The 56,554-nt window shown below is 71.7% G+C and carries 47 protein-coding genes and 2 pseudogenes (2 of these 49 running past the window's edge); 27 read left to right on the forward strand and 22 right to left on the reverse strand.

The window, feature by feature from the left end; translation table 11 throughout:
• Positions 1-153: the 5' end (the start) of a regulator gene (locus tag Q5762_RS06710; protein WP_315891032.1), read on the reverse strand. Its footprint begins 1,308 nt before the window's first position; the window shows 153 of its 1,461 coding nt (coding positions 1-153); the start codon lies at positions 151-153; its stop codon lies off the left edge, out of view.
• A 335-nt stretch (positions 154-488) separates the two neighbouring features.
• Here Q5762_RS06710 and lipB point away from each other — a divergent pair, with 335 nt between their 5' ends.
• From lipB to Q5762_RS06730, 4 genes are all read left to right on the forward strand, one after another.
• Positions 489-1,331, forward strand: coding sequence for a lipoyl(octanoyl) transferase LipB (gene lipB, locus Q5762_RS06715; protein ID WP_315891033.1), 843 nt, complete (start codon positions 489-491; stop codon positions 1,329-1,331).
• A 102-nt stretch (positions 1,332-1,433) separates the two neighbouring features.
• The gene (lipA, locus tag Q5762_RS06720) at positions 1,434-2,402 is read left to right on the forward strand and encodes a lipoyl synthase (RefSeq protein ID WP_315891034.1); all 969 of its coding nucleotides are present in this window, start codon (positions 1,434-1,436) and stop codon (positions 2,400-2,402) included.
• A gap of 325 nt (positions 2,403-2,727) precedes the next feature.
• Positions 2,728-2,940: a hypothetical protein gene (locus tag Q5762_RS06725; RefSeq protein ID WP_315891035.1), complete on the forward strand. Its 213-nt coding sequence runs from the start codon at positions 2,728-2,730 to the stop codon at positions 2,938-2,940.
• 10 nt (positions 2,941-2,950) lie between these two features.
• Positions 2,951-3,655: a DUF4191 domain-containing protein gene (locus Q5762_RS06730; protein ID WP_315891036.1), complete on the forward strand. Its 705-nt coding sequence runs from the start codon at positions 2,951-2,953 to the stop codon at positions 3,653-3,655.
• Between the two features lie 71 nt (positions 3,656-3,726).
• Here Q5762_RS06730 and Q5762_RS06735 read toward each other — a convergent pair whose 3' ends face one another.
• Positions 3,727-4,194 carry an RDD family protein gene (locus Q5762_RS06735; RefSeq protein ID WP_315891037.1) on the reverse strand — a complete coding sequence of 156 codons (468 nt, stop codon included), beginning with the start codon at positions 4,192-4,194 and terminating at the stop codon, positions 3,727-3,729.
• A 221-nt stretch (positions 4,195-4,415) separates the two neighbouring features.
• On the opposite strand from Q5762_RS06735, the gene glnA (Q5762_RS06740) reads away from it, so the two are divergent.
• Both glnA (Q5762_RS06740) and Q5762_RS06745 read left to right on the forward strand, forming a co-directional pair.
• A complete protein-coding gene (gene glnA / locus Q5762_RS06740; RefSeq protein ID WP_315891038.1) occupies positions 4,416-5,840 on the forward strand; it encodes a type I glutamate--ammonia ligase in 1,425 nt (474 codons plus the stop codon).
• A gap of 214 nt (positions 5,841-6,054) precedes the next feature.
• A complete protein-coding gene (locus Q5762_RS06745; protein ID WP_315891039.1) occupies positions 6,055-6,879 on the forward strand; it encodes an excalibur calcium-binding domain-containing protein in 825 nt (274 codons plus the stop codon).
• 77 nt (positions 6,880-6,956) lie between these two features.
• On the opposite strand, the gene Q5762_RS06750 is transcribed toward Q5762_RS06745, so the two are convergent.
• Complete coding sequence (locus Q5762_RS06750) at positions 6,957-7,232, reverse strand: hypothetical protein (protein ID WP_315891040.1); 276 nt, start codon at positions 7,230-7,232, stop codon at positions 6,957-6,959.
• 150 nt (positions 7,233-7,382) lie between these two features.
• Here Q5762_RS06750 and Q5762_RS06755 point away from each other — a divergent pair, with 150 nt between their 5' ends.
• Positions 7,383-7,742 carry an arsenate reductase family protein gene (locus Q5762_RS06755; RefSeq protein WP_315891041.1) on the forward strand — a complete coding sequence of 120 codons (360 nt, stop codon included), beginning with the start codon at positions 7,383-7,385 and terminating at the stop codon, positions 7,740-7,742.
• Between the two features lie 23 nt (positions 7,743-7,765).
• Here Q5762_RS06755 and Q5762_RS06760 read toward each other — a convergent pair whose 3' ends face one another.
• Positions 7,766-8,641, reverse strand: a complete 876-nt coding sequence (locus Q5762_RS06760; RefSeq protein ID WP_315891042.1) for an alpha/beta fold hydrolase — start codon at positions 8,639-8,641, stop codon at positions 7,766-7,768.
• A gap of 44 nt (positions 8,642-8,685) precedes the next feature.
• On the opposite strand from Q5762_RS06760, the gene Q5762_RS06765 reads away from it, so the two are divergent.
• Positions 8,686-9,174: a MarR family transcriptional regulator gene (locus Q5762_RS06765; protein WP_315891043.1), complete on the forward strand. Its 489-nt coding sequence runs from the start codon at positions 8,686-8,688 to the stop codon at positions 9,172-9,174.
• On the opposite strand, the gene Q5762_RS06770 is transcribed toward Q5762_RS06765, so the two are convergent.
• Positions 9,131-10,105: a Gfo/Idh/MocA family oxidoreductase gene (locus Q5762_RS06770; RefSeq protein ID WP_315891044.1), complete on the reverse strand. Its 975-nt coding sequence runs from the start codon at positions 10,103-10,105 to the stop codon at positions 9,131-9,133. The genes Q5762_RS06765 and Q5762_RS06770 overlap by 44 nt on opposite strands.
• A gap of 371 nt (positions 10,106-10,476) precedes the next feature.
• Between Q5762_RS06770 and Q5762_RS06775 the strand changes: the two genes are divergently transcribed.
• The 5 genes and pseudogenes from Q5762_RS06775 (at position 10,477) to Q5762_RS06790 (ending at position 15,805) form a co-directional block, all read left to right on the forward strand.
• Positions 10,477-11,928 carry a hypothetical protein gene (locus Q5762_RS06775; RefSeq protein ID WP_315891045.1) on the forward strand — a complete coding sequence of 484 codons (1,452 nt, stop codon included), beginning with the start codon at positions 10,477-10,479 and terminating at the stop codon, positions 11,926-11,928.
• Positions 11,925-13,115: an ARPP-2 domain-containing protein gene (locus tag Q5762_RS06780; protein WP_315891046.1), complete on the forward strand. Its 1,191-nt coding sequence runs from the start codon at positions 11,925-11,927 to the stop codon at positions 13,113-13,115. The genes Q5762_RS06775 and Q5762_RS06780 overlap by 4 nt, the downstream gene beginning before the upstream one ends.
• A gap of 141 nt (positions 13,116-13,256) precedes the next feature.
• A complete protein-coding gene (glnII, locus tag Q5762_RS06785) occupies positions 13,257-14,288 on the forward strand; it encodes a glutamine synthetase (RefSeq protein WP_315891047.1) in 1,032 nt (343 codons plus the stop codon).
• 86 nt (positions 14,289-14,374) lie between these two features.
• Positions 14,375-14,993 (forward strand): annotated as a pseudogene (locus Q5762_RS39925) (DUF6891 domain-containing protein).
• Between the two features lie 290 nt (positions 14,994-15,283).
• Positions 15,284-15,805, forward strand: coding sequence for a winged helix-turn-helix domain-containing protein (locus tag Q5762_RS06790; RefSeq protein ID WP_315891048.1), 522 nt, complete (start codon positions 15,284-15,286; stop codon positions 15,803-15,805).
• 10 nt (positions 15,806-15,815) lie between these two features.
• Here the strand turns inward: Q5762_RS06790 and Q5762_RS06795 are convergent, their stop codons facing one another.
• Positions 15,816-17,237: a PepSY domain-containing protein gene (locus Q5762_RS06795; protein WP_315891049.1), complete on the reverse strand. Its 1,422-nt coding sequence runs from the start codon at positions 17,235-17,237 to the stop codon at positions 15,816-15,818.
• Positions 17,238-17,285: 48 nt separating this feature from the next.
• Positions 17,286-17,954 carry a hypothetical protein gene (locus tag Q5762_RS06800; protein WP_315891050.1) on the reverse strand — a complete coding sequence of 223 codons (669 nt, stop codon included), beginning with the start codon at positions 17,952-17,954 and terminating at the stop codon, positions 17,286-17,288.
• A 212-nt stretch (positions 17,955-18,166) separates the two neighbouring features.
• Between Q5762_RS06800 and Q5762_RS06805 the strand changes: the two genes are divergently transcribed.
• Positions 18,167-19,621 (forward strand): DUF1996 domain-containing protein, encoded by a 1,455-nt coding sequence (locus Q5762_RS06805; RefSeq protein ID WP_315891051.1) that lies wholly within the window; start codon positions 18,167-18,169, stop codon positions 19,619-19,621.
• Between the two features lie 33 nt (positions 19,622-19,654).
• On the opposite strand, the gene Q5762_RS06810 is transcribed toward Q5762_RS06805, so the two are convergent.
• Positions 19,655-20,071 (reverse strand): hypothetical protein, encoded by a 417-nt coding sequence (locus Q5762_RS06810; protein ID WP_315891052.1) that lies wholly within the window; start codon positions 20,069-20,071, stop codon positions 19,655-19,657.
• A 113-nt stretch (positions 20,072-20,184) separates the two neighbouring features.
• On the opposite strand from Q5762_RS06810, the gene Q5762_RS06815 reads away from it, so the two are divergent.
• From Q5762_RS06815 to Q5762_RS06830, 4 genes are all read left to right on the forward strand, one after another.
• Complete coding sequence (locus Q5762_RS06815) at positions 20,185-20,985, forward strand: tyrosine-protein phosphatase (protein ID WP_315891053.1); 801 nt, start codon at positions 20,185-20,187, stop codon at positions 20,983-20,985.
• A 71-nt stretch (positions 20,986-21,056) separates the two neighbouring features.
• Positions 21,057-22,988 carry a hypothetical protein gene (locus Q5762_RS06820; protein WP_315891054.1) on the forward strand — a complete coding sequence of 644 codons (1,932 nt, stop codon included), beginning with the start codon at positions 21,057-21,059 and terminating at the stop codon, positions 22,986-22,988.
• 80 nt (positions 22,989-23,068) lie between these two features.
• Positions 23,069-23,959 carry a metal-dependent hydrolase gene (locus Q5762_RS06825; protein ID WP_315891055.1) on the forward strand — a complete coding sequence of 297 codons (891 nt, stop codon included), beginning with the start codon at positions 23,069-23,071 and terminating at the stop codon, positions 23,957-23,959.
• 2 nt (positions 23,960-23,961) lie between these two features.
• Entirely contained in the window at positions 23,962-25,023 is a 1,062-nt protein-coding gene (locus Q5762_RS06830; protein ID WP_399494594.1) for a PDR/VanB family oxidoreductase, read from the forward strand.
• 14 nt (positions 25,024-25,037) lie between these two features.
• Here the strand turns inward: Q5762_RS06830 and Q5762_RS06835 are convergent, their stop codons facing one another.
• Positions 25,038-25,304, reverse strand: coding sequence for a hypothetical protein (locus Q5762_RS06835; protein WP_315891056.1), 267 nt, complete (start codon positions 25,302-25,304; stop codon positions 25,038-25,040).
• 38 nt (positions 25,305-25,342) lie between these two features.
• On the opposite strand from Q5762_RS06835, the gene Q5762_RS06840 reads away from it, so the two are divergent.
• The gene (locus Q5762_RS06840) at positions 25,343-26,065 is read left to right on the forward strand and encodes a TetR/AcrR family transcriptional regulator (protein ID WP_315891057.1); all 723 of its coding nucleotides are present in this window, start codon (positions 25,343-25,345) and stop codon (positions 26,063-26,065) included.
• 19 nt (positions 26,066-26,084) lie between these two features.
• Here Q5762_RS06840 and Q5762_RS06845 read toward each other — a convergent pair whose 3' ends face one another.
• Complete coding sequence (locus tag Q5762_RS06845) at positions 26,085-26,417, reverse strand: isomerase (RefSeq protein WP_315891106.1); 333 nt, start codon at positions 26,415-26,417, stop codon at positions 26,085-26,087.
• A gap of 52 nt (positions 26,418-26,469) precedes the next feature.
• Between Q5762_RS06845 and Q5762_RS06850 the strand changes: the two genes are divergently transcribed.
• Entirely contained in the window at positions 26,470-26,997 is a 528-nt protein-coding gene (locus Q5762_RS06850) for a GNAT family N-acetyltransferase (protein ID WP_315891058.1), read from the forward strand.
• Here Q5762_RS06850 and pulA read toward each other — a convergent pair.
• The 7 genes from pulA to Q5762_RS06885 all read right to left on the reverse strand — a co-directional run bounded on the left by pulA (position 26,984) and on the right by Q5762_RS06885 (position 40,762).
• The gene (gene pulA, locus Q5762_RS06855; protein ID WP_315891059.1) at positions 26,984-32,353 is read right to left on the reverse strand and encodes a pullulanase-type alpha-1,6-glucosidase; all 5,370 of its coding nucleotides are present in this window, start codon (positions 32,351-32,353) and stop codon (positions 26,984-26,986) included. The genes Q5762_RS06850 and pulA overlap by 14 nt on opposite strands.
• 669 nt (positions 32,354-33,022) lie before the next feature.
• Entirely contained in the window at positions 33,023-34,708 is a 1,686-nt protein-coding gene (locus tag Q5762_RS06860; RefSeq protein ID WP_315891060.1) for a carbohydrate-binding module family 20 domain-containing protein, read from the reverse strand.
• Between the two features lie 134 nt (positions 34,709-34,842).
• Positions 34,843-35,913 carry a LacI family DNA-binding transcriptional regulator gene (locus Q5762_RS06865; RefSeq protein WP_315891061.1) on the reverse strand — a complete coding sequence of 357 codons (1,071 nt, stop codon included), beginning with the start codon at positions 35,911-35,913 and terminating at the stop codon, positions 34,843-34,845.
• Positions 35,901-37,553 carry a glycoside hydrolase family 13 protein gene (locus Q5762_RS06870; protein WP_315891062.1) on the reverse strand — a complete coding sequence of 551 codons (1,653 nt, stop codon included), beginning with the start codon at positions 37,551-37,553 and terminating at the stop codon, positions 35,901-35,903. Before Q5762_RS06870 ends, Q5762_RS06865 begins: the two co-directional genes overlap by 13 nt.
• A gap of 50 nt (positions 37,554-37,603) precedes the next feature.
• Positions 37,604-38,431 (reverse strand): carbohydrate ABC transporter permease, encoded by an 828-nt coding sequence (locus Q5762_RS06875; protein WP_315891107.1) that lies wholly within the window; start codon positions 38,429-38,431, stop codon positions 37,604-37,606.
• Positions 38,432-38,451: 20 nt separating this feature from the next.
• Positions 38,452-39,465 carry a sugar ABC transporter permease gene (locus Q5762_RS06880; protein ID WP_315891063.1) on the reverse strand — a complete coding sequence of 338 codons (1,014 nt, stop codon included), beginning with the start codon at positions 39,463-39,465 and terminating at the stop codon, positions 38,452-38,454.
• A 19-nt stretch (positions 39,466-39,484) separates the two neighbouring features.
• Positions 39,485-40,762, reverse strand: coding sequence for an extracellular solute-binding protein (locus tag Q5762_RS06885; protein ID WP_315891064.1), 1,278 nt, complete (start codon positions 40,760-40,762; stop codon positions 39,485-39,487).
• Positions 40,763-41,108: 346 nt separating this feature from the next.
• On the opposite strand from Q5762_RS06885, the gene Q5762_RS06890 reads away from it, so the two are divergent.
• From Q5762_RS06890 to Q5762_RS06900, 3 genes are all read left to right on the forward strand, one after another.
• Positions 41,109-42,770, forward strand: a complete 1,662-nt coding sequence (locus Q5762_RS06890) for a glycoside hydrolase family 13 protein (RefSeq protein ID WP_315891065.1) — start codon at positions 41,109-41,111, stop codon at positions 42,768-42,770.
• A 25-nt stretch (positions 42,771-42,795) separates the two neighbouring features.
• Positions 42,796-43,824, forward strand: a complete 1,029-nt coding sequence (locus Q5762_RS06895) for a LacI family DNA-binding transcriptional regulator (protein WP_315891066.1) — start codon at positions 42,796-42,798, stop codon at positions 43,822-43,824.
• Positions 43,825-43,937: 113 nt separating this feature from the next.
• Positions 43,938-44,861, forward strand: coding sequence for a phosphatase PAP2 family protein (locus tag Q5762_RS06900; protein WP_315891067.1), 924 nt, complete (start codon positions 43,938-43,940; stop codon positions 44,859-44,861).
• Between the two features lie 75 nt (positions 44,862-44,936).
• On the opposite strand, the gene Q5762_RS06905 is transcribed toward Q5762_RS06900, so the two are convergent.
• Both Q5762_RS06905 and Q5762_RS06910 read right to left on the reverse strand, forming a co-directional pair.
• Positions 44,937-46,505, reverse strand: a complete 1,569-nt coding sequence (locus Q5762_RS06905; protein WP_315891068.1) for an amidohydrolase — start codon at positions 46,503-46,505, stop codon at positions 44,937-44,939.
• On the reverse strand, positions 46,415-47,950 hold the full coding sequence (locus Q5762_RS06910) for an APC family permease (protein WP_315891069.1): 1,536 nt from the start codon (positions 47,948-47,950) through the stop codon (positions 46,415-46,417). Before Q5762_RS06910 ends, Q5762_RS06905 begins: the two co-directional genes overlap by 91 nt.
• 106 nt (positions 47,951-48,056) lie before the next feature.
• Here Q5762_RS06910 and Q5762_RS06915 point away from each other — a divergent pair, with 106 nt between their 5' ends.
• Positions 48,057-48,665, forward strand: a complete 609-nt coding sequence (locus tag Q5762_RS06915; RefSeq protein ID WP_315891070.1) for a TetR/AcrR family transcriptional regulator C-terminal domain-containing protein — start codon at positions 48,057-48,059, stop codon at positions 48,663-48,665.
• Positions 48,666-48,679: 14 nt separating this feature from the next.
• On the opposite strand, the gene Q5762_RS06920 is transcribed toward Q5762_RS06915, so the two are convergent.
• A complete protein-coding gene (locus Q5762_RS06920) occupies positions 48,680-51,667 on the reverse strand; it encodes a bifunctional [glutamine synthetase] adenylyltransferase/[glutamine synthetase]-adenylyl-L-tyrosine phosphorylase (protein WP_315891071.1) in 2,988 nt (995 codons plus the stop codon).
• A gap of 252 nt (positions 51,668-51,919) precedes the next feature.
• Here Q5762_RS06920 and Q5762_RS06925 point away from each other — a divergent pair, with 252 nt between their 5' ends.
• The 3 genes and pseudogenes from Q5762_RS06925 to Q5762_RS06935 all read left to right on the forward strand — a co-directional run bounded on the left by Q5762_RS06925 (position 51,920) and on the right by Q5762_RS06935 (position 55,195).
• Positions 51,920-54,157, forward strand: coding sequence for a PIG-L family deacetylase (locus Q5762_RS06925; protein WP_315891072.1), 2,238 nt, complete (start codon positions 51,920-51,922; stop codon positions 54,155-54,157).
• 62 nt (positions 54,158-54,219) lie between these two features.
• Positions 54,220-54,752: pseudogene (locus Q5762_RS06930) on the forward strand (pyridoxamine 5'-phosphate oxidase family protein).
• Between the two features lie 11 nt (positions 54,753-54,763).
• The gene (locus tag Q5762_RS06935) at positions 54,764-55,195 is read left to right on the forward strand and encodes a VOC family protein (RefSeq protein ID WP_315891073.1); all 432 of its coding nucleotides are present in this window, start codon (positions 54,764-54,766) and stop codon (positions 55,193-55,195) included.
• A 35-nt stretch (positions 55,196-55,230) separates the two neighbouring features.
• Here Q5762_RS06935 and Q5762_RS06940 read toward each other — a convergent pair whose 3' ends face one another.
• Both Q5762_RS06940 and glnA (Q5762_RS06945) read right to left on the reverse strand, forming a co-directional pair.
• Positions 55,231-55,719 carry a GNAT family N-acetyltransferase gene (locus Q5762_RS06940; RefSeq protein ID WP_315891074.1) on the reverse strand — a complete coding sequence of 163 codons (489 nt, stop codon included), beginning with the start codon at positions 55,717-55,719 and terminating at the stop codon, positions 55,231-55,233.
• Between the two features lie 100 nt (positions 55,720-55,819).
• Positions 55,820-56,554, reverse strand: the 3' portion of a protein-coding gene (gene glnA, locus Q5762_RS06945) for a type I glutamate--ammonia ligase (protein WP_315891075.1). It continues 627 nt past the right edge of the window; only the last 735 of its 1,362 coding nucleotides appear in the window; its start codon lies off the right edge, out of view; the stop codon is at positions 55,820-55,822.

Below are 56,554 nucleotides of genomic sequence, written 5' to 3' on the forward strand. Positions count from 1 at the left end.
GGTCACGGAGGTCTTGTCGTACCGCAGGTCGAGTCCGTGTTCCAGGCCGAGCTGGTCGACCCGTCTCGCCAGGCCCGCGTTGGAGAACCCGGCTTCGGCGATGAGCGCGGCGAGCTGGCGGTTCGGGATGCGCTGCGGGGGTCGTTCCGTCATCAGCTGTGCGGTCTCCTGCCTTCCGGGCCCGGGTGGAAGCCCGTGTGGACCCTCATGGAACGGCGTGAATTTAGCGGCCCTCACCGCCCATACCGCCGCCTTCGCCCCACATTCATCCGATCGTGTGAGGATTCGTCGGCGGGATTTACAGCACGCGCACACCGGGCGGGTGACGATGCCCCCTCGTACACCTCCTCGTACACCTCCTCGTACACCTGCCGGACCCGCTCCCCCGCCGCGGCCGTACAGTGGCATGGGCGCGAATGACGCATGGCGCCGAGCCGGCCCCGGGACGATCCCCGGAAACCGGCACGGGCACAGGAGGAGGCACTGCCGTGAGTGAGCTGCGATTCGCCCGTCTGGGCTTCGGCGAGGACGCCGTGGAGTACCAGGCGGCCTGGGACAAGCAGCGCGAGGTGCACGCCGCCCGGTTCGCCGACGAGATCCCCGACACGTGCCTGCTCCTGGAGCACCCGCCCGTGTACACGGCGGGCCGGCGTACGGCGGAGAGCGAGCGCCCCCTCGACGGGACGCCGGTCGTGGACGTGGACCGGGGCGGCAAGATCACCTGGCACGGCCCGGGCCAGCTCGTCGGCTACCCGATCCTGAAGCTGCCCCGCCCGGTCGACGTCGTCGCGCACGTCCGCCGCCTTGAGGACGCGCTGATCCGCACGGCCGCCGAGTTCGGCCTGGAGACCACCCGGATCGAGGGCCGCAGCGGTGTGTGGGTGCTGGGCGACCCGGTCGAGCAGCGCCCCGCGCTCGGTGGACTCTCGCTCGACTTCGACCCGCGGCTGACCGACGAGGAGTTCGACCCGCGCCTCAACGGTCCCGAGTACGCCCCGTCCAACGCCGGCCAGCGCCGCGAGGACCGGAAGCTGGCGGCGATCGGCATCCGGGTCGCCAAGGGCGTCACGATGCACGGGTTCGCGCTGAACGTGAACCCGGACAACACCTGGTTCGACCGGATCATCCCGTGCGGCATCCGCGACGCGGGCGTCGCCTCGCTCGCGAACGAGCTGGGCCGGGACATCACCATCGAGGACGTCCTGCCGGTGATCGAGAAACACCTGACGGCGGTCCTCGAGAACGCGGAGCCGAAGCCGCGCGAGATCGAGCGCGCCGACGCGGCCGTGTCCGCCGAGGTCGCCGAGCCCGCCGCCGTGGCGTCCGCCTAGGGAATGCCGAGCTCTGGCCACAGGTTGGCCAGACTGAAAACCGTACGAACAACGGGCGTACCCTGGTGTGCGCCGAAGAATCGAAGTTACAGGGAGCCGGTCGTGTCCGCAGTCGCACCCGACGGACGCAAGATGCTGCGCCTGGAGGTCCGTAACGCCCAGACCCCCATCGAGCGCAAGCCCGAGTGGATCAAGACCCGGGCGAAGATGGGTCCCGAGTACACGAAGATGCAGGGCCTCGTGAAGAGCGAGGGCCTGCACACGGTCTGCCAGGAGGCGGGCTGTCCCAACATCTTCGAATGCTGGGAGGACCGCGAGGCCACCTTCCTCATCGGCGGTGACCAGTGCACGAGGCGTTGCGACTTCTGCCAGATCGACACGGGCAAGCCCGAGGCGCTGGACCGTGACGAGCCCCGCCGCGTCGGCGAGTCGGTCGTCACGATGGACCTGAACTACGCCACCATCACCGGCGTCGCGCGCGACGACCTGGAGGACGGCGGCGCCTGGCTGTACGCGGAGACCGTGCGCCAGATCCACGAGCAGACGGCGGGCCGCGCCGACGGCCGTACGAAGGTCGAGCTGCTCGCCCCCGACTTCAACGCGGTGCCCGAGCTCCTGGCCGAGGTCTTCGCCTCCCGCCCCGAGGTCTTCGCGCACAACGTCGAGACGGTGCCGCGGATCTTCAAGCGGATCCGTCCCGGCTTCCGCTACGAGCGCTCGCTGGACGTCATCACCAAGGCCCGAGACTACGGTCTGGTCACGAAGTCGAACCTGATCCTCGGCATGGGCGAGACCCGCGAGGAGGTCAGCGAGGCGCTCCAGCAGCTGCACGACGCCGGCTGCGAGCTGATCACGATCACGCAGTACCTGCGGCCCTCGGTCCGGCACCACCCCGTGGAGCGCTGGGTGAAGCCGCAGGAGTTCGTGGAGCTGAAGGAGGAGGCCGACGAGATCGGCTTCTCCGGTGTGATGTCGGGCCCGCTGGTCCGTTCCTCGTACCGCGCGGGCCGTCTGTTCCAGCAGGCGATCGAGAAGCGCGGCGCGGTGGACAACGCGACGCAGGCCGTCTGAGCCACGGCCCCCGGGCCGTGTGACGACCGCCGCCCAAGACTGTGTGAACTCGCGCACAAGTGGTTACCGGCCGGTAATGGCCGAATCCGTCGCGGCCCGTATGCCCCCGCAGGTCAGGGGCCCGTACGGGCCGCGTCGGCGTTTCCGGAGGCGCACAGATGGCCCCATCAACGTTTCATCAGTGTTTGACCGCCGGGTCACGCGCTGGTAACACCGTTCTGTGAGCCTGAGTTCACTCACCGCCACGGCCACCGCCAGGGCGTGAGCGCCGCTCTCCGCCCCACCCCCCACCTCATCTCATCCATGCTTGAGGGAGGACCCCGTCATGCAGGCCGCGACACACGTCCGCGCCACCGCCATCCCGTCCGTCACCGACGCCCTGAAGGCCGTCGAGGCGCTGTTGCTCTCCGGAGGCCAGCGGACCGCCCGCCGCAACGCCTGGACCTCGGTCCTGGAGGACCGCCGCCGGGCCAAGGACCGGGTCGAGGCCCAGCACGTGATGGAGGCCGTGGCTGGCCGCGCTTCCCGGGCCACGTAAACTTCAGGACATGGCGAGGAAGGCAAACACGGGCAGCGGCGACGCTGCGAACCAGGGGCGACTCAAGCAGATCGCCCTCACGTACAAGATGACCCGAAAGGCCGACCCGAAGGTCGGGCTTGTCGTCGCGGGCGTGGGCATCGTCGTACTCGGTGTCCTCCTCGCGATCGGCTTCGTGATCGGTCACCCGGTCTACCTGGGCATTCTGGGATTCATCCTGGCGCTGCTGGCGATGGCGATCATCTTCGGACGCCGTGCCGAGCGCGCGGCCTTCGGTCAGATGGAGGGCCAGCCGGGCGCTGCGGCCGCGGTGCTGCAGAACATCGGACGCGGCTGGACGACGACCCCGGCGATCGCGATGAACAAGAGCCAGGACGTCGTGCACCGCGCGGTCGGCCGGGCGGGCATCGTGCTGGTGGCCGAGGGCAACCCGAACCGGCTGAAGCCGCTGCTCGCGGCCGAGAAGAAGAAGATGGCCCGCATCGTCGTGGACGTGCCGGTCACCGACATCATGGTCGGCAACGGCGAGGGTCAGGTGCCGCTGAACAAGGTCCGTACGACCATGCTGAAGCTCCCGCGCGTCCTCTCGGGCCCGCAGGTGACGGTGGCCAACGACCGGCTGCGGGCGATGGGCGACCTGATGAGCAACATGCCGGTGCCGAAGGGTCCGATGCCGAAGGGCATGCGGATGCCGCGCGGCGGAAAGATGCGCTGACGACTTCTGTACGACGAAGGGGCGCCCGGAACCGATCGGTTCCGGGCGCCCCTTTCGTTGGTGGAACGTGCTCAGATGCGTACCTGGACGGCGCCCGCGAGGCGGTCGTGGAGCCCGCGGCCGTCGCGGTCCCAGATCAGGGCCGGGATGGCGAGGCAGACGAGCAGGCTGCGGACGACCACGCGCACGACGCCGAGCCGGCCGCCGGCGACCGAGACGACTCGCAGGCCGAAGATCCGCTTGCCCGGGGTGGAGCCGATGGTGCCGACCGTCAGCACGCTCAGGACGAGCAGGATGACGAGCGCCCAGTTGCCGGTCGCCTGGCTGTAGCCGTCGGTGACGAGGCCGTATGCGATCACCATGCACAGGGCCCAGTCGACGGCGAGGGCGCCGATCCGGCGGCCGGGGCGGGCGATCGAACCGGGCCCCTCCTCGGGGAGCCCGAGCTGCTGACCGCGGTAACCGAAGTCGACGCCTGCGTCCTCGGCCGCCGCGCGGGGGCCGGACAGCCATGATCCGAGTGCTTGCCTGTTGTCCACGCGTCCACGGTACTGGGCCCGTTTTCGATCACTTCGGCCCGGGTCGGCATCGCCGTGCCGGGCTGCCGCGCACACCAAGCCCGGTTAACTTGGTCGAAACAAATGGGTCACGCTTGAGAAATCCCGTCTGCCTATGGTCGGGTCCAGCGTGTGCCACCGCACTGGCCGCACGACCGAGCTGCAACCCCGCCCCTCCCCGGGCCGGGAGTAGGAGGAGTGGGATGTCCGAGAAGCACGGGTTCCAGAACGCCGACGAGGTCCAGAAGTTCATCAAGGACAACGACGTCAAGATGGTCGACGTCCGTTTCTGTGACCTTCCGGGAGTGATGCAGCACTTCACGATCCCGGCGACGGCGTTCGACCCGTCGGAGGAGCTGGCCTTCGACGGCTCGTCGATCCGTGGCTTCCAGGCCATCCACGAGTCCGACATGGCGCTGCGCGCCGACCTGTCGACGGCCCGCATGGACCCGTTCCGCCGCGACAAGACGCTGAACATCAACTTCTTCATCCACGACCCGATCACGGGCGAGCAGTACAGCCGTGACCCGCGGAACATCGCGAAGAAGGCGGAGGCGTACCTGGCCTCCACCGGCATCGCCGACACCGCGTACTTCGGCCCGGAGGCGGAGTTCTACGTCTTCGACTCGGTGCGCTTCAACACCGCCGCCAACGAGGGCTTCTACCACATCGACTCCGAGGCCGGCGCCTGGAACACCGGTGCGGTCGAGGACAACCGCGGCTACAAGGTCCGTTACAAGGGCGGCTACTTCCCGGCCCCGCCGGTCGACCACTTCGCCGACCTGCGCGCGGAAATCTCGCTGGAGCTGGAGAACGTCGGCCTGCAGGTCGAGCGCCAGCACCACGAGGTCGGCACCGCCGGCCAGGCCGAGATCAACTACAAGTTCAACACCCTGCTGGCCGCGGCCGACGACCTGATGCTCTTCAAGTACATCGTGAAGAACGTCGCGTGGCGCAACAACAAGACCGCGACCTTCATGCCGAAGCCGATCTTCGGCGACAACGGCTCGGGCATGCACGTCCACCAGTCGCTGTGGGCCAACGGCGACCCGCTGTTCTACGACGAGCAGGGCTACGCGGGCCTGTCGGACACCGCCCGCTACTACATCGGCGGCATCCTGAAGCACGCCCCGTCGCTGCTCGCCTTCACCAACCCGACGGTGAACTCGTACCACCGCCTGGTGCCCGGCTTCGAGGCCCCGGTCAACATGGTCTACTCGCAGCGCAACCGCTCGGCGGCCATGCGTATCCCGATCACGGGCTCGAACCCGAAGGCCAAGCGCGTCGAGTTCCGCGCGCCGGACCCGTCCTCGAACCCGTACCTCGCCTTCTCGGCGCTGCTGCTCGCGGGCCTCGACGGCATCAAGAACAAGATCGAGCCGGCCGAGCCGATCGACAAGGACCTGTACGAGCTGGCTCCCGAGGAGCACGCGAACGTCCAGCAGGTCCCGACCTCGCTCCCGGCGGTCCTCGAAGCCCTTGAGGCGGACAACGAGTACCTGCAGGCCGGTGGTGTCTTCACCTCCGACCTGATCGAGACCTGGATCGACTACAAGCGCACGAGCGAGATCGCCCCGATCCAGCTGCGCCCGCACCCGCACGAGTTCGAGCTCTACTTCGACATCTAGGACGGCCGGTCGGGCCTGTACCGACCGTCGCGTCTTACGAGGCCCCGCCACTCTCCCTGGAGAGCGGCGGGGCCTCGGCGTTTCTCAGCGGCTCTCCTCGCCGCATCGGGTCTCAATCTGTGCAATACCTGTGCGGGGATCTTCACTTGGTGTTTACGATTCCCCCGCATTTCCTCGCCGCCGCGTCGAGCGGCCCTGCTGCCAGGAGCCCCGCGTGTACCAGAACCAGCCCCCTCAGCCGTACCCGAACCCTTATGGAACGCAGACGCCGCCGCCGGTGCGGCGGCGGCAGTGGTGGCAGCATCCGGCGCTGGTCATCACGGCGCTGGTCGTGCTGCCGCCTGCCGGTATCGCGCTGGCGTGGCTGAGTCCGTGGGGCCAGACGAAGAAGATCGTGGCCACGGTGCTCTCGGGGATATGGTTCCTGGTTGCGTTCCTCGGCGACCCGCCGGCGGAGGAGCAGGGCGACGCCAAGCCGAAAACGGCGGCGTCGGCTTCAGCGACGGCTTCTGCGTCGTCGAGCCCTACCCCCTCGCCGAGTGCGGATCTCCTCATGCCCGACGTCGTCGGCAAGACGTTCTCGGAGGCGGAGGCCTCCGTGGAGGCGCTGATCGACGGAGAGTTGAGGGCGGCCAGCGCCTACGGAGACGTCAGCCTGCCCACGAACCACGCGACCTGGATCGTCTGCTTCCAAGGTCCGGCGGCGGGCACCCGGCTCGTACCGGCCGGCGCGGACCCGAACGTCCATCTGGTGGCGCCGGGCACGGCCTGCCCCGCCACGACGGGCACCGAGCTGCGCCCCGAGCCGTCGAAGTCGCCGACGCCGACTGCGAAGCCCAAGCCGAAGCGCACCACCCCGGCTCCGACTCCCACTCCCACTCCCACCAGGGACGACTCGGGTGACTCCGGCGGGGGCAGCTCCGTGTACTACAAGAACTGCGACGCCGTGCGGGCCGCCGATGCCGACCCGATCCGCGTGGGCGACCCGGGCTACGGAAGCCACCTCGACCGGGACGGTGACGGCGTCGGCTGCGAGTGAGCGCGCGACGCGCACGCGTGCGAGGCCCCGGGGAGCGTGCGCTCTCCGGGGCCTCGGCCGGTGGTCCGGCGTCGGGGTCAGCGGCCGTAGCGGATCAGGGCGCGGACCATGCGGCAGGTGGTGTCCGAGGGCGGGTGGATGCCGATGAGCTCCGCCGTCGTGCGTATCTTCTCGTTGCCGGCCCGCGCCGGGTCGTGGATGCCCGCGTCCAGCAGGACGATCGCGAGGCGCATGGCCTTCAGGCGGCGGTTGTGGCTCACGTACCACTCGCGGGGGCGGCCCGCGGGGAGCGGCTGCTTCTGGAGGGGCTTCCAGGGTTCGAGGGACGGTGTCCGGATCACGGCGAGTGCCATGGGCGACCTCCTGGCGAAAAAGCGGGGTGCGGGCCCTCCCCGGGACCCTCACCTTCACCCCCTATTTTAGGCGCCCCCACTGACAATCGCCCCTGTTCAGACCGTATTTGAGGGGTGGTGAAGGGGCGTGCGCCGGGTACCGTTGACGGCATGGAGATCTGGATCAATCCCGCCTGTTCCAAGTGCCGTGGCGCGCTGCATCTGCTCGACGAGGAGGGCGCCGAGTACACCGTGCGGCGCTACCTGGAGGACGTACCGAGCCCGGCCGAGATCCGGGACGTCCTGGAGCGGCTCGGGCTCGAACCCTGGGACATCACGCGGACGCAGGAGGCGGTCGCGAAGGAACTGGGGCTCAAGGACTGGGCGCGCGACGAGGCGAGCCGCGAGCAGTGGATCGAGGCGCTGTCCGCGCACCCCAAGCTGATCCAGCGGCCGATCATCACGGCGGAGGACGGCACGGCGGTGGTGGGGCGGTCCGAGGAGGCCGTACGGGACGCCCTGTCACGCTGACGGACACACGGACCTTGGTACGGTCACGCGGACTTCAGGAACCCTTCGATCCACTCGTACGTCTCCGGTGGCGCCCCCGCCGGGAGGGTGTGGTGCGTGGCGCCGGGCAGCGTCGCCGTCCGGATGCGCGGTACGGCGGCCCGCGCCCGGGCCGCCATCCGGGCGCTGTCGTGGGCGCGGCTCCGCTCGGCGAGGAGGAGCAGCGTCGGCGGCTTGAGGGTGCCGAGCTCGGCGGGGGTCGGGCGCGGGCCTGTCACGGGGCGGGCGCTCGGGAACTCCGCGGCCAGCGCGAGCAGCCGCAGCCACGCCGGGTCGAGTTCCGCGTCCGCGCCGCGCGTCTCCCACCGCAGGAACGTGGCGTTCCGGGCGGGGGTGGGGCGGAGCAGCATGGGCAGGGCGCGGAGCAGGTAGCGGGGGCTGAAGCCGGTGAAGCAGTTGGTCGGGTCGAGGAGGACGAGCCGGTCGACGCGCTCGGGGGCCCGTAGGGCGTGGTGGAGGGCGATCCAGGCGCCGTAGGAGTGGCCGACGAAGGCGGCGGAGTCGAGGCGGAGTCCGTCGAGCAGGGCGTGCAGCCAGGCGGTGAGGTCGTCGGCGGTACGGAGGGGGTTGGCGGGGGCCGCCGCGGGCACGCTGCGACCCGGTTCTCCGATCAGGTCGACGGCGTGGACCCGGTGGTTCCGGCCGAGCGCGGCGGCCATCGCGTACCAGCCCGTGGCGGTGGCGCCGCCGCCCGGCAGGAGGAGGACGGGCGGGGCGTCCTCGGGGCCGTGGCTGAGGAGATGGGTCGTGCCGTACGCCGTCACCAGCTCGGAGGTCGTGGTGTTGGTGGGCCAGTGATCGAGGACGGCGTCGTAGGCGGCGAGGAATGCAGGGGGGACGGTGGCGGTGGCGGCGGGCATGGCGCAACCTCTCGCTGGGCGATAATCTCGCTGAGCGAGATAATATGACGGGAGGCGGCGGAGTGACAGACTCACCGGAGCTACAGGTTTTCCATCTCCTGCGCGCGGTCACGGTCGAATACGGCCTGCGGCAGGGCGAGTTCGCCACGCGCAACGGGATGCACGCCACGGACGTCCGGGCCCTGATCTGCCTGCTCGACGCCGAGCGCGCGGGAACGGACGCGACCGCCGGCCGGCTGGGCGCCCAGCTCGGCCTCAACTCCGCCGGCACGACCGCCGTCATCGACCGCCTCGAACGCCTCGGCCACCTCGCCCGCATCCGCGACACCCGCGACCGCCGCCGCGTACTGCTCCGGGTCGAGGAGAGCGCCAAGGAACTGGGCCGGTCGTCCTTCGGACCCCTGATCGACGGAACGGTGGCGCTGCTGCGGGAGTTCGACGCGGGCGAGGTGGATGCCGTACGACGCTTCCTGACGGGCGTACGGGAGATCATGGCGACGGAGAGCACGGCGGCCGGGGACGAGCCGGGCTGACTCGGGCCGAGGCTTCCTCCTGCCCTGCTGCTGCCGTCATCTGCGCCTCCGCCTCCGCCAGGATCTCCGTGATCCGGGTGCCGAAGCGGACGTCGCAGGGGTGGGGGACGCCCGTCCGGGCCGATTCGATCAGGGCGTCGATCGCCCGGGTGTACGCGCCCGCCGCGCCGTCCCACTGGGGCATCGCGACCCGCCCCTGTTCGCCGTAGAACGCCAGCGCGGCGCCCGCCGCCTTCGGGGGCGCGGAGAGGGTGAGCGTCGCCGTGCTGGTCGCGCCCGAGGTGTGGTGCATGACCAGGTGGTGGGTGTCCGCCGGGCCCCGTACGGCCGTCATGTCGGTGACGTCGCCGAGCACGGGCAGGTAGGCGGAGAGCACGTGCGGGCCGACGTCCCACAGGCCGCCCTTCTCGCGCCGCCACGGCGAGGCCGCGTACGCGCTCGTCGAACCGGGCGCGAAGAGCGAGCCCAGCCAGTGCGCCTCGCCGAGGAACCAGCCGCCCGCCGCCGCCTGTTCGTCGATCCAGCGCGCCGTCGGCTCCGCGAAGCGGAGCGTGCAGAAGACGACGGAGGCGACCCCGCCCAGGTCGGCGAAATCGGCGACCTGCCGCGCGGCCTCGACCGTCGTGGCCACCGGCTTGTCCAGGAGCAGATGGCACCCCATGGCCGCCGCGCGGAGCGCGAGCGTGGCCTGGACGTCCGGGGGCAGGGCGAAGGCGACCGCGTCGCAGGACTCGAAGAGCTCCTCCTCGTCCTCGTACGCGGTCGTGCCGAAGGCCGTGGCCAGTTCCGCCGCGGCCTCGGGCCGTCTGCCCCAGACGCCGGCGAACTCCACATCGGGATGCGCGGCGAGCGCGGGCGCGTGCGTCCGCGCGGCCCAGGGGCCGGTACCGATGAGGCCGATCCGGAACTTCCCGCCTGCGTCTGTCGTCATGCCTCTCAGTCTGCCGTGCGGCTATGACAGCGACCCAGTTTGGGGGAGGGTGGGCACGCGGGACGGCGCCCTTGCCGGGCCCAGGTTCCCAGTCCCTAGGGGAACCACGGGTGCGGCGCCGCTGTCGGGTTGTGCCCACCCTCCCCCAGACTCCGTCCGGGGGGACCCCCATCGCCCTGCGGAACGATTGCCCACAACCGGGGGGGCGGGCCGGGGCGTAAACCGTTGGACCCCCTCCCCTCCCCCGGTGCTACCTTGCACGCGCCGGCCGCGGGACTCCGGTGTGACTTCCGGGACCTGCCTCTGTAGCAACGTTTTCGCTGTTCGCGCCCCCATTCCCCGGCCGGCATCCATGCCCATGCGAGGGACCCATGACGACGAACTCGACCAACTCGACGATCTCGACGGAAACGCTCTCCGACCTCATCGCCGCCGAGGACGTCCTGCTCTTCGTCAACGCGGCCGTCACCGCCACCGGTCAGCGGGAGTTCCGCTCCTCCGCCGGGGAGCAGCGACTGTCCCTCGCGTTCCTGCACGAGTACGTCCGGGTCAACTACCGCCCCGTCTACGCCGCCACGCTCGCGCTCGACATCAACGACCACAACGCGGCCCTGATCGTCGAGCAGTTGCTGCGCACCGCCGACGAGGCCGGCGGGCCGGACGCGAAGCGGGCCGAGGGGCGGCTGATCGCCGCCCGGCTCGCCGCGCTGCCCCCGCAGCGCGTCTACCGCCTCTTCCGCGCCCTGCGCACCGCCAAGGTCAACAACCGCCGTACCCGCGCGATCGTCCGCGACTGGCTGGCCGGCCGCGCCGACCTCGGTCACGACGCCGTCAAGTACCGGCCCGGACTCAAGGCCGTCGCCCGGCACGCCCATCTCCCCCTCCCCGCCCCCGAGTGCGGCGACTTCCTCTTCGCGCCCGGCCGCCGGGTCCGGTACGAGCACCCGTACCTGGACGCGTACCGCCGTGCCCACTACGAGCAGGGGGCGCTGTACGAGCTTCCGTTCACCGTCGCCGAGGGGTTCGCGGCCCGGCACGGCGTACCGCGCGAGGTGTTCCTGGAGCGGATCGCGCCCCGGATGACCCGACTTGAGCGGCTGCGGACCGAGCGGGCGCGCGACCTGACCGTGATGCCGCTGACCCGGCTCGCGCTCTACGTCCTCTCCCTCCCCTTAGGGGAGAGGGTGGCCCGGCGCGCCGAGCTGACGGGCGCACTGCGGGCCGCCGCGCGCCGTGTGGCGGGGCCGTACGCCGGGAGCTGGGGGCGGGTCGCGGCGGTGCTCGACGACAGCTACTCCGCCTCCGGTTCGGCCGTGAAGCGGCGCCGGCCGCTCGCCGTGGCCCTGGGCTGTCACTTCCTCCTCGACGCGCTCGCCGCGCCGGGGGCGTACACCGCGCACTGGACCTCGGGCGGCACCGACGCACTGCTCGTCCGGCCCTGGGGACCGACTCCGCTCGGAACACGGATCCTCGACGCCCTGGAGGGGCCCGAAGGCCGCGCCCCCGACCGGCTTGTGATCGTCTCGGACGGCTGGGACAACGCGCCGCCCGGCCTCGCGGGCGAGGTGCTGCGTGTCTGGCGGACCCGGCTCGACCCGGAGCGCCGGACGAGCGCCGTCCATGTGAACCCCGTATACGACGCGAACGGATTCGACGTGCGCCGGCTGGCGCCGAGTGTGCCGACGGCCGGGATCCGGGACGCGGAAGACCTGCCGGCGCTGGTGGAGATCGCCCAGTTCGCCGAGGGGCGGACGGGGCTCGCGGAGCTCCTTGCCTATCTGGACCGGCGGGTGGAACTGTTCCTGAAGGAGGCGCGAGGGTGACCCGGATCGATCTGACCGGTCTGGAGGCCCGGCCGGCGCAGGTGTGGGGCGGCGTCCGGCTCGTACCGCTGGTCCGGGCCGAGCCGGTGCAGGGGCTGCGGCTGCACCGCGAGGCGTACGGGGGCGCCCACGGCTCCGTCGACCTCGGAGACCGAAAGACGTACACCTCGTACATCCCGCACGGCTTCGTCGCGGACTGGTCCGGATCCGGCTCCGGGTCCGGGGGCGAGCGCGAGGCGGCGGCGTACGGCACGCGGCTCGGGAACGACGGGCCGCCCGCCGTTCCCGTGCGCCGCGCCCACCACCGTCTCGCCAAGCGCCGACGCGGCGACGACGGGCGGGCGGAGAAGCGGCTGCGGTTCCTTCCTCTCCACCTCGCCCTGGAGGGGTATCTGGCGCTCCACTTCGGCGGCCCGTCCGTCGTCTGGGACGAGTGGTCCCAGCAGGCGGTACGCCAGGGGCTCTCGCCGCGCGCCGAGGCGGCGTACGCGGGGTGGAGCGTGCCGGGGCTCGCGGAGGCGCTGCGGATCTTCGAGATCCACCCGGGGCAGTGCGGACTGATGCTGTACGTCGCCGACGCCCTGGCCGCCGCGTTCGTCGTGCCGCACCCGGAGGACTACCGCGCCCTGCACCCCACGCTGATCGAGGACCTGTACGGGGAGCTGATCCACCAGTACGCGTACTACGGCGCCGCCGTGCCCGAGTTCACCGCGCGCATCCGGGACGGGGTGGCGGGCTCCGGCTCCGTCCGCACGCTCGCGGATCTGCGGGCGGCGGCGCGGGCGCAGGAGCGGTCGTGGGCGGAGGCGCACGACGGGCTGATGGCGCGGGACCTGGTGGAGACGTCGTACGCCTTCGAGCGGGCGTACCGGATGGATTCGTACGATCTGTACCGCTTCCTCCCGCCGTTCCTGCGGGGCGGGCAGGAGCAGCACATCGGCGAGCTGATCGCCGACCACAAGGGCCGGACGGTGTACCTGAAGACCTTCCGGCTCTCCGAGAACCAGATCCGGCGCGGCCATCTGCTGCGCCGGCTCGCGGACTGCGACTGGCACCTGGGGCGGACGGCGGAGGCGCTGGGGACGACGTACGCCGAGGTCGCCCGGCGTGTCGAGAACGCCGGCTTCGGGTCGCTGCTCAACGCGCACGTGGTGGGGCGGCGGGTCCGCGAAACACAGGAAGGCTGAGTAACACGGGGTTCACATTCGGGCAACGACCGGGAAATCCCGTGTTGCCAAGCTGCGCGCAGACACCCACACCGCAGCTCTCGCAGCGTCGCGAGCCGCAGCACGCTCCCCGCAGCAGCAGCACGCCAAAGGATGAGGCCCGTGACCTTCAAGGCTGAGTACATCTGGATCGACGGCACCGAGCCGACCGCGAAGCTTCGTTCGAAGACGAAGATCATGCCGGGCACGGGCGCCACCCTGGAGGAGCTTCCGATCTGGGGCTTCGACGGATCCAGCACGAACCAGGCCAAGGGACACGCCTCGGACCGCGTCCTGAAGCCGGTCTTCGTCTGCCCGGACCCGATCCGCGGCGGCGACGACCTGCTGGTGCTGTGCGAGGTCCTGAACACGGACATGACGCCGCACGAGTCCAACACCCGTGCCGCGCTGGCCGAGGTCTACGCGACGTACGCCGCGCAGGAGCCGATCTTCGGCATCGAGCAGGAGTACACCTTCTTCGACGGCGAGCGCCCGCTCGGCTTCCCGGTCGGCGGCTTCCCGGCCCCGCAGGGCGGCTACTACTGCGGTGTCGGCGCCGACGAGATTTTCGGCCGTGACATCGTCGAGGCGCACCTCGAGAACTGTCTGAAGGCGGGTCTGGGCATCTCCGGCATCAACGCCGAGGTCATGCCGGGCCAGTGGGAGTTCCAGGTCGGCCCGCTGGCGCCGCTGGACGTCGCGGACCAGCTGTGGGTGGCGCGCTGGCTGCTCTACCGCACCGCCGAGGACTTCAAGGTCTCGGCGACGCTGGACCCGAAGCCGGTGAAGGGCGACTGGAACGGCGCGGGCGCGCACACCAACTTCTCGACGAAGGCGATGCGCGAGGGCTACGACGCGATCATCACCGCGTGCGAGTCGCTGGGCGAGGGCTCGAAGCCGCTCGACCACGTCAAGAACTACGGCGCGGGCATCGACGACCGCCTGACGGGTCTGCACGAGACCGCCCCGTGGGACCAGTACCACTACGGCGTCTCCGACCGTGGCGCCTCGGTCCGTATCCCGTGGCAGGTCGAGCAGGACCAGAAGGGCTACATCGAGGACCGCCGCCCGAACGCGAACGTGGACCCGTACGTGGTGACCCGCCTCATGGTCGACACCTGCTGCGAGGCCCTGGCGAAGGCCGGCCAGGTCTGATCCGCACACACCGTCCCGTAGGGGCGCCGACCGTGAACACGGTGGGCGCCCCTACGGCGTTGTCGGTGGGGCCTGCCACCGAGGCCATGGTGGGGTGGGCACGCGGAGCGCACGGCTGGGACGACGGCGTCGTCTGGGAGAGCGCGGGGTTCACGTCGCCGGCGCCCGTGCCCGAACTGCCCGAACTGGCCGATGACATCCTGGTCCCGCTCGAAGAGCACGTGCGGACGCTCGTGGCGTGCGGGTACGCGGACCGGAAGGCCCTGGCGGAGGCCGCCGAGGGGTATCTGGTGGACGGCGACGTCCTGCCGGTGAGCCGTGCGCAGGCGGGGGCGCTGGCCCGGTGGGTGGGGACGACGGACGCCGAGCGGGTCACCCGGGCGTTCCGGGCGCTCGACGCGAGCGGCATCGTGGCTCGGAGAACTTCGCGTGCTGCCGTGCATGCGGCACCGCGGAGATCGGCGCCGAAGGGTCCGGGGACGCACGGGGGTTCGTCTTCTTCCACTCCCAGTGCACCGAGGGTGCGGCCTCGGGAGGCCCGCTCCATCTGCTGTACGGCGCCTTCGACGGGGTGCCGGAGGCGCCGTGGGTCGCGAGGTCGTGTCGGCGTTGCGCGCCGAGGGGCTGACCGTCGATTGGGACGGCTCTCCCCGGCGGGCGATCCCGGTCACGGAGCTGGACTGGCGGCGGCGGTTGGTGGGTTGAGCACGGCCGGGGCCGAGGGATCGGCGGGGTAGGGGGGTCGTCGGCCGCATTCCCTTCTGGTTCAATAGGAATATGACCACCACCCAGAACGACACCGCGACAGGTCGCTTCGACCTTGAGCCGTTCTGGCCTTCTCGGCAGCATCACGACTTCGACCGGTGCTGTCGGCGCGTGCGGAACGCGTCGGCCCTCTAACGCCCCGACCGGGATGTGAACCGGTCCTGTGGCCTTCGGCCGACGCGCGAATGACGTCGTACGTCTCCGACTCGCGCGAAAGAGCTGAGATCCCCATGGCCCACACCCAGACCGCTGCCCTCACTCCTCTCCGTCCCGGCCGGCACCGGCTTCGGGCCGTCGATCCGCAGGAGGTCGTCGACCTCTCGCAGGTCGCGGAGTTCCTGCCGCCCGGTGCCACGCTGCTCCCCGCGCCGCCGCACGCGTTGCCGACGCTGCCCGGGCGGCCGCCCATGGTCGGGTATCTCGTACTCGTGCCGGCCGACCCGCAGGCGGCCGTGGAGCCCGCCGCCCCCGAAGGGCCCGTTGCCATCGACTCCGTCCGGCGCGTCGCGCGGGTCGACGGGGTGGAGATGGACCTCACGTACCTGGAGTTCGAGCTGCTCGCCCACCTCGTCGCCCACCCCCACCGGGTCCACAGCCGCGACCAGTTGGTCACGACGGTCTGGGGGTACGGGCACGTGGGCGACGGGCGGACCGTCGACGTGCATGTGGCGCGGCTGCGCCGCAAGCTGGGCGCCGAGCACCGCCGCACGATCCAGACCGTGCGGCGGGTCGGCTACAAGTACACGCCCTGATCAGGCCGGCTCAGGCCGCTTCGGACCTCGCCCGGAACCTCGCCACCAGGCCCAGGGCGAGGTCCACGACCAGGAACGCCACCAGGCTGAGGCCCAGCAGCGGGACGAACCAGCCCACCAGGGCCGTCGCCGCGAGCAGCGGAAGCAGCATCGTCGGCGGAACCTTTCGCCACGCCCCGCGCGCGACCGGGCGGCCGGGGCGGCGGAGCCACCACATCCGGTAGCCCCAGAGGATCATCAGGATGAGCGCGAGGGCCAGGGCCGCGAGCGCCAGCTGGTTGAACAGACCCAGGAACACGCCCATGTGGGCGTCGATGCCGAAGCGCGTCAGCTTGGCGAGAACCGGGTAGTCGGCGAAGCGGAGCTCGTCAATGACCGCGCCGTCGGCCGGGTTCACCGCCACCGAGTCCAGGTGCACCGGGAAGACGGTGTCGGTCTCCTTGACGACGTACCCCTTGCCCTCGGAGGGCAGGACGACGGACATCCTGCCCTCGATGCCCTTCGCCCGGGCCGCCTCCACGACCTTGTCGATGCCGACGTCCGCGCCCTTCGGGGCGGCCGTGTCACCGCCCATGTCGTGGCCCTCGTGCTCCGAGGAGCCGCCGGCCGCCGCGCCTTCGAGCGCCGCGGAGACGGTCGGGGTGGCGCCGCCGAGTTGGGTCTGGACCGCGTCGATGTTCTCCCCCGCGTACCGCGACCAGGTCAGGCCGGTGGCGGAGAGCAGGACCAGACCGGCCACCGCCCACAGGCCGACCGTGCCGTGCCAGGACAGCGTGCGACGGCGGGACTTGGGTCCGCGCTCGGGGACGACGAGGGACCGGCGGTTCTTCCGCTTGCGGCCGATCCACAGCGCCAAGCCGCCGAGCGCGATCACCCACAGCCAGCTGGCGGCCAGCTCGCTGTAGTTGCGGCCGATGTCGCCCAGGCGCAGATCGCGGTGGAGTTCGTCGATCCAGGTGCGCAGCGGGAGCGCGCCGGAGCTGCCGTAGCTGGGGAGCTGGCCCCGGATCTCGGCGGTGTACGGGTCGACGAAGACGGCGAGGGACTTGCCCTCCTCGACGTCGGGGTCGTCCATGAGGACGCGGGTGGTGGCGCCGTCCTCGGCGGAGGGCCAGACGGCTGTGACGGTGCCGTTGGGGTTCACCTTGGTGGCGGCGTGGACCTGCTGCGAGAGCGGCAGGACCTTGTCCCCTACGGGGACCTCCAGCTCCTGCGCGTAGATCACCTTCTCGGCCTGGAAGGAGAGCGCGTAGAGCAGGCCGCTGGTGGCGGCGACGAGCAGGAAGGGGGCGATGAGGACGCCGGCGTAGAAGTGCAGGCGCAGGACGAGGGGGCGCAGCGCGCTCCAGGTCCCGGTGCCGGTTCCGCTGGTGGCGGTTCTCCCGGGTGGCGCGTCAGGGGATTCCGGGCGTGCGAGATCGTCGATGGTCATGACTGTCCTAGGTCCTGGGGGTTGGGTTTCAGCCCCCGGGTCGGTCGGTCAGACGTGTGCTCCGAGGGCGGTGGCGCGGGGTACGGACAGCCGGGGCGGGCCACGCCGGGAGAGGGTGTGCGCGAGGACGACGCCGTGGAGGCGGCGCCGGCTGTGCGGGCGGGGGCGTACGGCCTGCGGCGGCTCGGGTACGCGGACGACGGCGAGCAGCAGGCGGAGCGGGGTGAAGACGAACGTCCCGACGGTCCGGGCGAGCGCGAAGAGCGCGGCCTCTCCCCTGGCCAGCCAGAGGCCGCAGACGAGGGCGGCGAGGAGGTGGGCGGCGAGCATGCCGAGGGAGGACGACGAGCCGGCGGCCGTCGTCAGCATCTCCATGGCCGAATCCAGCGCCGTCGGATCGACCGTCGCGGGATCCATCGCCGCCGGATCGACCGTCGCGGCCGGAGCCATCGCCGGATCCATGGCGGCGTGCGTCATGGCCGCATGGTCCATCGCCGCCTCGCCCATCGCCCCGTGGTCCATCGCCGCGTGACCACCCGCGCCACCGCCGTGCGACCGCCCCGCCGAGAAGATCACGTGCAACGTCGTCTGTACGGCCGCAAGGCCGCCCGCGATCGCTCCCGCGCCCCGCCGACGGCCACCCGCCAGCCAGGCCAGGCCGCCCGTGACGGCGAACGCCGCGTACAGCGACCCCGCCGGGATCTCGTGCGCAGACATGGAGGAATGCCCCACCGCGGCCAATACCACGCACACCGCCGCGAAAAATGCGGCACGCAGGGCGCGTATCGGCGACCGGGCATCCGTCATGATTCGGCCATGGTGACATCCCGTCCCCGGGGACGTAAGACCGCCTCCCTGGTCAGTTCGGCGAACGCGTGCACGTCTCCGTCCGGCTGAACGCATGAGGCCTGGCGTGCGTATGGAGGCGCATGCGACGCACACGAAAACGTTCGACACGCGCGAAACGAGCGGTGGCCGCCTCCGTCGCCCTGATTCTGGGTGCGGGCGGGCTGGTCGCCTTCAATGTCTACGCCTCCGCAGGCGAAGGCTGGGGTGATCGGCCGCCGCCGCCCGACCGGGTGAACGCGGTCTCGACCATCGACTGTCCCGACGCCGCCGAGGAGCTGACCGACGTCCGGGAGTCCGCCCGGGACTCCGTGGACCGCGAACTCGCCACGCTGGACAGCCAGATCACCGCCGCCTACCAGCGGTTCGCCGACGAAAAGGAGCGGGTGGAACGGGACCCCGCGTTCGCCGAGGACCAGATCCTCGCCCCGCTCAGGGACGAGCGGCTCCCCGTGCTTCAACGGATCGGGCAGGCCGTCGGCTCGCCGCTCGGCGGTCTCGCGCCCTGCACCCTCCGCGCCGACGACGAGCCGAGCGGGGGCGGCCGCGGGGAACCCGGTCAGGGAGAACCCGGCCAGGGGGATCCCGGTCAGGGAGAACCCGATCAGGGAGAACCCGATCAGGGCGAACCCGATCAGGGGCAGGCCGGGAACGGGCCCGAGGCCGCCGACTTCGTCGACATCCGTTCCGTACCGCCGAACGTGAACCTCCCCCGGCAGCGCCGGGGCGGCTCGCGCGGGTCCTTCGTCACCGACTGCGGGCGGAACCAGAACGGGAAGTTCAACTCGGACAACGTCATCGTCGCCCCGGGTGTCAGCAACGGCGCCCACCACATGCACGACTACGTCGGCAACCAGGCCAACGACGCCTTCGCCGATGACGACGACCTGGCCCGCGGCCGGACCACCTGTCGCAACCAGGGCGACCGGTCCACGTACTACTGGCCCGTGCTCCGGCTCCAGAACGGGCAGGCGGAGGACGACGCCGGCGCGGACGGCGGCGGCAAGGACCAGAACGTGGGCAAGATCCAGACACCCGCCCAGGTCACCCTGAACTTCGTCGGCAGCCCGGTCTCCAGGGTCACCGCGATGCCCCGCTTCCTGCGGATCATCACCGGCGACGCCAAGGCCTTCACCAACGGCGACGCGAACGCGAACGCCTCGTGGTCCTGCACCGGCTTCGAGAACCGCCAGCTCAAGGACAAGTACCCGATCTGCCCGGAGGGCAGCAAGGTCGTCCGGACGTTCCGCTTCCAGAGCTGCTGGGACGGGCGGAACACCGACAGCGCCAACCACCGCACCCACGTCGCCTTCGCCGACCCGACGAGCGGGCGGTGCGGGCAGGGCTTCCGCGCCATCCCGCAGCTGGTCCAGCGGATCGTCTACGACGTGCCGCCCGGCCCCGGTTTCGCCGTCGACTCCTTCCCCGAGCAGCTGCACAAGCCGGTCACCGACCACGGCGACTTCATCAACGTCTTCGACCAGCGGCTGATGCGGAGGGTGGTGGACTGCGTCAACAGCGGACGGCGGTGCTCGTAGCCCCGACGCGACAACCCCTGGTCGCCACAACCCCTAGTGGTGTCCGGCCGAACCGGAAGGCTGCGCGCCGTGCGGCTCGGTGGTCTCGATGCGACCACCGAGCCGTTCGCGTACCCGCTCGACCGTCCCGGCCTCGCCCGACACCGCCCACCTGCGGCCCACCAGGTACGAACCGCCGTAGTCCTTGGACTGGTTGAGCCACTCGCGCAGCCCCCGGTCGGTCGCGAAGGTGGTCAGGACGTACGTCCCGTCGTCCGTCGCGCAGGGCGTCTGGCGCAGCTCCGTCGCGTCCGTCTGGACGTCCGGGGCGCAGCCGGCCCGCTCCGCGATCTCCTCCAGGGTGCCGGCGGCCTCCTCGGGCCGGTCCGCCGGCGCCGACTCGCACGCCGCGAGGGCGAGCAGGATCGCGGCCACCGCTGCCGTTCGTCGCGTACGCCTCAGCCTCAGCATCCGCCCATCCTGCCCGGTCGGTCGAGCCGGGGTGAGCGGAATCCCATCGGTTACGGTTTGGTCGGGTAATACACCTTTAGTACCGCAGGTACCGCTACGGAGGAGTCGACGACTTGCCCCCCATTCCCGCCACCACCGTCGCCAACCTCCGTGACCTGGGCGCCCTTCCCCTCGGCCACGGCCGCAGTGTCCGCTCGGGCCGGATCTTCCGGTCCGCCCAGCTCGACCGGCTCGATCCCGCCGAGCCCGCCGTGGCCGCGCTCGGCATCCGTACGGTCGTCGACTTCCGTACCGCGCACGAGCGCGCGGACCGGCCCGACCACGTGCCGGAGGGCGGGCGGCTGCTCATCGCGGACGTGCTCGCCGACCATCTGGCCACCAGCGGGCTGCCGCCCGCAGCCCAGCTGAAGTCCCTCCTCACCAATCCGGCCCTTGCCCAGCAGGCGCTCGGCGGGGGCCGGGCCCAGGAGACCTTCGCCCGCACCTACCGGGCCTTCGTGTCGACCGACTCCGCCCGCCTCGCGTACCGGGCCTTCCTCACCGAGCTGGGCGATCCGCGCGGCGGTCCACTGCTCTTCCACTGCACGGCGGGCAAGGACCGCACCGGCTGGGCCGCGACGATCGTGCTCTCGCTGCTCGGCGCGGACGAGAAGACGGTCATGGAGGAGTACCTGTCGGTCAATCCGGCGGTACGGCAGGCGTTCGCGCCGATGATCGAGGGGTTCACGGCGCAGGGCGGCGACCCGGAGCTGGCGCTGGCCCTGATCGGGGTCGTACCGGACTATCTGACGGCGGCGCTGGACGAGGTGGCGGTGCGGCACGGCTCGATGGAGGCGTACGTACGGGACGGGCTCGGCGTCCCCGACGCGGTGACGGACGTGATCCGCGAGCGGCTGACAGTGCACGAGGCCTGATCCCTACGGGTCGTCCGTACGGGTCAACCCCTCCGTGGTGACCATCGCACCATTCGCTCGTTCTGCTGAATGTGAGCACCCAGGAACTCGCCCCCTCCCCCCTCGGCCCGGTCGATGTCGAACAGGCCGAGGCGGCGCTCGTCGAGCACTACCAGCGGCTGGTCCGGATCGCGTACCTCGTGCTGCCGCCCTCGCTAGGTCGCAACCGGCGGGTCCTTACGTCGCACGCGCTCGTCCAGGGCGCACTGCCGCGCCGCCGGACGTCCAGTACGGGTGTCCCCGGAGCGCGCCGGGCCGAGGACGCCGTCGACCCCGGGTACGCGTACGTACGGGGCGAGGTGCTGCGGCAGGCGCTGGTCGCGGGGCTGCCGCTGCGGCGCCGGGCGCTCCCCCGGCGGGCGCAGCTCCCGCCGCTGCTGCCGCAGGTCTGGGGGCTGCGGCTGTTCCCGCGCGCGGGCGGCGCCGACGAACTGGCCCTGGACCAGCAGCTCTCCGCCCTCTCAGGGCCGGCCCGCGCCGCGTACGTGCTGCGGGGCCTGGAGCGTCAGGGTGACCCGGAGGTGCTGCGGGTACTCGGGGCGGCGGGGGTGCCCCGCGCGGACGCGGAGGCGGCGCTCACCGACGCCGACGAGGTCACCGCGACGCTCGGGATCGGTACGGCCGCCCTCCTCGAATCGCCCGAGTTCGATCCGTGCTCGCTGCAGGCCCGCCCGCCGGATCTGATGCGCCGCCGTCAGCACGGCCGGGCGGCCCTCGCCGCCGCGGCGGCCGCCCTCGTGTGCGGGGCGCTGCTCGGGCTGCCCGGTGACGGCTGGGGGCGCGGCGGCGCCGCCGCGCCGTCGTACGCGCGCAATCCGGCGGCCGAGGCGGCGCTCGACCCGGGGAAGCTGAGACGCGTCCCGGCCGGGTTCTGGCAGGGCTCGACGCGGACGGACTTCTCGGTGTGGCCGGCCAGGGGCGGCCTGGTGGACGACCGGGCGCTGCTGCGGCGAGCTCTGGCGGTGTGGGCCAGGCCCGGCGCCTCCGTGCGCTCCTCGGCGACGCCGGGGACGCCGGTGGGCCCGCCGATGGGCCCGCCGCAGCTGCTGTACGCGGGCGAGGTCGACGGGTCACGGGTGGTGCTCTTCCACGACGGGCTGCGGGCGGTGCGGTACGCGGAGCCGTTGGCGGGGACCGCCGGTGCGGCGCTCGACTTCGGGCGGACGGACGGGGCGGACGCGGTCGGCTCGGCGGCGCTGGTCCTCTCCCGTACGACGGCCAACGTCCGCTATCTGACGGCGCCTTGGGTGCGGGACACGGCCGTACGGGACCTGCTGGCGCCCGCCAAGGAGCCCTGGCGGCTCGAACGCGACACGCACGGGGTGACCGAGCCGCTGCTCAGCCCGGCGCAGGCGCGCGGGTGCACGGCGTGGAACACGCTCCAGGTGCGGGACGCGACCGGGGTCCGGCTGCTGACCGATCTCGGCGAGCTGGCACCGGCCCGGCTGACCTCGGGGCCGCCGTCGGCGCCGAAGGACGTGACGGCGAAGGCGGCACGGGACCAGTGGGCGCGGGCGGCCTGCGGGCTGACGGCGGTCCGCTCGCACGGGGTCCGGTCGGTGAACGCCTGGGCGTTCGCCGAGCAGCGGCTGCCGGAGGACGGCGGCCGGGCGGCCTGGGTGTGCACGCGGGCGGAGACCTGGCGGGGCACGGGCAGCCGGGTCCTCGCCCAGTTCCAGGTCCCGGCGCCCGGGGTGGCCGCTGCGGTCGTGGCCCGGGCCGAGGAGTCCCCGGCGTGCGGGGTGCACGAGCCGCGGGTCCTCGCCGGTGTGCTGTGGCAGGCGAAGAGCGGTCGGTGGTACGTCCTGGCGGCGGGCAGCGGGGAGTTCGTGTCGCTGCGGACCACGGGCGGGGTGAAGGGCGAGGCGGAGAGCCGGCTGCTGGCGGTACGAGCGAAGGCCGGCGCCCGCGCCGACCTCGACGGCACGCTGAAGAACGGGACGCGGGTGGGGGCGCTGCGCTAAGGGATTCCCCGACCTGGGGGCTCGGGAAATCTCGTGCACGACCCTGTTGCCAACTGCTTACCCCTCAGTACATTGACGGCATGTCTAATACGCAGCCGCATCCTGCACCGGTGGCGTCGGAGCACATCGAACTCAAGGCCCGGAAGGTCTCCTTCGACTGGGAGGAGACCCCGCTCCACTGGGTTCCCGGCGACCCGTTCACCACGCACACCATCAACGTGCTGCACCTGCTGCTCCCGGCCGGCGAGCGCTGGTTCGTGCACGTCTACAAGCAGGTGCTCCCGTTCATCACCGACGACCGGCTGCGTACCGACGTCATCGGTTTCATCGGCCAGGAGGCCGTCCACTCCCAGGCCCACGACGACGTGCTCCCGCACCTCAAGAAGCTGGGCCTGGACCCCACTCCGTACACCGCCCAGGTCGACTGGTTCTTCGAGAAGCTGCTCGGCGACCGGACGCTGCCGCCCGGCAGGCCGCGCCGCTGGTGGCTGATGGAGCGGGTCGCGCTCATCGCCGCGATCGAGCACTACACCGCCTTCCTCGGCAACTGGGTCCTGAACGCGGACGAGTTGGACCGGCGGGGCGCGGACCCGACGATGCTGGACCTGCTGCGCTGGCACGGCGCGGAGGAGGTCGAGCACCGCTCCGTCGCCTTCGAACTGTTCATGCACCTCGACGGGGGCTACCGACGCCGCGCCCGCACCTGGGCCACCGCCTTCACCGCGATGGTCTTCCTCTGGCAGCGCGGCACCCGCTTCTTCATGGAGAACGACCCCACCCTCATCGACGGCAAGGCCTCGGTCGGCCAGTTGGTCCGCAAGGGCCGGGAGGGCGTGCTGCCGTCCACGCCCGACCTGCTGCGGTCCATCCCGCGCTACCTCAGCCGGGACTACCACCCCTCCCAGGAGGGGAACACGGCCCAGGCCGTCGCGTACCTGGCCAACTCCCCCGGCGCCAACGGAGGCCGCTGACCATGCCCCGTCCGCTCACCGTCGTCCTGATCGCCGGGGCCGCGGTCCTCGCCAAGCGGGCCATGCGCCGCCGGATCAACGCCGCCCCGCTCTGGCCGATGCCCGCCCTCGAAGAGCCGGTCTCGGGCCGCGGCCGGCTCGCGACCGTGACCCGGAAGGTCCTGGTCACCGAGCGCACCGAGCCCGCCGAGGGCGTGGTACGGCTCCGCCTCGAAGGCACCGGCCTGCCCGCCTGGCAGCCCGGTGCCCATGTCGACCTGGTGCTGCCGTCGGGGCTCGTACGCCAGTACTCGCTCTGCGGCGACCCGGCCGAAGCCGACGCGTACACCGTGGCCACCCGCCTCATCGATGACGGCCAGGGCGGCCGGGGCGGCTCGCGCGAGGTGCACGAACAGCTCCATGTAGGCACGGAGATCGAGATCCGCGGGCCGCGCAACCGGTTCCCGCTCGTGGACGCCTCCGCGTACGTCTTCGTCGCCGGCGGCATCGGCATCACGCCCGTCCTGCCGATGCTGCGCGCGGCGGAGGCGGCGGGCGCGGACTGGCGGCTGCTGTACTGCGGGCGCAGCCGCGCCACCCTGCCGTACGTCGACGAGATCGAGAAGCTGGGGGCCTCCCGCGTCACGGTGGTCGCGGAGGACGAGTCGGGCCGCCCCGACCTCGGCTTCCTCGCCGGGCTCCCCGAGGAGACCGTGGTCTACTGCTGCGGCCCGGAGGGGCTGATGGACGCGGTGACCGCCGCGCTGCCCGAGGGCCGGACGCCGCACCTGGAGCGCTTCTCCCCCGCCGCCACGGCCGGCGGCGGCCCGTTCGAGGTCGAACTGCGGCGCTCCGGACGTACGTTGACGGTGGCGGCCGACCAGTCGGTCCTGGCCGCCGTACGGGCGGAGGTGCCCGGGATCGCGTACTCCTGCCGGCAGGGCTTCTGCGGAACCTGCCAACAGCGGGTCCTGGAGGGCGAGATCGACCACCGGGACGAGCTGCTCACGGACGCGGAGCGGTCCGGGTCCATGCTCATCTGTGTCTCACGGTGCGCCGGAGAACGGCTGGTTCTCGACCTCTAGGGACGTCCTGTACCTCAGGGAAGGATCAGCCAGTCGAAGGCGAGCGCGGCGGCGAGGCCGCCCGCCAGGAGCCAGGTGCCCAGTCGGGTGCGCCCGTTGCGGGAGAGCTCGATCACGACGCCGCAGAGGATCATCGCCAGGCCGTACACGCCGACGACCAGGACGGACGTACGGCTGGCGAGCCGGATCGCCAGGACCGCCGCCATGGCGACGAGCAGCACGGACGCGGCCGCTATCCGTAGCTGGCGGGCCTGCTTCGGGCTCAATCCGGAGGTGCTCATGTCGTGGGAGCGTAACGGACGCCCGTTAGGCTGTTCGCATGACGACCGGGGTACGCCGCAGGATGGGCGTCGAGGAGCGCAAGCAGCAGCTGATCGGGGTGGCCCTGGAGCTGTTCGGCCACCGCTCTCCCGACGAGGTGTCCATCGACGAGATCGCCGCGGCCGCGGGGATCTCGCGGCCGCTGGTCTACCACTACTTCCCGGGCAAGCAGAGCCTGTACGAGGCGGCGCTGCGGCGGGCGGCCGACGAGCTGGCCGCCCGCTTCCTGGAGCCGCCGCAGGGCCCGTTGGGCGCGCGGCTGCTGCGGGTGATGGGCCGGTTCTTCGACTTCGTCGACGACCACGGCCCGGGTTTCGCGGCGCTGATGCGGGGCGGTCCGGCCGTCGGGTCCTCCACGACGAACGCGATGATCGACGAGGTGCGGCAGGCGGCCTACGAGCAGATCCTGGCGCACCTGAAGGTCGAGACGCCCTCCGCCCGGCTCGAACTGGTCGTCCGCTCCTGGGTGTCGCTGGCCGAGTCGACGGCGCTGATCTGGCTGGACGGGCGCCGGGTGCCGCGCGCGGAGCTGGAGATGCAGCTCGTGCACGACTTCGCGGCGCTCGCGGCGGTGAGCGCGGCGTACGACGAGGAGATGGCGGACATCCTGATCCGCATCCTCGCCGACGAGCCGGCCGACGGCCCGTTCGGCGAGCTGGTCGGCCGCCTCGCGGCCCTGGTGCCGAGGGTGCCGCCGCAGGGCGGTCAGGCCGCGCGGTAGGTCCCCTCGGGCTCGCTCGTCAGGCCTTGCGGTAGGCGGGTTCGAGGTCGCGGACCTCGGCGGAGAGGCGGACGCCCTCCCGCTCCTTGAGGTACGCCGGCAGCAGCGCGAGGACGCCCTCCGCGAGCCGCGCCTTCGTCTCGTCCGTGCGGCCGGGCAGCAGCGCGATCTCGACGTGGACGACGAGGTCGTCGGTCGTGCCGTCCCCGACGACGAACTCCTCGACCTCACGGAAGCGGGTCTTGCAGCTGTCGATCCGGGTGTCCACGGTCTCCACGACGAGCGGGTGCAGGGCGAGCGCGAAGCCGCGGCGGTCGAGCGGTGCGGAGTAGTCCACGGTGATCTGCGGCATGGGGTCGCTCCCGGTCGTACGGATGTATGGCCACACCTTTACGGTGATCACCATGAGCGCACAAGTGACCTTCCGGCAGGCGGACGACCACGATCTCGACCTTCTGGTGGGGTTGTTCGACCGGGCCGCACGGTGGATGGTCCACCACGGGATCGACCAGTGGAAGCCGGGCGGCAAGAGCGCGGAGCACTTCCGGGCGCGGATGGCGGCCGGCGAGGTCTGGCTGATGGAGCTGATGGAGCGTGGTGGCCGGGCCGTCGGGGCGTACGAGCTGTGGTGGGACGACGAGCAGGCGTGGGGCCCGCAGCCCCCGGTCGCGGGGTACGTCCACCGGCTGATGACCGACCGGGAGGCCGCCCCCGCCGGGGCCGGCCGCGCGCTCCTCGCCCACGCGGAGGGGCGGATCGCGGCCGGCGGGCGGGCGGTGGCGCGGTTGGACTGTGTGACGGGCAACCCGCGGCTCCGTACGTACTACGAAGCCGCGGGTTACGGGGTCGTCGGCGAGGAGCCGGGGAAGCTCGCCGCCGACGGCACGCGTTACGGGGTCACACTGTTGGAGAAGGCGCTCACCCGGCCTTGAAGACGGCCACCGTGCGGGCCGGGACCGTGAAGGTGCCCGAAGTCGCCTCGTAGGACGCCGACTTCACCGTGGCGTCCGCGCCCGTCGCCTGGACCGGGTGGAGGGTGTAGGCCGTTCCGGCCAGGTTCGTGATCCGCTGAGTCTGCTTCTCCGGGCCGGCGTTGAAGACCACGACCAGGTCACCGAGGCGCATGGTGATCACGCCCGGGGTCTCGCCGGTGCCGGAGAGCGGGAAGGACAGGGCGTCCTGGACCTGCCCGGCGGTGGCGAGGGAGAAGGCGGGCTCCGTCGTACGGATCTTCTGGAGGTCCCGGTAGGCGGCGGAGGCGCCGTCGATCTGCGCGCAGCCGACGGTCAGGCCCGGTGCGGTGAGCAGCGGCTTCCCGAAGGACCACTTGGGCTTGTTGTCCGCCGCCGGGGGCAGCCCGCGGCCGAAGCCGTTCCCGTCCCGGCAGTCCCAGTTGATCGCGTTGAACCAGTCGCCACTGTCGTACGAGTTGCGGTCGAGCGACTTGGAACGCAGCAGGTCCGAGCCCGCCTGGGAGAGCGCGGGGCCCTGCGAGAGCGTCGCCGTCGCCATGGCGAGGACCTGCGCCCTGGCCCGGTCGGCGGCCGAGGTGGTCGCCGGGAGCTTGAACGCGAGCGCGTCGTACAGGGTCTCGTTGTCGTGCGCGTCGGCGTAGGCGAGGGCGTCGCCGGGGGCCGCCGCGTAGCCCGCGGGCGCGCCGTTGTAGTCGACCTGGCTGCCCTTGACCGTACGGCCGGAGGTGTCGGTGAAGGTGTAGTCGGCGAGGTTGCCGCTCAGTCCGACCTTGATCAGGTCCTGGTAGTGCAGGAGGCGGGCCTTCTGCTGCTCCGGAGTGCCGTTGGCGGGCGAGGAGTTGGGGTCGGTGAAGAGGCCCGAGGCGAAGCCCTGGACGCCCGGGTCCTCGTCGAACGGGCCGCCGCCGCGCACGGCGTCACGGGCCCGGTCGGAGAAGGTCGCGATCCCCGTGCCGGCCATGTTCTTCTGGGTGGCCTGGACGAAGCGGGAGTCGTCGGCGATCTCGCCGAAGTTCCAGCCCTCGCCGTAGAGGACGATCGCCTTGCCGTCCACGCCGTCCTTCGCGACGGTCAGCGCGTCCAGGGCCTTGCGGACGGCGAGGATGTTCTCCTTCGGGTGGTGGCCCATGAGGTCGAAGCGGAAGCCGTCCACCTTGTACTGCTTGGCCCAGGTGACGACCGAGTCCACGACGAGCTTGCCCATCATGGCGTTCTCGGGCGCGGTGTTGGCGCAGCAGGTGGAGGTGGCGACGGAGCCGTCGGCCTGGAGGCGCTGGTAGTAGCCGGGCACGATCCGGTCGAGGACGGACTTGTCGGCCTGGCCGCTCGCCACGGTGTGGTTGTAGACCACGTCCATGACCGTGCGCAGTCCGGCGCCGTTGAGGGACTGGACCATCTGCCGGAACTCGACCGTACGGCGGGTGCCTTCGGGGTCGGTGGCGTAGGAGCCCTCGGGGACGGTGTAGTGCAGCGGGTCGTAGCCCCAGTTGTAGGCGTCCTTGGCCGCGGCGGCGGCCACGCAGGCCTGCTGCTCCTCGGAGTCGGGGGCGTAGACCTTGAGGTCGCAGGCGGGCTCGGTCCGGTCGGACTTCTTCTCGGGGATGGTGCCGATGTCGAAGGCGGGGAGCAGGTGGACGTAGGAGGTGCCGGAGGCGGCGAGCGCCTTCAGGTGCTGTGAGCCCTTGCTGCCGGTGTCGGTGAAGGCGAGGTAGGTGCCTCGTCGGTTCGCCGGGACGGTCCGGTCCGCGATCGAGAAGTCGCGGATGTGGAGCTCCTGGATCTGGGCGTCGCGGAGCGGTACGGCCGCGGGCTTCTTCAGACCGGTCCAGCCCTTGGGGGCGAGGGCCGGGTCGGCGAGGTCGACGACGAGGCTGTGGGTGGAGTCGGTGGTCAGGGCGGTGGCGTAGGGGTCGGTGACCTTGTTGGTGACGAGCTGCTGGACGCTCGGCGCCCAGACCTTGACGGCGTACCGGTACGGCTTACCGGTCCACGCGCGCGTGCCGGCGACCGACCAGACGCCGGAGGCGTCGTCGCGGCGCATGGGCACGGTCCGGCCGTCGAGTTCGAGGGCGACGGACTGGGCGGTGGGGGCCCAGAGGGAAAGGGTGGGCCGGCCGTTACGGAAGACCGGACCGAGGTCGGCGCCGGTCGCCTTCGGCGCGTACAAGGCGTCGAGGACCCCGGCGATCTGGACGGACGTGGCGGTGAGGACGGCGCCGTTGGCCGCGTACTGGGCGGCGACGAGCTGGCCCTTCAGGGCTTCGCGGATACGGTCGCGGTCGCGCGGGTCGACGGTGAAGGCACCGTACGTCTTGAGGTGCGGGTACTTCGCCTTCTGGGCGTCGGTCAGCTGCGTCGGGGTCAGTCGCAGCGCCTGGCGGTTTCCGCTCAGCGCCCCGTCCTTGACGGCGATCGAACCGTCCCGGGAGGCCAGGAGCACGCTGGAGGCGGCGGTGTCGCTGCCGTTCCAGGCGAGGGTGGTGGCGTCGATCCAGACGGCCTGGGCCTTGGTGAGGTCGAGCGCGGCGCCGCTGCCCTTGGGCTGCGGGAGCAGGTACTTCTCCTGGCCGCCGAGCAGCCAGACCTCGTTTCCGTTCGCCTTGAGGTCGAGGGACTGGTCGGTGGGCAGGTCCTTCTCGTCGCCCTTGTGCAGGATGTAGCTGAGGGAGGTGGCGCCGGCCGCGAGCGGGACCTCGTAGACCGCTCCGTAGGCGTCGGTGCGGACCGGCTCCAGCGGGCGGCTCCAGTCGGTGGGGTTCGCGGCGCCGGTCCAGGTGTGCAGGCCCCAGCCGTCGTAGTTCCCGTCGGCCCGCTTGTAGTGCAGAACGGCCTTCGTCGTGTCCTGGGGCGGGTACGCACCCTCGGGCGCGGCGTTCAGAACCGTCGGATTGCCCTGCTCGATCCAGACCTCGCCGGTCTTGGAGAGGTCGACGGTCCGGTCGGCGTCGGTGTCCTTGACGCCGTCCTTGTTCACGGCGATGAAGCCGACCGAGGAGGCGCCGGGCTTGAGCTTGACGTAGGCGAACGCGCCGTACGCGTCACGGCCGGTGAACGGCTTGCCCGCGGGCCAGCTGGTGCCTTCGCCGTCGGCGATGTCGCCCCAGGTGTACAGGCCCCAGTCGGCGTAGTCCCCGGCGGGGCGCTTGTAGTGGACGATCGCGTAGTCGCGCTGGGTGGCGGTCGGCGGCTGCTCGACGGCCGGGGCGCCGCTGGTGGTCGCGGCGGTCGCGCTCGCGGTACGGCCGGCGCTGTCGACCACGACGGCCTTGTAGCGCAGGGCGGTTCCGGCAGGAGCGGTGACCTTCTGGGTGACCTTGTAGGGGGCGTGGTCGGCGGAGCCGAGGACCTGCCACTTTCCGTTGCCGGTCTGGGCGGCGAAGACGACGCGGTTGAGCTGCCCGCCGTCGACGTCGGCCCCGATCTCGACGGTGCCGGTGGCGCCGGCGGCGGGGGCCTTGAGGGTGATCGTGGGCGTGGCGGCGGGCGCGCCGAGCGGCTTCTCGGCCTTGAGGACGAGGGAGGAGAGGGCCGGGACGGTGACGGTGACCTTGCCGTTCTCCGCGTGGACTGCGCCCTGGCCCCCGTACAGGACACGGAAGTCGGCTGCGTCGACGGGCACGGTGACGGTCTTCGGGGTGGCGGCGCTGTTGGCGGCGACGAGGTACTCGACGCGCTGCTTGGCGTCCGTACGGGAGAAGGCGTAGACGGAGCCCTCGGCGTACCGCTGTTCCTGGACGCCGTCGCGCAGCGCGGGGTGCTTCTTGGTCAGCGCGGAGAGGGCGGCGATCTGGCGGTAGAGGGGGTGGGTGGTGTCGTACGCGTCGGTGGCGTGGGTGCGGTCGGTGCCGAGCTGGTCGTCGTCCAGGTAGTCGGCGGTCTTCGACGCGAAGAGGGTCTGGCGGGCGTCCTTGTCCCCGCCGGCGCCTGTGTAGCCCTGTTCGTCGCCGTAGTAGACGACGGGGTTGCCCCGGGTGAAGAACATCAGCTCGTTGGCGAGCCGGTAGCGGGCGAGGAGTTCGGCGTCGTCGGCCTTCGGGTTGTCCTGCTTGAGGAAGGTGCCGAAGCGGCCCATGTCGTGGTTGCCGAGGAAGGGCACCGACTCGTAGGCGTTGGCCTTGTCGGTGGTGTAGCGGTAGTCCTGCCCGAAGAGGTTGGCGAGCTTCTCGGCCGAGCCGCCCTGGGAGGCGAAGGCGCGGGCTGCGTCCTGGAAGGGGAAGTCGAGGGTGGCGTCGAGGCGGCCCTCGGTGACGTACGGGGCGGTGATCGCCGGGTCGGCGGAGTAGACCTCGCCGAACATGAAGAAGTCGTCGCGGCCGCGGCGGGCGGCGTACTCGTCGAGGGCGGTGGCCCACTGGGTCCAGAACGCGGTGTCGACGTGCTTGACGGTGTCGATGCGGAAGCCGTCGATGTCGAAGTCGCGGACCCAGCGCTGGTAGATCTTCTCCATGCCCTCGACGACCTCGGGGCGCTCGGTCCACAGGTCGTCCAGGCCGACGAAGTCGCCGTACTGGGAGGACTCGCCGGCGAAGGTCGAGTCCCCGCGGTTGTGGTACATCGTGGGGTCGTTGAGCCAGGCGGGGACCTTGAGATTCCGCTTGGCGGCGGGGACGACGGGGGTGCGGGGGAAGGAGTCGGTGTCGACGCGCGGGAACGCCGTCCCGTTCCGGTCGCGGTCGTCGAACGGGACGCCGTCCTTGGTCAGGTACGGGAAGGCGCCCTTGGAGAGGTAGTCGTAGGTCTTCTCCTGGTAGTCGACGACGTCGGCGGTGTGGTTGGTGATGACGTCGAAGAAGACCTTCATGCCCTTGGCGTGGGCCTGGTCGATGAGCTTCTCCAGATCGGCGTTGGTGCCGAAGTGGGGGTCGACCTGGGTGAAGTCGGTGATCCAGTAGCCGTGGTAACCGGCGCTGGCGTCCTTGCCGGTGCCCTGGACGGGCTGGTTCTTGAAGATCGGCGCGAGCCATATGGCGGTGGTGCCGAGGCCCTTGATGTAGTCGAGCTTCTTGGTGAGGCCCTTGAGGTCGCCGCCCTGGTAGAAGCCCTTGTCGGTGGGGTCGAACCCGGTGTCGAGGCGGGTGCCGGTGAGGCGGCCGCGGTCGTTGGCGGGGTCGCCGTTGGCGAAGCGGTCGGGGAGGGCGAAGTAGAACTGCTCGCGGGTGAGGTCCTGGCGGGCGGGTTGGGTGGCGAGGGTCCTGTCTGAGGGTGGGGGTGGCGGGGCTGCGGCGGAGGTTGTGGGGAGGGCGGGGCTGAGACCGACCGCGAGGGTCGCGGCGAGGGCGACGCCGAGGGCGCGCGGTCGTCCGGTGCGGAACAAGGGCGTTTCTCCTTAAAGAGTTCGGACACCCCACCCCACCCCTTCCCGAAACCCTGCCGGGGGCTGGTGGGGGCGAAGGTGGTTCGTTCAACGGGGGCTGCGCCCCCGTGCCCCCGGGGGGTGGGGGCGGGGGCGGGCAGACCCTGCCGGGGGGCAGACCCTGCCGGGGGGCAGACCCTGCCGGGGGGCAGACCCTGCCGGGGGGCAGACCCTGCCGGGGGGCGCGGCAGCTTCGCGCCGCGAGGTCGCGGGCGGGGCGCCGCGGGACCGCGACCCCCGTTGTGGGCATACGTTCCGCTGGGCGATGGGGTCCCCCCTGCTCTAGCGAAGCCGAGAGCTTGGGGGAGGGTGGGCACAACCCACGGGGGCGGCGCCCGGAACAAGGCCGTTCGGCCCGGGCCCCGGCTAGAAGGGCGGCAGCTCCCGGCACCCCCGTTGTGGGCAATCGTTCCGCCGGGGCGGAACGGGTGGGCACAACCCACGGGGGCGGCGCCCGAGACAAGACCGTTCAGCCCGGGCCCCGGGCACAGGGGCGGCAACTTCGCGCCGCGCCGGCCCCGCACGGGGCCGTTGAGCCCGGGCCCCGGGCACAGGGGGCGGCAGCTTCGCGCCGCGCCCGCTGCGGGGCGCAACCCCGGGCACAGGCCCCTTAAGCCCCGCCCCCGCGCGTCACGTGCGGAACGTGTCCGCCAACGTGACCTGCCCCGACGACGGCACCGTCGCCACGCGGTTCGCGCCCGATTCCCACGTCACGTTGCCCGACGCGTCCTTGCGGAGGTACTTGTACTCGAACGTCGTGCCCCCCGGCAGGGGGACCGTGACCGTCCACGTCGGGTACGACGTCGGCGTCAGCTTCAGCGCCGACGACGGCGACCAGTTACCCAGCTCCGCGCGGTTGCCCGTCACGTAGACGTCCTGGCCCACCGTCGTCGTCGCCGTGACCCCGAACGACGCTCCCGTCACCGACGACGACCCGCAGGAACGCGCGTTCACGTGCAGCGCCAGCGCCGTGTTCGCGCCCAGCGTCGCCGTGAACTGGCCCGACCCGTTCACCGTCACCGGCGTGCCGGACTGCACGTCGCAGTACGTCCCCGCCGCCAGCCCCGTCTGGAACGTCCGCGTCAGCGAACCGCCCTCGTGGTTCAGGACGACGTACGCCTTGTCGCCCCGCCCGAACGCGATCGCGTTGTTGCCGTTGTCCCACCAGTTGCCGACCGCCGTGCCCCGCGCCGCGTTCCGGAAGCCCACCATCGAGGCGATCTCCCGCCACGCGTGCTGACACTTCCAGCCGTCGGTGTAGCAGGCGTTCACCTGACCACCACCCGGCGCGCCCGCGTCCTTGTCCGACCACTCGTAGCCCGAGTGCACGTCCGGCGAGCCGTACGGCCACGCCAGCATGAAGACCGACGCCAGCGTGTACGTCGCGCCCCACTTGTAGTTCAGGGTGTCGCCGCCCCGCTCGGTGTCGTGGTTGTCCACGAAGACGCCGGACGAGCCCGACGCCATGTAGCCCCACGACTCACCGAAGTTGCTCAGGTACGACAGCTTCTCCGAGCCGAAGACGCGCTTCAGGTCCCGCGCGTAGCGGAACTCCTGCACATCCCCGTTCCCCAGGTACTCGCTCGGCGAGACCGCCTCGCCCGCCCCGAATATCGCCTCCTGCTTCCAGTAGACGCCCGGGTTGCTCAGCCGCGACTTGATGTTCGCGAGGTCCGCCGCCGGCATGTGCTTGGCCGCGTCCACGCGGAAGCCGTCCACGCCCAGCGACAGCAGGTCGTTCATGTACGCGGCGATCCGGCCGCGTACCCAGTCCTCGCCGGTGTCGAGGTCCGGCAGGCCGACCAGCTCGCAGTTCTGGACGTTGGCCCGGTCCTGGTAGTTGGAGATGGTGGCCCGGCAGTCGTCCATGTCGGCGCCCGAGTACAGGCCCGGGTAGTCGTACTTGGAGAACGAGGTCCCGCCCGTCCCCGTGCCCGACGCGTTCGCCATGTGGTTGATGACGGTGTCCGCGACGACCTTCACACCCGCCGCGTGACAGGTGTCGACCATCGACTTGAAGGCGGTGCGGTCGCCGAGCGGGCCGGCGATCTTGTAGCTGACGGGCTGGTACGCGGTCCACCAGGTCGGGCCCTGGATACGCTCCTGGGGCGGCGAGACCTGTACGTAGCCGTAGCCGGCCGGACCGAGCTGGTCCGTACAGGCCTTGGCCACCGACGCGAACTTCCACTCGAACATCACCGCGGTGACGTCCTTGGGCCCGGGTGCCGCCGCCCGTGCCGGGGCGGTCGGCGCCGTGACGGCCACAGCGGCTCCCGCCACCAAGGCGAGTGCAGCGGCCACGGTCTTTCTGGCCATGATTCCTCCTGACGACGTCCCTGTCGCAAGAAGTTGCCGAAATTGACAGCAACTGTTTTCAGCCGTGACCGTACGAGCGCCCCGAGGCCGGGTCAACCCTTTGGAACCCTCAATGGAAGGGATTACGCAAGGAGTTACAGCGAAGGCCCCGCCGGCGGCTGCGCCGTCGACCCACGCACCACCAGCTCAGGCTGGAAGACGAACTCCGTGCGCTGCACGGGGTTCCCCTCCACCTCCTCCAGGAGCGCGCCCACCGCCGCCGTCGCCATCGCCTGCACGGGCTGGCGCACGGTCGTCAACGGCGGGTCGGTGAAGGCGATCAGCGGCGAGTCGTCGAAGCCCACGACCGACACGTCACCGGGCACGTCGAGGCCCCGGGCGCGCACGGCCCGGATCGCGCCGAGCGCCATCAGGTCGGAGCCGCACACGATCGCCGTGCAGCCCTGGTCAAGCAGGATGTCGGCCGCCGCGTGCCCGCCCTCGACGCCGAACAGCGTGGGCCTGATGTACCGTTCGGCCTCCGCCCGCTCCATCCCCAATTGCTGGTGCAGCTCGGCCGTGAACCCCTCCGCCTTGCGGCGCGAGGGGACGTAGCGCGTCGGGCCCGTCGCCAGGCCGATCCGTTCGTGGCCCAGCTCGACCAGGTGCCGTACGGCCATCCGCGCCGCCGCCCGGTCGTCGGGCGAGACGAAGTTGGCGTCCACGCGCTCGTTGTAGCCGTTGATGAGGACGAACGGGACGCCCCGCGCGGCCAGTCGGACGTACCGTTCCGGATCGGCGCTGGCGTCCGCGTGCAGCCCGGAGAGGAAGATGATGCCGGTGACGCCGCGCTCCTCCAGCTGCTCGACCAGCTCGTCCTCGGTGGCCCCGCCGGGCATCTGGGTGCAGAGCACCGGGGTGTAGCCGTGCCCGGCCAGGACCTGTTCGATGACCTGGGCGAAGGCCGGGAAGATCGGGTTGGTCAGCTCGGGCACGACCAGGCCGACCAGGCCCGCGCTGCGCCGTTTCAGCCGTACGGGACGCTCGTAGCCGAGCACGTCGAGCGCGGCCAGGACGCGGTGCCGGGTCCCGCCGGCCACGCCCGCCTTGCCGTTGAGGACGCGGCTGACGGTGGCCTCGCTGACCCCGGACTGGGCCGCGATGTCCGCGAGCCGCGGGGCGCCGTTCCCGGCGCCCCGCGGCAGGGGGATCGTCACACCGCCCACCAGACGGTGGTGTCGGCGGGCAGCTCCACGATGTCGTCCTCGGGCGAGACCGGCTCGTTGGAGAGGAGGAACCGGCCGGGCAGCGGGACGGAGATGGCCCGGCCGGTGGTGTTGGCGGTGCAGCCGAAGCCGTCGCGGCGGAAGGAGAGCACACCCTCGGGCGCCTCCAGCCACTCGACGCCCTCGCCCGCACCGAGTTCGGGTCGCTCGCGGCGGACCGCGAGCGCGCTGCGGTACAGCTCCAGGGTGGAGCCGGGGTCCCCGGCCTGCGCCTCGACGCTGAGCCCGCCCCAGGTCGCGGGCTGCGGCAGCCAGCTGCCGCCGTCGCCGAAGCCGTACGAGGAGCCCTCGACGGTCCACGGGATGGGCACCCGGCAGCCGTCGCGGAAGCCGTCCTGGCCGGTGGCCCGGAAGAACGACGGGTCCTGGCGGACCTCGTCGGGCAGGTCGGTGACGTCCGGCAGGCCGAGCTCCTCGCCCTGGTAGACGTAGGCCGATCCGGGCAGCGCCAGCATCAGCAGCGTCGCCGCGCGGGCCCGGCGCAGGCCCAGCTCACGGTCGCCGGGCTCGCGCAGCTGGGTGCCGAGGCCCGCCGGGTTGGCGAAGCGGGTGGCGTGCCGGGTGACGTCGTGGTTGGAGAGCACCCAGGTGGTGGGCGCGCCGACCGGGCGCATCGCGGCGAGCGAGGCGTCGATGACCCGGCGCAGCTCGGCGGCGTCCCAATGGGTGCCCAGGTACTGGAAGTTGAAGGCCTGGTGCATCTCGTCGGGGCGGACGTAGTGCGCGGTGCGCTCGACGGTCGGGGTCCACGCCTCGGCGACGAGGACGCGCTCCCCGTCGTACTCGGAGAGCACCTGGCGCCAGGAGCGGTATATCTCGTGGACGCCGTCCTGGTCGAAGAACGGCATGACGTCGTTGCCGAGCAGCTTCAGCTGGTCGTGGGCGCCGATGTCGGGCAGCCCCTCGGCCTTCACCAGGCCGTGGGCGACGTCGACGCGGAAGCCGTCGACGCCCATGTCGAGCCAGAAGCGCAGGATGGAGCGGAACTCGTCGCGTACGGCGGGGTGTTCCCAGTTGAAGTCGGGCTGCTCCGGGGCGAAGAGGTGCAGGTACCAGTCGCCGTCCGCGGTCCGCGTCCACGCGGGGCCGCCGAAAATGGACTCCCAGTCGTTGGGCGGGAGTTCGCCGTCGGCACCCTTCCCCTGCCGGAAGTGGTAGCGCTCGCGCAGCGGGGAGCCGGGGCCCTCGCGCAGCGCGCGCTGGAACCACTCGTGCTGGTCGGAGGAGTGGTTGGGCACCAGGTCGACGATGATCCGCAAGCCGAGCTCGTGCGCCTCGCGGATGAGCGCGTCGGCGTCGAGGAGGTTGCCGAACATCGGGTCGATGGCCCGGTAGTCGGCGACGTCGTAGCCGGCGTCGGCCTGCGGGGAGGCGTAGAAGGGGCTGAGCCAGACGGCGTCGACGCCGAGCTCCTTCAGGTACGGCAGCCGGCCGCGGATGCCCTCCAGGTCGCCCATGCCGTCGCCGTTTCCGTCGGCGAAGCTGCGTGGGTACACCTGATAGATCACCGCGTCTCTCCACCAGCCCGTGTGCGTGCCGGTGGTCGGTGCGGCGGCCGGGGCAGCGAGATGCTGGGTCATGTCTTCCTTGATCGGTAAGGAGATTGCGTACGAGTACGAGAGCGGGCCGCTCAGCCCTTGACGGCGCCGGCCGACATGCCGGTCACCAGGTGCCGCTGGACGAAGAGGAACACCAGCGCGGCCGGTACGGCGATGAGGACGGAGGCCGCGGACATCGGCCCCCACTGGGCGCCGTACTGGTTGACGAACTTCTGCAGTCCGCCGGCCAGGGTGAGGTTCTCGTCGCCGACCATGAAGGCGGAGGCGTAGGCGACCTCGCCCCAGGCGGTGATGAAGGAGTAGAACGCCGTCACCGCGATGCCGGGCTTGGCGAGCGGCAGGATCAGCCGCCAGAAGGTGCCGAACGGGGTGAGGCCGTCGACCTGGCCGGACTCGTCGATCTCGCGCGGGATGGTGTCGAAGAAGCCCTTCATCATCCAGGCGCAGAACGGCACGGCGATGGTGAGGTACGTGATGACCAGGCCGGCGGGCTCGTTGAGCAGGCCCATCGACGCCATGATGTTGTAGATCGGCACGATGAGGACGGCGACCGGGAACATCTGGGTGATCAGCAGCGTCCACATCAGTCCGCGCTTGCCGGGGAAGCGGAAGCGGCTGATGGCGTAGCCGGTGGTGGAGGCGATGAAGACGCCGAGGACCGTGGTGAGTCCGGCGACGAGCAGCGAGTTGCCGAACCAGGTGAGGAACGGGGTGTCGTTCAGCAGGTTCGTGTAGTTCTCGAACGTCGTCTCCTTGACGAAGTCCGTCGTGCTCGCGTACTTGGCCGGCTTGATCGAGGTCAGGAAGACCCACAGGACCGGGAAGACGGCGATCACGGAGGCCACGATCAGGGTGGCGTGCAGCCCGACCGAGGCGAGCGGCGAACGGCGGTCGCGCATCGGTACGTTGGAGGCGGTGGTCACCAGACTTCTCCCTGCTTGCGGAGGACGCGCCGGTAGACCGCGGCGAAGACCATCAGGAGGACGAGGATCAGGACGCCCCAGGTGGACGACTGGGCGAAGTCGCGCGGGCTGATCTCGAAGGAGAACTTGTACGCCTGGGTGACGAGGATCTGGGTGGCCTCGCCGGGTCCGCCCCGGGTGAGCAGGAAGATCACCGGGAACATGTTGAACGTCCAGATGGTGCTGAGCAGGATCACGGTCGTGGAGACCGAGCGCAGGCCGGGCATGGTGATGTGCCGGAAGCGCTGCCAGGCGCTCGCGCCGTCCATCTCGGCGGCCTCGTAGAGCTCGCCGGGGATGGACTGCAGTCCGCCGAGGAGGGCGACCATCATGAAGGGGACGCCGAGCCAGACGTTGACGGCGATGACCGAGAACTTGGCCCAGGTGGGGTCGTTGAGCCACGGCAGGGCGTCGAGGCCGCCGCCGGCCAGGATCTGGTTGAGCAGGCCGCGGCGCTCGTCGTAGAGGAAGCGCCAGGCGAAGACCGAGACGAAGCCGGGCACGGCCCACGGCAGGATCAGCAGCATCCGGTAGAACGCGCGGCCCGCGATCTTCCGGTTGAGCATGTTGGCGAGGACCAGGCCGAGGCCGAAGGTGACGGAGACACACGCGACTGTCCACGCCAGCGTCCAGCCGAGGGTGGCGAGGAACTGGTCGCCGGTGAGCGCCTCGACGTAGTTGTCCAGGCCCACGAACTCGTACGTCGCCGGGATCTCGTTGACGCCGATGGACCGCGCGACGTTCCGCTCGTTGGCGTCGGTCAGCGACAGGTAGACGCCGCGGATCAGCGGGTATCCGATGATCACGCCGATCACCAGCACCACCGGGGCGACCATCGCCCAGGCGTACCAGTGGGTGGAGAGGGAGCGCCGCAGCGAGCCCCGGGACGTGCCAGTACCGCGGCTCCGGCCGCGGGCGACGCTGTCGCCCGCGGCCTTCGCCACCGACTGGCTGGGGGTGTCCACAGCCATCAGTCGGCCTGCCTTCCTTCTACTTCCAGTCCTTCAGGAGCTTGCGGTAGGACTCGCCGATGGCCTTGGCGCCGGCCTCCGGGTCGGTCTGACCGGTGAGGACCTTGGCGTACTCGACCTTGACCGGCTCGAAGAGGCTGCCGCCCTCGGGGATCCAGGGGCGCTCGACGGCCTTGTCGACGACCGGCTTGAAGAAGCCGATCATCTCGTTGCTCGCGACGTCCGGCTTGACGTAGACGGACTCACGGGTGGGGAGCAGGCTGAGCTCCTTGGCGATCTGCGTCTGGGTCTCGACCGAGGTCATGTACTCGGTGAAGGCGTACGAGGCGTCCAGGTTCTTGGAGCCCGCGTAGATCGCGAGGTTGTGGCCGCCCTGCGGGGCGCCCTGGCCGGCCGAGCCCGCCGGGACCGGGGCGATGCCCAGGTTCGCCTTGTCGGCGAACTCCTTGCCCGCGAAGGTGTCGGTGACGGCCCACGGGCCGTTGATGATCATCGCGACCTTGCCGTCCTTGAAGGCGGCCTGCATGTTGTCCCAGCCGTTGGTCGCGTCGGTGATCGCGGCCTTGGAGTCGACCAGGTCCTTCACGGTCGCCAGCGCCTTGACGCCGTTGGCGTTGTCGACGGTGACGGTCTTGGTCTCGGCGTTGACCAGGTCGCCGCCCTCGCCGTAGAGGAAGGAGAGGAACCAGTACGGGTCGTCACCGCGCAGGTACATGCCGGTCTTGCCGGTCTTCTGCTTGATGGTGGCGGAGGCCGTCTTCAGTTCGGCGATGGTCTTGGGGACCTCGACGCCGGCGTCCTTGAGGATCTTCTTGTTGTAGAAGATGCCCATGGAGTCGATGACCTGCGGCACGGCGTAGGTCTTGCCGTCGTACTTGGTGGACGCGGCGGCCTGCTTGAGGAAGTCGCCCTCGTCCTTCAGCGCCGGGGTGCCTTCGAGCGGCTGGAGGTAGCCGAGGCTGGCGAAGTCCGGGGTCCAGGCGACCTCGGAGCGGATGACGTCGGGGGCGCCGGAGCCGGACTGCGCGGCGTTCTTGAACTTGTTCTGCGCCTCACCGAACGGCACGTTCACGTACTTGACGGTGACCTTCGGGTGCTTCTTGGTGAAGTCCTCGGCGATCTTCTTGAAGACCTTGTCCTCGGAGCCGACGGTGGAGGTGTCCCACCAGGTCACGGTGCCGGAGAGCTCACCGGAACCCTTCGAGCCGCCGTTCGCCGAACCGTCGTCACTACCGCAGGCCGCCAGGGTCACGCCCAGGGCCGCGACCAGCGCGGTGGCCGCTATGCCACGCCGCATGTGAACTCCTTCAACTGATCCCGGGGTGACGAGGGGCTGGAACCTGCCTCATGCGACCGCTCCCTCGCGGCGCGCCGGGTTGCCAGGAACGTAACAGGGATGAAAACGCGCCGAAAGACGTTGCGAGAACTTTCTGCAAGGAACGGCGATCGTTACATCGGCGTGTCCTGAAGGTTGCCGACGAGTCGCTTGACAGCGGACCTCAGGCCCCCCACAGGCCCTCTTGCGGCTGCCAACCCACCCTGCAAGTCTTTGCATCATCTCTTGCAGGACCGTTTCACGGCCGCTCCGACCTCGTTGTCAGTACGACGCCCTGCCCCCGGAACACGCGAGAGGGACACCGCACATGGCCCACGAGCTCACCTCACCGTCGTTGTCGGACTCCGCAAGCTCTTGCGCAAGCGCCGCCCGCCCCGGCTGGTGGCGGGACGCCGTCATCTACCAGGTGTACGTCCGCTCCTTCGCGGACAGCGACGGCGACGGGGTCGGGGACCTGCGCGGCGTACGGGAGCGGCTGCCGCACATCGCCGGGCTCGGCGCGGACGCGGTCTGGCTGACGCCGTTCTACGCCTCCCCGCAGGCGGACGGCGGCTACGACGTGGCGGACTACCGCGCGGTGGACCCGGTCTTCGGGGATCTGGCCGACGCCGACGCCCTGGTGCGCGCCGCGCACGGGCTCGGCCTGCGGGTCATCGTGGACATCGTCCCCAACCACACCTCCGACCGGCACCCCTGGTTCACCCAGGCGCTCGCGGGCGTGGGCCGGGACCGGTACGTCTTCCGGCCCGGGCGGGGGCCGTGCGGCGCCGAGCCACCCAACGACTGGGAGTCGGTCTTCGGCGGCCCGGCGTGGACCCGGGTCGCGGACGGGACCTGGTACCTCCATCTCTTCGCGCCCGAGCAGCCCGACCTGAACTGGAAGAACGCCGAGGTACGGGGCGAGTTCGACTCCGTCCTCCGGTTCTGGCTGGACCTGGGCGTGGACGGCTTCCGGATCGACGTCGCCCACGGCATGGTCAAGGCGGAGGGCCTGCCCGACATCGGGCACGGGCAGCAGGCGAAGCTGATCGGCACCCAGCGGCTGCCGTTCTTCGACCAGGACGGGGTGCACGAGATCCACCGCGGCTGGCGCCGGCTCCTGGAGTCGTACGGCCCCGACCGGATCGGGGTCGCGGAGGCCTGGGCGCCGACCCCTGAGCGGCTCGCCCTGTACGTACGCCCCGACGAGCTGCACCAGGCCTTCAACTTCCAGTTCCTGAACTGTCCGTGGGACGCGGCGGCGCTGCGGTCGGTCGTCGACGAGTCGCTGCGCGCCACGGCCTCGGTGGGCGCGCCGACGACCTGGGTGCTCTCCAACCACGACGTGGTGCGGCACTCCACGCGGTACGGGAGCCCGGCACGCGCGCGTGCGGCGGCGCTGCTGATGCTGGCGCTGCCGGGTTCGGCCTACGTCTACCAGGGCGAGGAGCTGGGGCTTCCGGAGGTCCTGGACCTCCCGGACGAGCTCCGCCAGGACCCGGCGTTCCTGCGCGGGGACGGGCAGGACGGGCTGCGCGACGGCTGCCGGGTGCCGCTGCCGTGGACGCCGGACGGCGCGTCGTACGGGTTCGGCCCTGGGGGCTCCTGGCTTCCGCAGCCGGCCGAGTGGGCGGCGCTGAGCGTCGAGGCCCAGAGCGCCGACCCGTCCTCCACCCTGGAGCTGTACCGCCGGGCGCTGAGGGTCCGCAGCGACCACCCGGCCCTGGGCGCGGGCGACGGGGTGGAGTGGCTGGACGGCCTCCCGGAGGGGGTGCTCGCCTTTCGCCGCCGGTCGGACGACGGTGACGTCGTGGTCACCCTGAACACGACGGACGGCGAGGTGGATCTTGAGCTGACCGGCTCGGTACTGCTGGGCAGCGCGCCGGCCGGCCCCGTACTCCCCGCCCCCGCGGGGGAGTTCACCGACCGCGCCGCGCACGCCCACAACGTCCGGGTTCCCGCCGACTCCTGCGTTTGGTGGGCAATCTGACGTGCGACCGGTACAGTCCAATCCCATGACCGCGCGGCTCGCCGACATCGCAGCCCAGGCGGGGGTCAGTGAAGCCACAGTCAGCCGCGTGCTCAACGGCAAGCCCGGTGTGGCCTCGGCCACCCGTGAATCCGTGCTTGCCGCACTCGACGTCCTCGGCTACGAGCGTCCGGTACGGCTGCGGCAGCGCAGCGCCGGGCTGGTCGGACTGATAACCCCCGAACTGGACAACCCGATCTTTCCCGCGCTCGCGCAGGTCATCGGGCAGGCCCTGACCCGGCAGGGTTACACCCCCGTGCTCGCCACGCAGACCCCCGGCGGGTCCACCGAGGACGAGCTCACCGACATGCTGGTCGAGCGGGGCGTCTCCGGGATCATCTTCGTCTCCGGGCTGCACGCCGACACCACCGCCGATATGACGCGCTACGACCAGCTGCGCGGCAAGGGCGTCCCGTACGTCCTGATCAACGGCTTCTCCCCCAAGGTGCAGGCCCCGTTCGTCTCGCCGGACGACCGGGCCGCGATGCAGCTGGCGGTGACCCATCTCGCCGCGCTCGGGCACACCCGGATCGGGCTCGCGGTGGGCCCGAAGCGGTTCGTGCCGGTGCTGCGCAAGATCGAGGGGTTCCAGCGCGGGATGCGGGAGCGGCTCGGGCTCTCCACGGAGGAGTCCGAGGAGCTGATCCAGCACTCGCTGTACACGCTCGAAGGCGGACAGGCAGCGGCCGGGGCGCTGATCTCGGCCGGCTGCACGGCGATCGTCTGCGCGAGCGACATGATGGCGCTCGGCGCGATCCGGGCGGCCCGGCAGCAGGGGCTCCAGGTCCCCCGGGACGTCTCCGTGGTCGGTTTCGACGACTCCCCGCTCATAGCGTTCACCGACCCGCCGCTGACCACGATCCGGCAGCCCGTGCAGGCGATGGGGCAGGCGGCGGTGCGGGCGCTCCTGGAGGAGGTCGGGGGCACCCCGGCGCCGCACAGCGAGTTCGTCTTCATGCCTGAGCTGGTCGTTCGCGGTTCAACGGCTTCGGCTCCCAGTCAGGGAAATCCCTGACCGTACCCCTGAAGGTCCCCCCTGGTCCCTCCGACTCAAGGCGGAGCGTGTGCGCCTCGAACCCGTCGGAGGGATGATCGGACGAGGGAATGGATCTGGCAGACTCTCCTCCTATGGGTGAAGCGACCGTGAAGAGTTTGGAAGGCCGGACGGCGGCCAGCCCGTCACCCATGCCGGACGGTGACGGAGCGCGGGCCCGACTCCGCATGCCACGACGACCCAGGATCTGGTTCGAGGTCCTGCTCATCGGCGTCAGTTACTGGACGTACTCGCTCATCCGCAACGCGGTACCGGAGCAGAAGACCCAGGCGCTGAAGAACGCCGACTGGATCTGGGACGTCGAGAAGAGTCTCGGGCTCGCCTTCGAGGAGACCGTCAACCAGGCCGTGAACTCGGTGACATGGCTGATCGTGTCGATGAACTACTACTACGCCACGTTGCACTTCGTCGTGACGATCGGTGTGCTGGTGTGGCTGTACCGATGGCATCCGGGCCGTTACGCGGCGTCCCGCACGGTCATCTTCGCCACCACCGGCGTGGCCCTGCTCGGTTACTACCTGTATCCGCTCGCGCCGCCCCGGCTGATGAACGGCCAGTCCTTCATCGACACCGTGCTCGTCCACCAGACCTGGGGCTCGATGGCCTCGGGCAACCTCAAGCACATGTCGAACCAGTACGCGGCGATGCCGTCGATGCACATCGGCTGGTCGCTCTGGTGCGGTCTGACCATCTTCGCCCTGGCCTCGGCGCCCTGGGCGCGCATCCTGGGCCTGCTCTACCCGGCCGCCACGCTGGTCGTCATCGTGGCCACCGCCAACCACTTCTGGCTGGACGCGGTGGGCGGCATGATCTGCCTCGCGTTCGGCTTCCTCGTCTCCTACTTCTGGTACGGCACCACCCCGAAGGGCCTGCCCAAGCTGGTCGAACCGGCCATGCCGGTGGCCCAGGGCGGCCCACGACGGGCCGCGGCGGACCGCGATGCCGCAGATGCCGAGTCCTCCGAGTCCGCCTCCGAGAAGGAGCACGCGGGCCGGTAAGGCCGCTACCCGGCCACGCGTGGTCACGCCGGCGAGGTCAGATCCGGCGCCACTTCTGGTAGTACGCGCCCGGCGTCAACCCCGGTGGGTGACGCGGCCGCCCGCCACCGTGAGGCGGATCGGTGCCCCTTCCGACTCGTCGGCGGGGGCCGTCGCCGGGTCGAGGGTGAAGGCGGTCAGGTCCGCGCGTAGGCCCGGGGCGATCCGGCCGCCGAGGTGCTCCTCCCCCGCCGCGATCGCCGCGTGCGTGGTCATGCCCTCCAGGGCCATCAGGCCCGTCAGCCCGTGTCGGGCCGAGGCTGCGCCGCGGGGGGCCTGGGCTGTGGCGAGGACCTGGCGGGCGTCGTGGTGGGCGATGGGCCAGTCCGAGCCGAGCGCCAGACGGGCGCCCGCCTCGCGCAGGTCCCGGCAGCGCCAGGCGCGGTCCGCCCGGACGTCCCCGAGGCGCTTCGACCACTCGTCGGTGTGGTCGGCGCGGGTGTACGCGGTGTGCGGGGGCTGCATCGAGGCGACGACACCGAGGGCCGCGAACCGGCCGAGCTGGCCGTCGGGGACCGTCTCGATGTGTTCGATCCGGTGCCGGGGGCCACCCGCGCCCAGGGCCTCCACCGTGTCCAGGACGTGCCTCACCGCCGCGTCGCCGATGGCGTGCGTGGCCGTGCCGACGCCGGCCTCGTGGAGGTGGTGTACGGCGGCCGAGTACGCGGCCGGATCGGGCCAGAAGGCGTCCGTGCCCTGGCCGTGGCAGTCGGCGTGCTCCAGCCAGGCGGTGCCGCCCTCGACCGTGCCGTCCATGAAGAACTTCACGCCGCCGACCCGCCACAGCCGCCCGGACCGCTCCTGGAGCCGTACCAGCTCGTCCAGCTCGTCCGCCGTCGCACCGGGCATGCACCAGGGCGCGAGCCGGAGCCGTAGCGGAAGGTCCCCGTCGGCCTCCACGGCCGCGAGCAGCCCGGGTACGTCGTGGCCGCCGAGGTCCATGACGTGCGCGCCGGTCAGTCCGGTGGCGGCCATGGCGGCGAGCAGGTCGACCAGGCGGTCGCGTCGCTCGGCGTAGGGGCGGCTGGGCAGCAGGGGCGTGAGGAGGTCCATCGCCGCGTGCTCGATCAGATGGCCCGTGGGCCGCCCCGCCCCGTCGCAGACGATCTCGGAGCGCTGGGCGAAGGTACGGGGTCCTGAGATGCCGGCCGCCTTCAGGGCCGCCTCGCTCGCCAGGGCGGAGTGTCCGTCGTAGAGGCGCAGGAAGGCGGGGGCGCCGCCGAGGACGTCCTCGATCTGCTCGCGGTGGATCGGCCGGCCGCCGAAGACGTTGTGGTCGAGGCCGAAGCCCACGATCCAGCCGTCGCGGCGCTCGGCCGTGGCGAGGACCGACCGCAGTTCGTCGAGGTCGCGTACTGCGGAGAGGTTCGTGCCCGTGGCCATCTCCAGGCCCCAGACCGGGTGGCTGTGCGAGTCGGTGAGCCCGGGGGTGAGGGTGGCCCCGCCGAGGTCGACGGTCTCGGTGCCGGCGCCGCGCCAGTCACGCGCCTCGGTGTCGTCGCCGACGGCGGTGATCAGTCCGTCGTGGACGGCGACAGCGGTGTGGCCGGTGAGCTCGGGTGTGCGGACACGGGCGTTGACGAGGACGAGGTCGGGTGCGGGCACTGAGCTACTCCTTCTTCGGGCTCTGCGGCGAAGTTCGCGTAGACCTCGGGGCGCGTGCGGCGGAGCCGGTACGCGAGGAGGAGCCCGAGGACGAAGACGGCGGGGACGAGGGAGATCAGGACGGTGTTGACGGTGGTGGAGGCGCCGGTGAAGAGGTCGACGTGGGTGACGACGAGGCCGATGGCGACGGCGAGCAGCACGAAGGCGGTGACGGGGGCCACCACCGTCCGCAGCCTGCCCTCGTCGTGGCTGATCCGGCGGAAGAAGAGCGGTACGGCGAGCGCCGCGAGCAGTTGCAGGACCATCAGCCCGATCATGCCCGGGGTGTTCACCCAGAGCAGCAGCTGCTGGTACGGGTCGGCTCCGGCGGCCGCGAAGCCCAGGACGACGGCGGCGCCGAGCACGGTCTGGAGGATCCCGGAGACGTACGGGGAGCGGTGGCGCGGGTGGATCCGGCCGAAGGCGGCGGGCAGGACGCCCTCCTCGGCGAGCGCCAGGCCGTAGCGGTTGATCGCGTTGTGGAAGGCGAGGAGCGAGGCGAGGACGCTGGTGACGATGAGGATGTGCATCAGGTCGGCGGCCCAGGCGCCCACGTAGGTGGTGATGGCGGCGAAGAAGAGCCCGCCGGGGTCGTCGGTCGCGGCCTGCACCACCTTGTCCTCGCCGAAGGCCTGGATGACGGTCCAGACGACGAACGCGTAGAAGAGGCCGAGGAAGGAGACGGCGATGTAGGTGGCCCGGGGGATGGTGCGCGCGGGGTCGCGGGCCTCGCGGCGGTAGATGACGGTCGACTCGAAGCCGGTGAAGGCCGCGAAGGCGAAGGCCAGGACGGCGGCGGTGCCGGGCACGAGCACGTTGTCCGGGGCGAAGGACGCGAGCGAGAGCCCGTCCGCGCCGCCGTCGAGGAGCACGCCGCCCGCGAGGAGGACGAGGATGCCGGTCTCGGCGACGAGCAGGACGCCGAGGAGCTTGGCGCCGAAGTCGATGGAGCGGAAGCCGCCGTACCAGACGAGCAGCAGCCCGGCGAGGGAGACGGGGAGCCAGGGGACGTCGATGCCCCAGAGGGCGCCGGTGGTGTCGGCGGTGGCGGTGCCGAGCAGTCCGTAGACGCCGATCTCCATGCCGTTGTAGCCGAGCATGGCGAGCAGGGCGGCGGCGATGCCGACGGGCTTGCCGAGGCCTCGGGTGATGTACGCGTAGAAGGCGCCGCCGTTGCGGACGTGCCGGCTCATGGTGGTGAAGCCGACGGCGAAGACCGCGAGGGTGATGCCGGCCAGCAGATAGCCGGCGGGGGCGCCGATGCCGCCGAGGACGACGGCGACGGGGGCGACGCCGGCCATGACGGTGAGCGGGGCGGCGGCGGAGACGACGAAGAAGGAGACGTCGGCGGTGGAGAGCGTGCCGGTTCTCAGCCCCTTGGGAGCGTCGGGGGTGGGTGAGGACATGGGTGGGGAAGCCCTTCCGCGGCAGGAAACCTAAAGGCTTTCGGTTTCGCGCAATGTAGCCTCACGTCCAGAGATTCGGGAAGACCTGACCAGGGGGAAATCATTCATGGGCCGGCCGCGCAAGCCCCTCCTCGACCGCGAGCGGATCACCACGGTGGCGCTCGAACTCGTCGATGAGCGTGGCGAGTTCAGCGTCCCGCAGATCGCGAAGCGGCTCGGGGTGCAGACCGCCTCGGTGTACCACCACGTGGACGGCCGGGACGGGATCGTGGAGCTGCTGCGCGAGCGGGTCTGCGACGCGATCGACGGCTCGACGCTGGACCTGGAGCCCTGGGACGAGGCGCTGGCCGCCTGGGCGCGCTCCTACCGCGCGGCCTTCGCCGCCCACCCCCGGGCCATCCCGATGCTGATGACCTCACCGGTCCGGGCGCCGAAGGTGCTCGCCCAGTACGAGCGGGCGGTGACCGGCCTGCTCGCCGCCGGCTTCGCCAACGCGGACGTGATGACGGTGATCATCGCCCTGGAGAACCTGGTCCTGGGCTCGGCGCTCGACCTGGCCGCCCCGGACACCATGTGGGAGCTGCCGGACGAGATCACCACCCCGCGCCTCGCCCAGGCCCTCGCGGCGGTCGGCCCGGCGCGCGCGGACGCGGCCTTCGACCTGGCTCTGGAGGCGTACCTGATCCACTGCCGCGCACTCCTTGAGCACGGGTGACCTGAGCCCGTGGGCTACGCCCCGTAGAAGAGCTCCTCCACGACCGCCCGGGCCCGGCGCGTGATGCGCCGGTAGTCGTCGACCATCTCCCCGACATGGCCGGGGCCGTACCCCAAGTACCGTCCGACCGCCGCCAGTTCGCGCCCGTCCGAGGGGAAGGTGTCCCCGGGCCGGCCCCGTACCAGCATCACCGCGTTGCGGACGCGGGTCGCGAGCACCCAGGCCTCGTCCAGGATCTGGGCCTCGTCGGTGGGGATGAGCTCCGCCGCGTGGGCGGCGGCCAGGGCCTCGCGGGTCCTGGTCGTGCGCAGGCCAGGCTCGACCCAGCCGTGCTGCATCTGGAGCAGCTGGACCGTCCATTCGACGTCGCTCAGACCGCCCCGGCCGAGCTTGGTGTGGAGCGTCGGGTCGGCGCCGCGCGGCAGCCGCTCGGTCTCCATCCGGGCCTTCAGTCGCCGGATCTCGCGGACCGCCTCCTCGCCGAGGCCCTCGGCCGGGTAGCGCAGCGGGTCGATCAGCTCGATGAACCGCTCCGCCAACTCCCCGTCGCCCGCCATCGGTTCGGCGCGCAGCAGGGCCTGGCTCTCCCAGACCAGGGACCAGCGGCGGTAGTAGGCCTCGTACGACTTCAGCGTACGGACCATCGGGCCGCTCTTGCCCTCCGGGCGCAGATCCGCGTCGATCAGCAACGGCGGGTCGGCGGTGGGGACTTGGAGGAGCCGGCGGATCTCGGAGACGACCTGGTTCGCCGCCCTGGCCGCCTCCTGCTCGTCCACGCCCTCGCGCGGCTCGTGCACGAACAGGACGTCGGCGTCGGAGCCGTAGCCGAGTTCGTGGCCGCCGAACCGGCCCATGCCGATGACCGCGAACCGGGTCGGCAGCGTGTCGCCCCAGCCCTCCCGGACGGCGGCGCGCACGGCGCCCGCGATGGTCGCCGCGTTGAGGCCGGTGAGTGCCCGGCCGACCCGGTCGACCAGCGCGCCCGGGTCGAGCTCGCGGGGGCTGTCCTCCGTACCGTACGAGCCGATGAGGTCGGCCGCCGCGGTACGGAACAGCTCGCGGCGCCGTACGCCACGGGCCGCCGCGACCGCCTGCTCGGCGCCGTCGGCGCGGCCGACCGCCGCGAGGATCTCCTGCTCCAGGTGGTCACGGCCGCGCGGCTTCAGCCCCTCCGGGTCGCCGAGGATCGCCACCGCCTCCGGGGCGCGGAGCAGCAGGTCGGGGGCGAGCCGCCCGGCCGAGAGGACCCGGGCGAGGTTCTCCGCCGCCGCGCCCTCGTCGCGAAGGAGCCGCAGGTACCAGGGGGTCTTGCCGAGCGCGTCGGAGACCCGGCGGAAGCCGAGGAGTCCGGCGTCCGGGTCGGCGGAGTCGGCGAACCAGCCGAGCAGCACCGGAAGCAGCGTCCGCTGGATCGCGGCCTTGCGGGTGACGCCGGAGGAGAGCGCCTCCAGGTGACGCAGCGCGGCGGCGGGATCGGCGTACCCGAGCGCTTCGAGCCGCTGACCGGCGGCCTTCGGGCTGAGCCGGGTCTCGCCGGGGGTGAGCTGGGCGACGGCGTCCAGCAGCGGCCGGTAGAAGATCTTCTCGTGCAGCCGGCGCACCACCGAGGCGTGCCGCTTCCACTGCTTGTTCAGCTCGGCGACCGGGTCGGTGCGCAGCCCGAGGGAGCGGCCGAGGCGGCGGAGGTCGGACTCGCCCTCGGGGACGAGGTGGGTGCGGCGGAGCCGGTAGAGCTGGATGCGGTGCTCCATGGCGCGCAGGAAGCGGTACGCCTCGTCCAGCTGGGCCGCGTCGGCGCGGCCGACGTAGCCGCCGGCGGCGAGCGCCTTCAGGGCGACCAGGGTGGTGCCGCTGTGCAGGGTCGCGTCGCCCCGGCCGTGCACCAGCTGGAGGAGCTGGACGGCGAACTCGACGTCGCGCAGGCCGCCGGGGCCGAGCTTCAGCTCGCGGTCGACCTGGGCGGCCGGGATGTTGTCGACGACCCGGCGGCGCATCTTCTGCACGTCGGGGACGAAGTTCTCGCGCTCGGCGGCCTGCCACACCAGCGGGGAGACGGCCTCGATGTACTCGGAGCCCAGCTCCGGATCGCCGGCCACCGCCCGGGCCTTGAGGAGGGCCTGGAACTCCCAGGTCTTGGCCCAGCGCTGGTAGTAGGCGAGGTGGGAGGAGAGGGTGCGCACCAGCGGGCCGTTGCGGCCCTCGGGGCGGAGGTTGGCGTCGACGGGCCAGATGGTGCCCTCGACGGTGGTCTCGGAGCAGATCCGCATGAGGTGGGAGGCGAGCCGGGTCGCGGCCTGCATCGCCTTGCCCTCGTCGGCGCCCTCGACGGCCTCGGCCACGAAGATCACGTCGACGTCGGAGACGTAGTTCAGCTCGTGGCCGCCGCACTTGCCCATGGCGATGACGGCGAGCCGGCAGTGGGCCGCGTCGGCGGGGGCGGCGGTCCGGGCGATGGCCAGGGCGGCGCGCAGCGTCGCGGTGGCGAGGTCGGCCAGCTCGGCGGCGGTCTGGGCGACCTCGGTGGTGCCGCAGACGTCGCGGGCGGCGATGGCGAGCAGGCAGCGGCGGTAGGCGATCCGCAGGGTGACCGGGTCGGTGGCCTCGGCGAGACCGTGCTCGAACTCGGCGAGCCCCGGGTTCAGGTCGGCAGCCTCGTACGTGACGAGGGCCTGCCAGTCCCTGGGGTGCCGGGCCAGGTGGTCGGCGAGCGCCTCGGACGCGCCGAGGACGCCGAGGAGCCGGTCCCGGAACGGCTTGGCGGAGAGCAGGGTGGCGGTGAGGGTCTGGCGCTCCTCGTCGGGCTGGGCCTCGACGAGCCGGACCAGGCCGCGCAGGGCGAGGTCGGGGTCGGCGGTCGCGCCGAGCGCGTCGAGCAGGACGGGGTCGTCGCGCAGGGCGGCCAGCTCGGGGAGGTCGAGCAGTCGCTCGGCGCCGGACGGATCGGTGAACCCGTGCCGCAGCAGGCGGCTGAAGGTACTGCTCCTGCGCCCCGACACCGTCATTGAGCCGCTCCCTCCACCGCCGCCGGAGCTCCTGCGAGCCCCGTGATCGAGCCTATCCGGCGGGCGGGGCGGGGTCGCCCCGGGGCGCGTGGCCGTCGGGCCCTCGCGAACAGGGCCTTCGGTTCGTAACAGATCACACGTGACGCCTCGCACATTCTTCACTGTTCGCCCCCGATGAACCGTATTCCTTATAGGTCCGTCTTCCTGGCGCAAGCCCTGATCGCCCCACGTTCGAAAGCACCCGAAAACTCGATGCCCGTCCGCCGCCGCCTCCGCCCCGTCTCCGTGCTGACCACGACCGCCGTCGTCGCCGGTTCCTTCGTGGGACTCCTCCAGTTGACGTCCGGCTCCGTCTTCGGAGCGGAGTCGACCGAGAGCCGGGCGGTGCGGCCCGCGGAGCCGGCCGACCGGGCGGACCGGACGACCGACCGGGTGACCGACCGGGCCGAGCAGGAGGCCGACAAGGGGGCCGCGGCGCGGAAGGCGGCGCGGCCGCCCGTGGTGCCGGTGCGGACCCCCGACGTCTCCGTGGCGCAGATCGTGGCCCACCCGGACGACGACCTGTACTTCATGAACCCGGACACCGCCCAGTCGATCCACTCGGGCCGGTCGCTGACCACGGTGTACCTGACGTCCGGCGAGGCGGACGGCTTCAACGGCCCCCGGGCCGCGGCCGACCGGTCCTCCCCCGACAAGGCGGGCTTCGCCGCCGCCCGGCAGAACGGCATACGCGCCGCGTACGCCGAGATGGCCACCGGCAGCCGCACCAGCCCCTGGGACCGCGTCTCCATACCCACCGTCGGCGGCGGGGCCGCCGAGCTGGACACCCTGCGCGCCGCGCCGCAGGTCAGCCTGGTCTGGCTGCAGCTGAGGGAGGCCGGCGCCATCAGCGCCGACCGGCCGCACAGCCTGAACGGCCTGTGGAACGGCCGGGTCCCGGTCCTCGCCTCCCAGCGCGCCGCCGGCACCCCGGTCGCCACGGACTTCACGTACAGCAAGGAGCAGGTGATCGAGGCCCTCACCGGGCTCCTGGAGCGGCTCCGGCCGACGTTCGTCCGGATGCAGGACCCGACGCCGGGCCTGAACCCGAAGACGGGGAAGTTCACCGACCACCAGGACCACCTGTACGGCGCGCGGTTCGCCCAGGCCGCCCTGGGGCGGTACGCCGCCCGGTCCACCCCCTCCGGGCGCCCGTACTTCGGCGTGCAGAACTACCTGGGCTACCCCACGAGCGCGCTCCCGCACACCCTCGACCCCGCGTCGGCCGAGGCCAAGCTGCGCACCCTGCGGACGTACGCCTGGTCGGACGGGATCAACGACTGCGGCGACCCGGCCGGCTGCGGTGACCTCAAGGTGGCCCGGCGGCCCGCCGGATCCGGCTGGACGCAGACCGTCCGGTACGCCCGGGGCACCTCCACCTCGTGGGTGCAGCGCGACCGGGACGGCGGCCTGCACGCCTTCTCGGTGCTGGACGGGCGCCTCGCGGTGTGGACGAAGCCCGGCGCGAAGCCCGGGGCGAAGCCCACGGGCACGGCCGCCGAGTGGCAGGGGCCGGTCCTGCTGCCGGGCGGGGGCCTGGACAGCGGGGTGACGTCGGTACGGCTCCCGGACGGGCGGATCGCCGTCTTCGGTACGCGGACGACACTCGACGGCACGGCGGGGTCGTACCGCCGTGAGGTGGTGACGACCGAGCAGTCCGCTCCGGGCGGGTCGTTCGGGCCGTGGCGCTCGCTCGGCACGCCCGAGCGCGACGACGCCCGGGGCACCTCGGACATCAGCGCCCCGGCGGTGGCGGTGGACGGCACCGGCCGGGCGACGGTGGTGCTGCGCGACAGCGCCCACCGCCTGACGGCCAGCGAACAGCGGCCGGACGGCGGCTGGGGCGCGTGGCGGTGGCTGGGGGCGGACGCGCGGGGCCGGGCCGACTTCGTCTACGGCGATCCGGTGGCGACGACGGACGCGGCGGGCCGGGTCCATGTCTTCGCGGGTACGGCGAAGACCGTCCTCACCTGGTCGCAGCAGCGCCCCGGCGCCCCGCTGGGCGGGCCCCGGGCGACCGGTCTGCCGGCGACGACGCTGGCGCTGAACGCGAGCCCCGCGCCGGACGGCGACGGCGTACGGCTCTGGTTCCGCAAGCCGGCCTCGGGCGACCTCCGTACGGCCGACCTGCCGGGCACGGGCGGCGGCCTCGCGTCGCCGGTCACCGAGCTGGCGGGCGGGATCGCGGGCTACGGCCCGGTGGGCGGCGGCCCCGGCATGCTCGCGGTCCGCTCCCGTACGGGCGTCCTGGCGACGGCCCCGGAGGCGGCGGACCAGGACGCGGCGGACCGGGCGGGCCGGAACGCGGCGTCCGGAACCGGCCGTACGGGCGTCCAGCCGCTCTGGACGCTGGAGAACTTCCTCTTCTCGGGCGCGCCGGGCGGGGTCGTGGACGGGGTGGCGGCGATCGGTCTGGACGGAAAGCTGCACTGGACGCCCGCGGTGCGATGAACCCGGCGGGCGCCAGGGTCATAGGTACAGAGAGACCCACCGACTCCGGAGAGGGACGAACGATGACCCCGGAACCGACCCTGGACCCCCGTTTCGGCGACCCGAAGGCGCGGCCCGCGGGGTGGTCGGCGGCGGCCGACCGGCTGGCCGGGGCCGAGGTCTTCTGGCTGGCCACGGTCCGCCCGGACGGCCGCCCGCATTCCCCCATGGCCTGACGGGCATGGGGGGACCCCCATCCCCGCTGATCGCGGTCTGGTCGGCGGGCGCGCTGCCCTTCTGTACCGGCCCGGACGAGCGCAAGGCGCGCAATCTGGCGGAGAACCGTGAGGTGGTCCTGACCACCGGGACGCCGTCGCTCGGGGAGGGCTTCGACGTGGTGGTGGAGGGCGAGGCCGTCCGGGTGACGGATGAGGCGCGGCTGCGGGAGCTGGCCGGCGCGTACGTCGAGAAGTACGGCCCGGATTGGCGATTCGAGGTGCGCGACGGGGCGTTCGTGGGCGACGGTGGAACCGCCCTGGTGTTCGCCGTCGCGCCGCGCACGGTCTTCGGCTTCGCCAAGGGCGAGCCGTTCGGACAGACCCGCTGGCGTTTCTGAGGAGAACTCCCATGAACTGGACGCTCGAAGTCGTTCTCGTCCCGGTGACCGACCTGGATCGGGCGAAGGAGTTCTACGGCGACAGGTGCGGCTTCACGATCGACCTGGACACCGAGGTCTCGCCGGGCATCCGGCTCATCCAGGCGACGCCGCCGGGCTCGCGCTGCTCGATCGCGATGGAGAGCGGCATGCCGCCGATGCCGGGCGCGAAGGCGATGACGCCGGGGAGCCTGCAGGGCCTCCAGCTCTGCGTGACGGACATCGAGGCGGCGCGCAAGGAACTGGTCGCGCGGGGCGTGGACGTCAGCCCGGTCCGCCACGTGGGGGCGACGGGCTGGGAGGCCGGCAAGGGCGAGACATGGAACTCGTTCCTCACCTTCACGGACCCGGACGGCAACGGCTGGGTGGTCCAGGAGGCCCCGTCGGAGCTGTCGGAACGCTGAGGGGGCCCGGGGGCGGGGGCCGCCCCCGGGCCCCCTCAGAACTCGACCCGGTAGAACCTGACCCGCTCGTCCTCCCCCACGTACCGCATCCCGGCGGCCTCCATGACGCGATGCGAGGCGAGGTTGTCGAGGTCGGCGTCCCCCTTGGCGCCGGCGACGCCATGGGCGCGGGCCAGTTCGAGGAGGGCGCGCAGGGCCTCGGCGGCGTACCCCTGGCCGCGCACGCCGGGAGCGAGCCCGTATCCCACGGTCACGAACCGCGCCTCGTCGGGCGGCCCGTGGAACCCGATCCCCCCGACGGCGACCTGATCGGCCCGGCGCCGTATCTCGTACGGCCCGAACACGCCGGGATCCCCGTGCTCGACGCGCGCGTTCAGAAACCGCTGCGCCACGGCGACATCCACGTCGGAGGGATACCCCTCGGCCCACCCGTCCGGGGACTCGGGCAGCAGGGTGACGATCCGCGCGGCGTCCCCGACGGTAAGGCGACGCAGCACCAGCCGCTCGCTCAACAACTCATCCATCCGGCCTGGCTATCACCCACCCGACCCGCGGCGCAGCCGATTTTTTCCACCCAGGGTGCGATCGGGGCCACCGGCCCCGAACGCCGATCCCTGGCCGTGCCTACAGCACCGGAAGGTTTTTGCGGAGTTCGAAGGCGGTGACCTCGGAGCGGTACTCCTCCCACTCCTGCTTCTTGTTGCGGAGGAAGAAGTCGAAGACGTGCTCGCCCAGGGTCTCGGCGACCAGTTCGCTCTTCTCCATCAGGGCGATCGCCTCGCCCAGGTTCTGCGGGAGGGGTTCGATGCCCATCGCCCGGCGTTCGGCGTCCGAGAGGGCCCAGACGTCGTCGTCGGCGCCGGCCGGGAGTTCGTAGCCCTCCTCGATGCCCTTGAGGCCCGCCGCGAGGAGGACCGCGTAGGTCAGGTAGGGGTTCGCGCCCGAGTCGATCGAGCGGACCTCGACGCGGGACGAGCCCGTCTTGCCCGGCTTGTACATGGGGACGCGGATCAGGGCCGAGCGGTTGTTGTGGCCCCAGCAGATGTACGAGGGGGCCTCGCCGCCCGCGCCCGCGCTGCGGGCCGAGCCGCCCCAGATGCGCTTGTACGAGTTGACCCACTGGTTCGTGACCGCCGAAATCTCGGCCGCGTGCTTCAGGAGGCCCGCGATGAACGAGCGGCCCACCTTGGACAGCTGGTACTCCGAGCCCGACTCGTAGAACGCGTTCCGGTCGCCCTCGAAGAGGGAGAGGTGGGTGTGCATGCCCGAGCCCGGGTACTCCGAGAACGGCTTCGGCATGAAGGTGGCCTGGACGCCCTGCTCCAGCGCGACCTGCTTCATGACCAGGCGGAACGTCAT

The sequence above is a fragment of the Streptomyces sp. P9(2023) genome (assembly GCF_032436795.1).
Lineage (GTDB): Bacteria > Actinomycetota > Actinomycetes > Streptomycetales > Streptomycetaceae > Streptomyces.

Bases quoted from the DNA above. Each gene is read 5' to 3' on its own strand.
- Q5762_RS06725 (WP_315891035.1), top strand. From the start codon at position 2,728: ATGCAGGCCGCGACACACGTCCGCGCCACCGCCATCCCGTCCGTCACC.
- Q5762_RS06730 (WP_315891036.1), top strand. From the start codon at position 2,951: ATGGCGAGGAAGGCAAACACGGGCAGCGGCGACGCTGCGAACCAGGGG.
- glnA (WP_315891038.1), top strand. From the start codon at position 4,416: ATGTCCGAGAAGCACGGGTTCCAGAACGCCGACGAGGTCCAGAAGTTC.
- Q5762_RS06750 (WP_315891040.1), bottom strand. From the start codon at position 7,232: ATGGCACTCGCCGTGATCCGGACACCGTCCCTCGAACCCTGGAAGCCC.
- Q5762_RS06755 (WP_315891041.1), top strand. From the start codon at position 7,383: ATGGAGATCTGGATCAATCCCGCCTGTTCCAAGTGCCGTGGCGCGCTG.
- Q5762_RS06760 (WP_315891042.1), bottom strand. From the start codon at position 8,641: ATGCCCGCCGCCACCGCCACCGTCCCCCCTGCATTCCTCGCCGCCTAC.
- Q5762_RS06765 (WP_315891043.1), top strand. From the start codon at position 8,686: ATGACGGGAGGCGGCGGAGTGACAGACTCACCGGAGCTACAGGTTTTC.
- Q5762_RS06770 (WP_315891044.1), bottom strand. From the start codon at position 10,105: ATGACGACAGACGCAGGCGGGAAGTTCCGGATCGGCCTCATCGGTACC.
- Q5762_RS06775 (WP_315891045.1), top strand. From the start codon at position 10,477: ATGACGACGAACTCGACCAACTCGACGATCTCGACGGAAACGCTCTCC.
- Q5762_RS06790 (WP_315891048.1), top strand. From the start codon at position 15,284: ATGGCCCACACCCAGACCGCTGCCCTCACTCCTCTCCGTCCCGGCCGG.
- Q5762_RS06795 (WP_315891049.1), bottom strand. From the start codon at position 17,237: ATGACCATCGACGATCTCGCACGCCCGGAATCCCCTGACGCGCCACCC.
- Q5762_RS06800 (WP_315891050.1), bottom strand. From the start codon at position 17,954: ATGTCTGCGCACGAGATCCCGGCGGGGTCGCTGTACGCGGCGTTCGCC.
- Q5762_RS06805 (WP_315891051.1), top strand. From the start codon at position 18,167: ATGCGACGCACACGAAAACGTTCGACACGCGCGAAACGAGCGGTGGCC.
- Q5762_RS06810 (WP_315891052.1), bottom strand. From the start codon at position 20,071: ATGCTGAGGCTGAGGCGTACGCGACGAACGGCAGCGGTGGCCGCGATC.
- Q5762_RS06825 (WP_315891055.1), top strand. From the start codon at position 23,069: ATGTCTAATACGCAGCCGCATCCTGCACCGGTGGCGTCGGAGCACATC.
- Q5762_RS06830 (WP_399494594.1), top strand. From the start codon at position 23,962: ATGCCCCGTCCGCTCACCGTCGTCCTGATCGCCGGGGCCGCGGTCCTC.
- Q5762_RS06835 (WP_315891056.1), bottom strand. From the start codon at position 25,304: ATGAGCACCTCCGGATTGAGCCCGAAGCAGGCCCGCCAGCTACGGATA.
- Q5762_RS06840 (WP_315891057.1), top strand. From the start codon at position 25,343: ATGACGACCGGGGTACGCCGCAGGATGGGCGTCGAGGAGCGCAAGCAG.
- Q5762_RS06845 (WP_315891106.1), bottom strand. From the start codon at position 26,417: ATGCCGCAGATCACCGTGGACTACTCCGCACCGCTCGACCGCCGCGGC.
- Q5762_RS06850 (WP_315891058.1), top strand. From the start codon at position 26,470: ATGAGCGCACAAGTGACCTTCCGGCAGGCGGACGACCACGATCTCGAC.
- Q5762_RS06860 (WP_315891060.1), bottom strand. From the start codon at position 34,708: ATGGCCAGAAAGACCGTGGCCGCTGCACTCGCCTTGGTGGCGGGAGCC.
- Q5762_RS06870 (WP_315891062.1), bottom strand. From the start codon at position 37,553: ATGACCCAGCATCTCGCTGCCCCGGCCGCCGCACCGACCACCGGCACG.
- Q5762_RS06875 (WP_315891107.1), bottom strand. From the start codon at position 38,431: ATGCGCGACCGCCGTTCGCCGCTCGCCTCGGTCGGGCTGCACGCCACC.
- Q5762_RS06880 (WP_315891063.1), bottom strand. From the start codon at position 39,465: ATGGCTGTGGACACCCCCAGCCAGTCGGTGGCGAAGGCCGCGGGCGAC.
- Q5762_RS06885 (WP_315891064.1), bottom strand. From the start codon at position 40,762: ATGCGGCGTGGCATAGCGGCCACCGCGCTGGTCGCGGCCCTGGGCGTG.
- Q5762_RS06890 (WP_315891065.1), top strand. From the start codon at position 41,109: ATGGCCCACGAGCTCACCTCACCGTCGTTGTCGGACTCCGCAAGCTCT.
- Q5762_RS06895 (WP_315891066.1), top strand. From the start codon at position 42,796: ATGACCGCGCGGCTCGCCGACATCGCAGCCCAGGCGGGGGTCAGTGAA.
- Q5762_RS06900 (WP_315891067.1), top strand. From the start codon at position 43,938: ATGGGTGAAGCGACCGTGAAGAGTTTGGAAGGCCGGACGGCGGCCAGC.
- Q5762_RS06910 (WP_315891069.1), bottom strand. From the start codon at position 47,950: ATGTCCTCACCCACCCCCGACGCTCCCAAGGGGCTGAGAACCGGCACG.
- Q5762_RS06915 (WP_315891070.1), top strand. From the start codon at position 48,057: ATGGGCCGGCCGCGCAAGCCCCTCCTCGACCGCGAGCGGATCACCACG.
- Q5762_RS06920 (WP_315891071.1), bottom strand. From the start codon at position 51,667: ATGACGGTGTCGGGGCGCAGGAGCAGTACCTTCAGCCGCCTGCTGCGG.
- Q5762_RS06925 (WP_315891072.1), top strand. From the start codon at position 51,920: ATGCCCGTCCGCCGCCGCCTCCGCCCCGTCTCCGTGCTGACCACGACC.
- Q5762_RS06935 (WP_315891073.1), top strand. From the start codon at position 54,764: ATGAACTGGACGCTCGAAGTCGTTCTCGTCCCGGTGACCGACCTGGAT.
- Q5762_RS06940 (WP_315891074.1), bottom strand. From the start codon at position 55,719: ATGGATGAGTTGTTGAGCGAGCGGCTGGTGCTGCGTCGCCTTACCGTC.